This is a genomic window from Algoriphagus sp. (assembly GCF_030694375.1).
In the GTDB taxonomy this organism is placed as follows: domain Bacteria; phylum Bacteroidota; class Bacteroidia; order Cytophagales; family Cyclobacteriaceae; genus Algoriphagus.
The window spans coordinates 115,343-172,856 of the sequence record NZ_JAUXYL010000003.1 but is presented as its reverse complement, the minus strand read 5'-3'; the positions used below and the strand labels follow the sequence as shown (position 1 = coordinate 172,856).

44 protein-coding genes (1 of these 44 only partly in view) are annotated in these 57,514 nt (G+C 41.8%); 19 read left to right on the top strand and 25 right to left on the bottom strand.

From position 1 onward, the window contains the following. Positions 1–216: 216 nt before the first annotated feature. From Q8M62_RS00815 to Q8M62_RS00800, 4 genes are all read right to left on the bottom strand, one after another. Positions 217–726, bottom strand: coding sequence for a helix-hairpin-helix domain-containing protein (locus Q8M62_RS00815; RefSeq protein WP_304901152.1), 510 nt, complete (start codon positions 724–726; stop codon positions 217–219). Between the two features lie 700 nt (positions 727–1,426). After that, a complete protein-coding gene (locus Q8M62_RS00810) occupies positions 1,427–2,158 on the bottom strand; it encodes a phospholipase D family protein (protein WP_304901153.1) in 732 nt (243 codons plus the stop codon). Between the two features lie 360 nt (positions 2,159–2,518). Further along, the gene (gene purL, locus Q8M62_RS00805; protein ID WP_304901154.1) at positions 2,519–6,193 is read right to left on the bottom strand and encodes a phosphoribosylformylglycinamidine synthase; all 3,675 of its coding nucleotides are present in this window, start codon (positions 6,191–6,193) and stop codon (positions 2,519–2,521) included. A 242-nt stretch (positions 6,194–6,435) separates the two neighbouring features. Continuing rightward, entirely contained in the window at positions 6,436–7,248 is an 813-nt protein-coding gene (locus Q8M62_RS00800; RefSeq protein ID WP_304901155.1) for an alpha/beta fold hydrolase, read from the bottom strand. A gap of 224 nt (positions 7,249–7,472) precedes the next feature. Here Q8M62_RS00800 and Q8M62_RS00795 point away from each other — a divergent pair, with 224 nt between their 5' ends. The 4 genes from Q8M62_RS00795 to Q8M62_RS00780 are packed head-to-tail and all read left to right on the top strand — an operon-like array spanning position 7,473 to position 14,035. After that, the gene (locus tag Q8M62_RS00795) at positions 7,473–8,081 is read left to right on the top strand and encodes a TetR/AcrR family transcriptional regulator (protein WP_304901156.1); all 609 of its coding nucleotides are present in this window, start codon (positions 7,473–7,475) and stop codon (positions 8,079–8,081) included. Positions 8,082–8,095: 14 nt separating this feature from the next. Further along, positions 8,096–9,454: a TolC family protein gene (locus Q8M62_RS00790; RefSeq protein ID WP_304901157.1), complete on the top strand. Its 1,359-nt coding sequence runs from the start codon at positions 8,096–8,098 to the stop codon at positions 9,452–9,454. Positions 9,455–9,493: 39 nt separating this feature from the next. Further along, on the top strand, positions 9,494–10,627 hold the full coding sequence (locus Q8M62_RS00785; RefSeq protein WP_304901158.1) for an efflux RND transporter periplasmic adaptor subunit: 1,134 nt from the start codon (positions 9,494–9,496) through the stop codon (positions 10,625–10,627). 3 nt (positions 10,628–10,630) lie between these two features. Next, on the top strand, positions 10,631–14,035 hold the full coding sequence (locus tag Q8M62_RS00780; RefSeq protein ID WP_304901159.1) for an efflux RND transporter permease subunit: 3,405 nt from the start codon (positions 10,631–10,633) through the stop codon (positions 14,033–14,035). A 184-nt stretch (positions 14,036–14,219) separates the two neighbouring features. Here the strand turns inward: Q8M62_RS00780 and Q8M62_RS00775 are convergent, their stop codons facing one another. After that, on the bottom strand, positions 14,220–15,101 hold the full coding sequence (locus tag Q8M62_RS00775; protein WP_304901160.1) for a pirin family protein: 882 nt from the start codon (positions 15,099–15,101) through the stop codon (positions 14,220–14,222). 97 nt (positions 15,102–15,198) lie between these two features. Further along, on the bottom strand, positions 15,199–16,671 hold the full coding sequence (locus Q8M62_RS00770; RefSeq protein ID WP_304901161.1) for an alpha-amylase: 1,473 nt from the start codon (positions 16,669–16,671) through the stop codon (positions 15,199–15,201). A 317-nt stretch (positions 16,672–16,988) separates the two neighbouring features. On the opposite strand from Q8M62_RS00770, the gene Q8M62_RS00765 reads away from it, so the two are divergent. Next, complete coding sequence (locus tag Q8M62_RS00765) at positions 16,989–17,369, top strand: STAS/SEC14 domain-containing protein (RefSeq protein ID WP_304901162.1); 381 nt, start codon at positions 16,989–16,991, stop codon at positions 17,367–17,369. A gap of 123 nt (positions 17,370–17,492) precedes the next feature. Here Q8M62_RS00765 and Q8M62_RS00760 read toward each other — a convergent pair whose 3' ends face one another. Further along, on the bottom strand, positions 17,493–20,792 hold the full coding sequence (locus Q8M62_RS00760) for a two-component regulator propeller domain-containing protein (RefSeq protein WP_304901163.1): 3,300 nt from the start codon (positions 20,790–20,792) through the stop codon (positions 17,493–17,495). A gap of 668 nt (positions 20,793–21,460) precedes the next feature. Continuing rightward, positions 21,461–22,300, bottom strand: a complete 840-nt coding sequence (locus tag Q8M62_RS00755; protein ID WP_304901164.1) for a DUF5602 domain-containing protein — start codon at positions 22,298–22,300, stop codon at positions 21,461–21,463. Positions 22,301–22,642: 342 nt separating this feature from the next. Here Q8M62_RS00755 and Q8M62_RS00750 point away from each other — a divergent pair, with 342 nt between their 5' ends. Together Q8M62_RS00750 and Q8M62_RS00745 are read left to right on the top strand one after the other, a co-directional pair. Next, a complete protein-coding gene (locus Q8M62_RS00750) occupies positions 22,643–23,008 on the top strand; it encodes a hypothetical protein (protein ID WP_304901165.1) in 366 nt (121 codons plus the stop codon). Positions 23,009–23,251: 243 nt separating this feature from the next. After that, the gene (locus Q8M62_RS00745) at positions 23,252–23,929 is read left to right on the top strand and encodes a hemerythrin domain-containing protein (protein ID WP_304901166.1); all 678 of its coding nucleotides are present in this window, start codon (positions 23,252–23,254) and stop codon (positions 23,927–23,929) included. A 161-nt stretch (positions 23,930–24,090) separates the two neighbouring features. On the opposite strand, the gene Q8M62_RS00740 is transcribed toward Q8M62_RS00745, so the two are convergent. The 7 genes from Q8M62_RS00740 to mtaB form a co-directional block, all read right to left on the bottom strand. Further along, on the bottom strand, positions 24,091–24,489 hold the full coding sequence (locus tag Q8M62_RS00740; protein ID WP_304901167.1) for a DUF2784 domain-containing protein: 399 nt from the start codon (positions 24,487–24,489) through the stop codon (positions 24,091–24,093). A gap of 1,005 nt (positions 24,490–25,494) precedes the next feature. Further along, the gene (locus Q8M62_RS00735) at positions 25,495–25,725 is read right to left on the bottom strand and encodes a hypothetical protein (RefSeq protein ID WP_304901168.1); all 231 of its coding nucleotides are present in this window, start codon (positions 25,723–25,725) and stop codon (positions 25,495–25,497) included. Between the two features lie 465 nt (positions 25,726–26,190). Then, positions 26,191–26,694 carry a tetratricopeptide repeat protein gene (locus tag Q8M62_RS00730; protein WP_304900943.1) on the bottom strand — a complete coding sequence of 168 codons (504 nt, stop codon included), beginning with the start codon at positions 26,692–26,694 and terminating at the stop codon, positions 26,191–26,193. Between the two features lie 36 nt (positions 26,695–26,730). Continuing rightward, entirely contained in the window at positions 26,731–27,492 is a 762-nt protein-coding gene (locus Q8M62_RS00725) for an HNH endonuclease signature motif containing protein (protein ID WP_304900942.1), read from the bottom strand. Beyond that, positions 27,489–28,766, bottom strand: coding sequence for an AAA family ATPase (locus Q8M62_RS00720; RefSeq protein ID WP_304900941.1), 1,278 nt, complete (start codon positions 28,764–28,766; stop codon positions 27,489–27,491). Before Q8M62_RS00720 ends, Q8M62_RS00725 begins: the two co-directional genes overlap by 4 nt. Before the next feature lie 60 nt (positions 28,767–28,826). Next, positions 28,827–30,842, bottom strand: a complete 2,016-nt coding sequence (locus Q8M62_RS00715; protein ID WP_304900940.1) for an alpha amylase C-terminal domain-containing protein — start codon at positions 30,840–30,842, stop codon at positions 28,827–28,829. A gap of 453 nt (positions 30,843–31,295) precedes the next feature. After that, positions 31,296–32,615 carry a tRNA (N(6)-L-threonylcarbamoyladenosine(37)-C(2))-methylthiotransferase MtaB gene (mtaB, locus tag Q8M62_RS00710; RefSeq protein WP_304900939.1) on the bottom strand — a complete coding sequence of 440 codons (1,320 nt, stop codon included), beginning with the start codon at positions 32,613–32,615 and terminating at the stop codon, positions 31,296–31,298. Positions 32,616–32,848: 233 nt separating this feature from the next. Between mtaB and Q8M62_RS00705 the strand changes: the two genes are divergently transcribed. The 3 genes from Q8M62_RS00705 (at position 32,849) to Q8M62_RS00695 (ending at position 37,210) form a co-directional block, all read left to right on the top strand. Then, on the top strand, positions 32,849–35,011 hold the full coding sequence (locus tag Q8M62_RS00705) for a glutamine synthetase III (protein ID WP_304900938.1): 2,163 nt from the start codon (positions 32,849–32,851) through the stop codon (positions 35,009–35,011). Between the two features lie 201 nt (positions 35,012–35,212). Then, positions 35,213–36,349, top strand: coding sequence for a glycoside hydrolase family 18 protein (locus tag Q8M62_RS00700; RefSeq protein ID WP_304900937.1), 1,137 nt, complete (start codon positions 35,213–35,215; stop codon positions 36,347–36,349). A gap of 3 nt (positions 36,350–36,352) precedes the next feature. Next, a complete protein-coding gene (locus Q8M62_RS00695) occupies positions 36,353–37,210 on the top strand; it encodes an ROK family protein (RefSeq protein ID WP_304900936.1) in 858 nt (285 codons plus the stop codon). Between the two features lie 307 nt (positions 37,211–37,517). Here Q8M62_RS00695 and Q8M62_RS00690 read toward each other — a convergent pair whose 3' ends face one another. Further along, positions 37,518–38,942, bottom strand: a complete 1,425-nt coding sequence (locus tag Q8M62_RS00690; RefSeq protein WP_371134616.1) for a sulfatase — start codon at positions 38,940–38,942, stop codon at positions 37,518–37,520. 112 nt (positions 38,943–39,054) lie between these two features. After that, positions 39,055–40,302 (bottom strand): ROK family transcriptional regulator, encoded by a 1,248-nt coding sequence (locus Q8M62_RS00685; RefSeq protein ID WP_304900934.1) that lies wholly within the window; start codon positions 40,300–40,302, stop codon positions 39,055–39,057. A 204-nt stretch (positions 40,303–40,506) separates the two neighbouring features. Here Q8M62_RS00685 and Q8M62_RS00680 point away from each other — a divergent pair, with 204 nt between their 5' ends. Beyond that, complete coding sequence (locus Q8M62_RS00680) at positions 40,507–41,028, top strand: phosphoheptose isomerase (RefSeq protein ID WP_304900933.1); 522 nt, start codon at positions 40,507–40,509, stop codon at positions 41,026–41,028. Positions 41,029–41,388: 360 nt separating this feature from the next. Here the strand turns inward: Q8M62_RS00680 and Q8M62_RS00675 are convergent, their stop codons facing one another. The 6 genes from Q8M62_RS00675 to Q8M62_RS00650 form a co-directional block, all read right to left on the bottom strand. Continuing rightward, positions 41,389–41,550, bottom strand: coding sequence for a Lacal_2735 family protein (locus Q8M62_RS00675; protein WP_304900932.1), 162 nt, complete (start codon positions 41,548–41,550; stop codon positions 41,389–41,391). A 61-nt stretch (positions 41,551–41,611) separates the two neighbouring features. Then, positions 41,612–43,156 (bottom strand): toxin-antitoxin system YwqK family antitoxin, encoded by a 1,545-nt coding sequence (locus tag Q8M62_RS00670; RefSeq protein WP_304900931.1) that lies wholly within the window; start codon positions 43,154–43,156, stop codon positions 41,612–41,614. Positions 43,157–43,262: 106 nt separating this feature from the next. Then, the gene (locus tag Q8M62_RS00665) at positions 43,263–43,838 is read right to left on the bottom strand and encodes a hypothetical protein (RefSeq protein ID WP_304900930.1); all 576 of its coding nucleotides are present in this window, start codon (positions 43,836–43,838) and stop codon (positions 43,263–43,265) included. 1 nt (position 43,839) lies between these two features. Next, positions 43,840–44,838 carry a 3-oxoacyl-ACP synthase III family protein gene (locus Q8M62_RS00660; RefSeq protein WP_304900929.1) on the bottom strand — a complete coding sequence of 333 codons (999 nt, stop codon included), beginning with the start codon at positions 44,836–44,838 and terminating at the stop codon, positions 43,840–43,842. Between the two features lie 98 nt (positions 44,839–44,936). Next, on the bottom strand, positions 44,937–45,635 hold the full coding sequence (locus Q8M62_RS00655) for an SOS response-associated peptidase (protein WP_304900928.1): 699 nt from the start codon (positions 45,633–45,635) through the stop codon (positions 44,937–44,939). A 30-nt stretch (positions 45,636–45,665) separates the two neighbouring features. Beyond that, the gene (locus Q8M62_RS00650) at positions 45,666–46,625 is read right to left on the bottom strand and encodes a YheT family hydrolase (RefSeq protein ID WP_304900927.1); all 960 of its coding nucleotides are present in this window, start codon (positions 46,623–46,625) and stop codon (positions 45,666–45,668) included. Between the two features lie 110 nt (positions 46,626–46,735). Between Q8M62_RS00650 and Q8M62_RS00645 the strand changes: the two genes are divergently transcribed. The 6 genes from Q8M62_RS00645 (at position 46,736) to Q8M62_RS00620 (ending at position 52,117) form a co-directional block, all read left to right on the top strand. Then, a complete protein-coding gene (locus tag Q8M62_RS00645) occupies positions 46,736–48,403 on the top strand; it encodes a pyruvate dehydrogenase complex dihydrolipoamide acetyltransferase (RefSeq protein WP_304900926.1) in 1,668 nt (555 codons plus the stop codon). A gap of 171 nt (positions 48,404–48,574) precedes the next feature. Then, positions 48,575–49,117 (top strand): ATP-dependent protease subunit HslV, encoded by a 543-nt coding sequence (hslV, locus tag Q8M62_RS00640; protein ID WP_092729610.1) that lies wholly within the window; start codon positions 48,575–48,577, stop codon positions 49,115–49,117. Between the two features lie 107 nt (positions 49,118–49,224). Next, positions 49,225–49,890, top strand: a complete 666-nt coding sequence (locus tag Q8M62_RS00635) for a TetR family transcriptional regulator C-terminal domain-containing protein (RefSeq protein ID WP_304900925.1) — start codon at positions 49,225–49,227, stop codon at positions 49,888–49,890. Positions 49,891–49,892: 2 nt separating this feature from the next. After that, positions 49,893–51,212 (top strand): AarF/ABC1/UbiB kinase family protein, encoded by a 1,320-nt coding sequence (locus tag Q8M62_RS00630; RefSeq protein ID WP_304900924.1) that lies wholly within the window; start codon positions 49,893–49,895, stop codon positions 51,210–51,212. Positions 51,213–51,416: 204 nt separating this feature from the next. Next, complete coding sequence (locus Q8M62_RS00625) at positions 51,417–51,767, top strand: DoxX family protein (protein WP_304900923.1); 351 nt, start codon at positions 51,417–51,419, stop codon at positions 51,765–51,767. Then, complete coding sequence (locus tag Q8M62_RS00620) at positions 51,767–52,117, top strand: DoxX family protein (RefSeq protein ID WP_304900944.1); 351 nt, start codon at positions 51,767–51,769, stop codon at positions 52,115–52,117. The genes Q8M62_RS00625 and Q8M62_RS00620 overlap by 1 nt, the downstream gene beginning before the upstream one ends. A gap of 398 nt (positions 52,118–52,515) precedes the next feature. On the opposite strand, the gene Q8M62_RS00615 is transcribed toward Q8M62_RS00620, so the two are convergent. Further along, positions 52,516–53,703, bottom strand: a complete 1,188-nt coding sequence (locus Q8M62_RS00615) for a sorbosone dehydrogenase family protein (protein WP_305667994.1) — start codon at positions 53,701–53,703, stop codon at positions 52,516–52,518. A gap of 88 nt (positions 53,704–53,791) precedes the next feature. Here Q8M62_RS00615 and Q8M62_RS00610 point away from each other — a divergent pair, with 88 nt between their 5' ends. Together Q8M62_RS00610 and Q8M62_RS00605 are read left to right on the top strand one after the other, a co-directional pair. Beyond that, positions 53,792–55,717 (top strand): ABC-F family ATP-binding cassette domain-containing protein, encoded by a 1,926-nt coding sequence (locus Q8M62_RS00610; protein WP_304900084.1) that lies wholly within the window; start codon positions 53,792–53,794, stop codon positions 55,715–55,717. A gap of 39 nt (positions 55,718–55,756) precedes the next feature. After that, complete coding sequence (locus Q8M62_RS00605) at positions 55,757–57,031, top strand: DUF5103 domain-containing protein (protein ID WP_304900085.1); 1,275 nt, start codon at positions 55,757–55,759, stop codon at positions 57,029–57,031. Positions 57,032–57,063: 32 nt separating this feature from the next. Here the strand turns inward: Q8M62_RS00605 and cas6 are convergent, their stop codons facing one another. After that, positions 57,064–57,514, bottom strand: partial view of a CRISPR-associated endoribonuclease Cas6 gene (gene cas6 / locus Q8M62_RS00600; protein WP_304900086.1) — the 3' portion only. It continues 449 nt past the right edge of the window; only the last 451 of its 900 coding nucleotides appear in the window; its start codon lies off the right edge, out of view; the stop codon is at positions 57,064–57,066.

Below are 57,514 nucleotides of genomic sequence, written 5' to 3'. Positions count from 1 at the left end.
TTAAGCCAAAAGAACGAAGAAAAAGAATAACCTAACCTAAACTTAAAACCAGAATAAACTGGTTCATGGCGAGAAATCATACTTCAAGAATTCGGAATATAATTTTGAATAATTAGAAAAAACAAAATTTAACACAATCTGTCATTGGTAGCGAAGTCGAAGTGTCAGTGTGACAGGAGTCGAAGTCCTCTCAGGGACCCCGCTTAACCCAAAACTCTACGCTCCGGAATGGCTGCCTTTCTTGTCCTTTCCTCCATATCCCAGAATTTCAAACCATGCTTTTTGGGGTCTGCTCTCAGGATACCCGTTTTCAGCGCGAAACTTTTTTCGCTCAGCCGTAAAGTCCCACCACGTTTTTTTCTGGTCGTTTGTCTTTGCAGCGTAAACGATCAATCTAAATTGGTCTTCCACACAAGGGTCTGTCCAATACCCTTTTTTCAGTTCGTATTCGTCTGTCAGTTTTGCTCCGTCTTTGTCTTTTAGCTCGCTGAGCGAATAGTAACCTAAAAACACCAGGTCCTCGGCAAATTTTATCCCGACGGAGGGGACAGTTTGAAACTCTGCCAAGGCATAGATTTCCTTTGCTCGTTCGGTTGAAGCCTGAAGCAAAACTTCCAATTCGTCCTTAGCAAAGTCAAGAATGTTGGCAATCTTGATTTTATGCTTTCTCAACCTGGTCTTTTCAGTGGCTGTGAGCGGAAGTTTGATGTTCGTCTTACTTTTCATGTGTTTGTAATAGCCTTTTAGCGGTCACAAAGCCTGTCGCGATTTTTCATCGGGAGAATCTTTGCACGTATTATATTCATCTCTTTGTGTGTCACCTCAGGGGACATGCTCGATTTCATCTTCAGCAAAAGTTAGCAAATAGTCGGTATTATCTTCGCTCGATTATTCTGAAGACCGGTAATATGTTTTTTCAGGTCCTTTGACCACGTTTGCCTTGTCTTGGGCTAGGTTTAATCCGCGATTGCCATCCGGAACAAAACGCCTTTGTATCCAAACGGATTTGCAATTCGAGTTCATCCCAATACGCTAAGTTGAATTTGTTTCCGAGTACAAATTGGTTGGGATATTAGGGGATGAGAATTCGAATTTGTTCACGATTACAAAACGGTTAAGGATAGTTGGGTGTTTTGCGAACTAAACAGAGTCTAGGATTTTATAAATAGTATTGGAAAATCACTTTTCCTTTCTTTTCGGTTCCAGCACTTGATTCAATTTTCCTAAAAAAAAATCCCTCAGATCGCTCCAAGGGATTTTATTGATTTGAGATTTACGGTTTGAAATTCTCAAGCTTTCGATTGGCAGTTAATTTCGAATCTCAGCCCTTTGACTCTCAAATACTTCCGAATTCAGGATATATTTTCTTAAGAACCGAACAATTTTTCAATCAATTCTGATTTTTAGCGAATATGGACGGATATTATTATTCCTTTATATGTTTGGCCATATCTTCTGGCCAAACTACAAATTTTCCGTATTGGCCTTCTTTTTCAATACCACCAACTTCTTTTCCTTGCTTTGTAGTTATCCAATCTTCATCTTTTTTATACATAAGTTTCTTGTCAGTAAACCAACTATTGACTTTTCTACTACTTATCCCTGTTAATTCAGATAATTCCTTTGTAGTTAATAGTTTAGATTTAGATAGGTCTTTTGGTTTTTCTAAATTTGAAATTGTTTTCTCTGTTTCCTTTTCAATTTCTTTATCAACTTTTTTTACAGAAACTCTTATTTCCTCACTAATTGTAAGAAGTCTTTGAACCTCCTCAGAAATGTCATTGAACAATTCTCGATCTTGATCCTTAGTTACATAAATGCCCATTTCATCATTATTTTGTTGAGAAAAGGAATATAGATTCATTGAAGTTACAATAGCTTCATTTTCATTTATATAGCATTTTGCATGAAGAGAATTGCAGAGACTTGTCCTAATTCCAATTTGTTTTTCAAGCCAATTACTCTCTTCTACCTGAAGTTTATTTTCTCTGTAAATAATTCTAATGTCTCTTTTTTGAATATTTAAATTTTCTAAATGGTCTTTAACTCTCTTATGAAATTGAAGATAGGGACTAATTAAAATCAGTCTGTCTTTTGTGTTTTTGATAAGCTCTTCAAGATGATATGAAATGCCTGTTGTATTTAAAAATTTTGCCATTGTTTGATTACTTAATTTTTTAAGTTGTGTCGATTTGCAAAAGTGATCTTAACATCTTTATAGTCAATCGTTTTCTGTGTTTAAGATGCGATTAAGTCGTTTATAGCACTTTTTTATCCACGAATATGCTAACTAAATTCATATGTCCCAATACCATTTACTTGATATAACTAAAAAAAATCCCTCAGATTGCTCCAAGGGATTTTTGTTGATTTGAGATTAGGGATTCGAGATTTGAAATTCTCAAGTTTTTCGGTTTGCAGGTTCTTCAATCTAAAATCTCAAACTTCAAATTTCGAATCAAAATAATATCGAACATCGAATGTCGAACGCCGAATGTCGAATATCGAACACCGAAGTTTAGGTATGCCCCTCAACCCACTTCCTAGCATTCACAAAAGCCTCCATCCAGGGCGTAAAGTCATCGTTTCGATCACTTGGATAGTATGCCCAGTTCCAAGGCTTTAGGCTTCGCTCGATGTGTGGCATGATGGCAAGATGACGTCCGTCTTCTGAAGCAATACCGGCTGTCGCAAAGTCAGAACCGTTTGGATTTCCCGGATAAGCAGCGTAGCTGTATTTCATGGCGAAGTTGTAGCCGTTTTCACCTTTTGGAAGTGAAAATTTGCCTTCTCCGTGTGCTACCCAAACACCTAATCGCTGTCCGCTCAGAGATCCCAGCATGACAGAGTTGTTTTCCGGAATGGTCACATTCACAAAGCAGGACTCAAATTTATGACTTGCATTATGGAGCATTTTTGGCTTTTGATCGTGATCTGGGGTAACCAGCCCAAGTTCGATCATAAGTTGACAGCCATTACATACGCCCAAAGAAAGTGTGTCCTGTCTCGCGTAGAAATTATCGAGTGCTTGTTTGGCTTTTGGATTGTAAAGGAATGCACCGGCCCAGCCTTTGGCCGAACCCAAAACATCCGAGTTGGAGAAGCCACCGACGAAGACGATTAGTTGTACATCTTCCAGGTTTTCACGACCGGCAATCAAGTCAGTCATGTGAATGTCTTTCACTTCAAATCCTGCCAACCAAAGTGAATAGGCCATTTCCCGATCACCATTTACGCCTTTTTCACGGATGATCGCAGCCTTGGCTTTTCCTTTTGTGGTGCGGAATGGATCCAATCCTGCTGCTGCAAAGCTGCCTCTCCAGCCTTCTGCAAATTGATAGGAAAGGGCTTGGTTTTTATAGTTTTCAAATCGCTCTTTGGCCAGTTTCTCTCCGCATTGCTTTCTGTCCAATAAATAGGATGAGCTAAACCAAAGGTGACGCATTTCGGTCACGTTCAGACTTTGATTTTCAAGCGTCACCGTTCCGTTTAGGGTAACTTCAGCTAATTCCACAAAGTCGATTTCAGCCGAAGTGAGATAATCTTCTACCTTGTGATCAGCTGCGACCTGGATCAGGATTCCCGGATTCTCTGCGAAAAGGGCCTTGATCAAGTCCGTTTCCTTCAGGCGGGATTCTTTAACCATCAACCCAAGGTTCCTGGAAGGGAAGCACATTTCAAGCAAAGCTGTGATGATTCCGCCTGATGAAATATCGTGACCGGCCAGCACCAATCCTTTTTCGATCAGATTTTGAACCGCTCCAAAAGCAGCTGCGAAATAGGCAGAATCGGTGACAGTAGGGGTTTCAGTCCCGATTTTATTCAGGATTTGGTAAAAAGAAGAACCTGCGAGTTTGGCTGAATCTTTGGAAAAATCAATGTAAAGTACCTTGCTACCCACCTTGGGTAAAAGCGCTGCCTTTACCGTTTTTTTGATATCCGAGCATTCACCGACGGTGGAAATTATCACTGTACCCGGAGAAAAGACCACTTTTCCGTCAGGATATTTCTGGGTCATGGAAAGGGAGTCTTTTCCTGTAGGTATGTTCACTCTCAATTCTATTGCGAATTCAGAAACTGCTTGTACAGCTCTGTATAGCCGATCATTTTCACCTTTGTTTTTTGCAGGCCACATCCAGTTGGCAGAAAGTGAAACTCCCGCCAATCCATCCGCAATCGGAGCAAAAACTAAATTGGTCAAGGCCTCGGCGATGGCTAATCGGCTGCCTGCCTCAGGATCTGCCAATGCCGCCACAGGAGCATGACCAATCGAAGTAGCGATTCCCTTATTCCCGGTATAGTCTAAGGCCATGACAGCCACGTCATTTAACGGAACTTGGATTTCACCAACCGTCTGTTGCGTAGCAACACGACCTGTGACTGAGCGATCGACTTTATTGGTCAACCAGTCTTTGCAGGCCACAGCTTCCAGCTGAAGGACTTCCGAAATATAGGATTTGAGGTGCTCGGGATTGTATTCGCCTTCGGCAAAAGCTGCATTGCCAGACTTATCCTCAAGGATAGTTTTTGGGGAAGAGCCAAACATGTAGGCCAAGTTCCAGTCCACAGGTTTTTCGCCTGTTTTACTGTTTTCAAACTTGAAATGCATGTCTCCGGTCGTCTCGCCCACCACATAGAATGGCGCGCGTTCCCGCACGGAAAGCTGCTTCAAGGTGTCCACATCCTTCTTGCCCACGACCAATCCCATTCGTTCCTGGGATTCGTTGCCTATAATTTCTTTGGAGGAAAGGGTAGGGTCTCCAACAGGTAATTTATCAATGTGTATTGTGCCACCGGTGCTTTCGACCAATTCAGAAAGGCAATTCAAGTGTCCTCCAGCTCCGTGATCATGGATGGAAATGATGGGGTTATTTTCGCTCTCCGCCATTGCGCGAATCACGTTGGAAACACGCTTTTGCATTTCTGGATTGGAGCGCTGGATGGCGTTCAGTTCGATGGCGTTAGAAAGTTCGCCGGTATTCAATGAAGAAACAGCTGATCCACCCATGCCAATGCGATAATTGTCTCCGCCCATGATGACGATTTGGTCACCTTTTGCGGGTTCGCTTTTCTTGGTGTATTTGGCGTTTGTGAAGCCAACCCCACCAGCCAGCATGATTACTTTGTCAAATCCGTGGTGCTTTCCATCCTCCTCGTGCTCAAAAGTCAGGACAGAACCAGCGATCAGCGGCTGACCGAATTTGTTGCCAAAATCTGAAGCTCCATTGGAAGCTTTGATCAGGATATCCATAGGAGTTTGATAAAGCCAAGGACGCTCAGCCAGGTTTTTCTCCCAACTTCGGCCTTTTTCCGATCTGGAATAGGAAGTCATGTAGACTGCCGTTCCAGCCAAAGGAATAGAGGCAGTTCCGCCTGCCAATCGATCCCTGATTTCTCCACCGGCTCCGGTTGCTGCGCCATTGAAGGGTTCTACCGTTGTGGGGAAATTATGCGTTTCCGCTTTCAGGGAAATGACCGTATCAATCTCTCTGGTTTCAAAAAAGTCTGCCTGATGCTGGGTTTTCGGAGCGAATTGCTGTGCTTTTGGCCCCGTGACGAATGCCACGTTATCTTTGTAGGCCGACGCGATTCGATTGGGGTGTTTTTTAGAAGTTTCCTTGATGAGTTGAAAAAGCGTCAATGGTTTTTCTTCTCCATCGATGACAAAAGTTCCATTGAAGATCTTGTGTCGGCAATGCTCGGAATTGACTTGGGAAAAGCCAAAAACTTCTGAGTCTGTTAATGGACGAGCCAACTGTACTGCTACATTATCGAGGTAATCGACTTCTTCCTGACTCAGCGCAAGACCTTCTGATTTATTATATGCGGCGATGTCGGTGATGGCTTTGATCGGCTCAGGTTGAAGATGGATGTCAAAAATCTCCTGATCCAAGCCCTCATATATTTTCTGAAGCATTGGGTCAATCTGAGCCTCCTCGGATAAAGGAGTGAATTCCTCAATCCGAACAATTCCCCGGATTCCCATATTCCCCGTGATCTCCACTGCATTGGTAGACCAAGGAGTGATCATTTCTTTTCGTGGGCCGGCGTATTTTCCACTTACTTTTTCTCCCTGTATAGGTTTTGCTTCTGCAAAAAGCCAGGTGAGTTTTTCGGTGTCTTCGGTACTTAATGGGTGAGGAACTTGAACTCCGTAAATGAGTTTCTGAGGTGATTCAAAGAAGAAAATCATGTCCTTGGGCTGGTAAGTTGCAAATGTAAGGAATCGAGTGATAGATTGAAAAGTATGAAGGATTGAAAGATTGGGAAAAGTCAAATGAAGAGTGTAGGATGCTCAAAAATACCTCAACTTCTTGCCGGTGGTTAGTGAGCGATCAGCAAATTGACCAATGTCCGATCAATTAGCCAACAGGGACTTGCTTTTATTGGCCTAAGATACTTTCTGGTTTTCTCCACCACCTGAGAAATTAACCTTCAAATCTTATCCTGTTGATTTTCAAATCTTAAATAGTCCACTGCAGCTTCAATCAATTGCCCGTGACCTACAGGCAGTGTGACGTTTTTCAGCTGTGGGATTTTTCCGCTGAATCGGTCGAGGTTTTTATGGGTGACCATTTTATCATATTCTCCGATGAACAAAGTGATTGGTGTCCGGTAGGTTCTTGCCTGCCGGATAATATTTCCAAGTTGCAGTTGAATTGACCCAAAAACTTTCCAGACAAAATAGGCTTGTGCTCGCTTGGATCTAGTTTCCATTTGAGTCTTTACAAATTTCACCAAGCTTTTTTCGACCAATCCTGAGGAATTCAGCCCATCGACTAAGCCGAAGAAACGATTGGGTTTGAACACTACCCCTTTGAATGCGGCATGAAAGAAATTGGGATAATTGCCCATGCTATACCAAAGACCCGTTTTGATTCCGTCAGGGGCAAGTAAGGTCATACTCTTAAGTTCTTTCACAAAAAGTTCATAGGTGAGCAATGAGAATTTTCCCCCCATACTGTAACCGATCAAATGAAACTCTCTGAAGTCTTCCTGTTTTTGGAGTGATCTAATTAATTCTGACCAGATGACCCGATCGAGTTTTTTGGAAGAATCAGCCCATTGGCTTCGTCCATGATAAAACATATCAATAAACAAAAAACATTGATTTGGTTTTCTAATTCTCTCAATGGGGAGCATATCCCGATGACATTGACCAAATCCATGGAAAATCAAAAACACTTCTTTACCATCTCCGACTTTTTGATAAGCCAATTTTCCTTTTGGATGAATTAAATAATTCATGGAGTCAGAAATTTATATTTTGAGAAATTTGTAGAATAGAAAATTTAATTCAGGAATTAAAAAAAGAATGGAATAATATTTTGTATATGGTTTTAAAAATTCTTTTTGTGCGATTTTGAACGGTTGAAACTTCATTTTTCAAAATAATATTTTAAATAAAACTATGGAAACTATTGAACAATAAAAAGTTTCCATAGTTTTGCATTGAAATTCAGGAAAAAGAATTGGAGACGAGAAAGCGGATTTTAGAAATCGCCACTGAGCAGTTTGCCCGGTATGGAGTGCGTGCAGTGACTATGGAGGATATAGCCCGTCAAGCAGGCGTATCAAAAAAAACAATTTACCAGGAGTTTTCTGACAAAAAGGATTTGGTCAAGGAAGCTTTTGAGAAAATTTTGGATGAAGACAGGTGCAAACTTGCATTCATTCTGGAGACTGAGGACGGAGTGATTGAGCACTTAGTCAAGACTTCAAAAATGATGCGGGAAAGATTGCAAAACATGAACCCCATGGTGATCCTGGAGATTCAAAAATATTTCCCGGAAGCATGGAGAATGTTTGAAGCCTTCAAAGTCGAAGTGATCATGAAAGATCTGGTCAAAGTGATTGAGAAAGGAAAGGAACTTGGGTATTTCAGAGCTGAAATCGATTCTGAAATTCTTGCCAAAACTCGAGTCAATCAGATCACCTCATCTTTTGATCCATCCAACTTCAGCAACCCAAATCACAATTTAGCAGACGAGCAGATGGTTTTGTTGGACCATTTTCTACATGGGATTTTTACAGAAAAAGGTCGTATAGCCTTCACTACACAGCAAGCAATAGAAGATTGAAAACTACCCCACCTATGAAAAAGTACCTTTTTACAGCCTTGGTATTTTTACTGACCTTTTCAGGTATGCAAGCTCAAGAAGTCGCTCAACTGACTTTGAATGAATCAATTTTGTATGCCATTGAAAATAACGTAACTACCAAAAATGCACGATTGGAGACCTTGATTTCCAAAGCAACAGTAAAGGAAAAGACCGCCCTGGGTTTACCTCAGATCAATGGATCCTTTAATCTGGACTACAATCCCCAAATACCGGTGGTATTTCTTCCCAATCAACCTCCTTTTGGTGATCCTTCCAATCCCAGTGATGTAATTCCCGCCAGGTTTGGAGTGAGTTATTCATCAGGGTTGGGAGTAAATATGACTCAAATGATTTTCGACGGGTCTTTTTTTGTGGGCTTGCGTGCCGCAAAAACCTTGACCCAACTGACGGATTTTGATCTGGTAAAAGCCGAAAATGACGTGATTGAAAACGTGAAAAAGGCCTATTTCGGCGTTTTGGTGAACCAGGAAAGAATCCGCCTAGCAGCATCTAACCTTGGCAGAATCGATTCCTTACTCAAGGAAACCAAAGCCCTGAATGAGGCTGGATTTGCTGAAAAAATCGAAGTGTCCCGCATTCAGGTACAGCGTAACAATACCTTCAGTCAAATGGAACGCAGTCGGACTGCCTGGGAAATCAGCAAGGAAATCCTGAAAATACAAATGGGAATGCCACTTACAGTGGATATTCTGATAGCTGAGACGCTTCAGGAATTAAATCCCGAAGAGGAACTTAATCAGTTATTGGCGCTTGAAGGTGACGGACGAGTTGAACTTGACCAATTGAAAACTCAGATTGAGCTGGTGCAGTTGGACTTGAAGTTTAACACCTCCCAGTATATGCCCACAATTGATTTTATCGGAAATGCAAGGAGAGTTGGTGCCGGTAATCAATTGAACACAGTGTTTGATAGCAAAAATTGGTTTGGAAGCTCCCTTCTTGGAGTAAGTATGAACATTCCGATTTTCGACGGACTGAGCAAAAGCGCTCGGATTCAGAAGAACAAGTACACCATCAATCAGCTTGAAAATCAGCGGTTTTTCCTAAATGATAATTTCATAAACGAAATATTCACGGCCAAGTCTAATCTCAAGAATGATCTTAATATCCTCGATATCCAGCGTGAAAATCTCGAACTGGCTCAGGAAGTATTCGAAATCGCCAGGATTAAATATCAGGAAGGTGTCGGGTCTAATTTGGAAGTAGTCAATGCAGACGGTGCCTTGATTGAAGCAGAGATTAATTATTTGGCGGCACTGTATGATGGACTGATTTCGAAAGTAAATCTTGAAAAAGCCCTTGGTCTGTTGAAAGCCAATTTGAATAACTAAACCAACTTATTATTCCCCATTCAAAATTATCTTCTTGATATGAAACGTATCTTTAAATTTTTCCCAGTACTCATCCTTGCAGGGATAGTAATTTCCTGCGCTCAGGAAGAAGGCGTAGACGCCAAGAAAACGAAGCTTTCCGAACTCAGGGACCAAGTAGGCGAGCTGAACAGTGAAATCAAAATGTTGGAAGCTGAAATTTCTAAGCTTGATCCTGATTTTGCCAACGCAAATAAAAAGTCCATTCTCATAACTACTGTTGCTGCCCGCAAAGGGGAGTTTACACATTATGTGGAAGTCACCGGCTCGGTACTTTCCAAGAAAAACGTAAGTATAAGTGCTGAGACTTCAGGAAGAATACTTGAAGTCCCGGTCATGGAAGGCATGCGGGTGAGCAAGGGTCAAATCCTGGCCAAGATTGATGCTGAATCTATTCAGCGAAATCTGGAAGAAATGGAAAACTCTTTGGAATTGGCCACTACCATTTTCCAAAAGCAAGAACGCCTCTGGAAACAAAAAATCGGCACAGAAATCCAGTATTTGGAAGCAAAAAACCGGAAAGAGGGCTTGGAGAAAAATTTGGCTTCGATGAAGACACAATTGGACAAGTCCTACGTCAGAGCTCCATTCAATGGTACAATCGAAACCGTACAAGTTCGGATGGGCGAACTGGTTCAGCCGGGGGTACCCATGTTTGAGTTTGTAGGGGAAAGTGACTTATTTATTCAGGCGGATGTATCGGAAAGTTACGTAGGGGTTTTGGCTAAAGGGGACACTGTCAACATAGAATTCCCTTCGATCAATAAATCCCTGACAAGCCGGGTATCTTCTATAGGGGGAATCATCAATCCCAATAATAGAACTTTCAAACTGGAAGTCGCTTTGCCTAACATGTCAGGCCTTAAGCCAAATATGATTTCAGTATTGAAAATCCGTGATTATCGCAATTCAAACAGTGTACTGATACCCGCGCATTTGATCTTGGCAGATACGAAGGGTGACTATGTATTCACCGTTGAAAATCAAACTGCGCAAAAGAAGTACGTGAAGCGGGGACTAACTGCCGGTGACGAAACCGAAATATTGGAAGGGTTGTCAGGTACCGAAATATTGGTAGACAAAGGATTCCGAGAGGTTGGAGATAATTTCAGTGTCAATATTGCTCAATTGTAATTTATGACTAATACTCCTAAATCCGGTATTATTCGGGAATTTGGACTGTCTAGTTTCAGTGTAGACAACTCCACATCCGTGGTTATTTTAACGCTGATTATTACGGTTCTTGGCCTTGGAGCATATCGTACCATGCCCAAGGAAAGTTTTCCTGAAATCGTCATTCCTACTGTCTATGTCGGCACGCCTTATCCGGGCAATTCACCGGTAGATATTGAAAACCTGATTACTAGACCGATCGAAAAGGAACTGAAGTCGATTAATAATGTGAAGTACATCAAGTCAACATCAGTTCAGGATTTTTCTTCTATTGTAGTCGAGTTTAACCCCGGCATTCAGATTTCAAAGGCGATCCAAGATGTCAAGGATGCGGTCGATAAATCCAAAAGCGAGCTTCCAACTGATCTCGATCAGGATCCGAATGTGGTTGAAATCAATACTTCTGATTTTCCAATCATGAATGTGAACCTTTCGGGGCCTTATTCAGAGCAGGAACTGAAGAAGTTTGGAGAATATTTGGAGGATGCGATCGAAAAGCTCCCGGAAATTTCTAAAGCGGACTTGGCGGGAACAATCGAGCGGGAAATCCAGATCAATGCCAATCCTTATAAAATGGAAGCGGTCGGCGTGAGTTTTGGAGACATCTCCGGCGCTATTCAGGCCGAGAACTTGACTATCTCGGGAGGAAGTATTAAAAGCGGGGATTTCGAGCGTACCCTTCGAGTAGATGGAGAATTTACAAATCCCAATGAATTGCTGGACATCATCGTGAAGACCGATCAGCAAAAGATAGTCTACCTGAGAGATGTAGCCGAAATCAAGGACACCTTCAAAGACCGGACTTCCTATGCCCGAAGCAAAAACCTGCCGGTGGTCACGATCAATGTCACCAAGCGTAGTGGGGAAAACCTCCTGGATGCTGCCGATAAGATTAAAACCATCATCGCAACCACCAAAGCCAACCGCTTTCCGCAGGATCTTGAGATTACCATTACCAATGATCAGAGTAAGCAAACCCGAACGCAGGTAAGTGATCTGGAAAATTCCATCATTTTTGGGATTATCCTGGTTGTCTTGGTTTTGATGTTTTTCATGGGTTTCCGAAATGCTCTTTTTGTGGGTTCGGCGATCCCGCTTTCCATGTTCATTTCCTTTTTGATATTGAATTCCTTTGGGATTACACTCAATTTGATGGTGCTTTTCTCCTTGATCCTTGCTTTGGGGATGTTGGTGGATAATGGTATCGTGGTGGTGGAAAATGTTTACCGCTTGATGCAGGAAGGTAAACCTGCCATTAGAGCTGCAAAAGAAGGAGTAGGAGAGGTGGCTTGGCCGATTATCACTTCTACAGCCACGACTTTGGCGGCCTTTCTTCCTTTGGCGTTTTGGGATGATTTAGTAGGGGAGTTTATGAAATTCCTTCCGATTACGCTGATCATTGTACTTTCATCTTCCCTTTTTGTAGCCTTGGTGATCAATCCGGTGATGACATCCATGTTTATGAAGATTGACGAATTGGGGAAAGAAAAGCCAAAGCAGAAATCAATTATCACAGCGGGCGTTTTCCTGATCTTATCGACAATTTTCTTTTTGATAGGCTGGACAGCTTTTGGATCATTGGCCTTGGTTGCCTCCGTGTTGACGATGTTCAATGTGTTCTTATTGAGAAAAGCGATCAGATGGTTTCAGACAGTTTTCTTGGTCAAACTTGAAAATGCCTATGAATCTACACTCCAGTTTGCGCTGCATGGCAAAAAGCCCTACCTGTTTTTTGGAGGAATTTTCACCCTGCTTATTTTATCACTTGCCTTGTTGGTGATTCGATCTCCCAAAGTGCTCTTTTTCCCAGATAATCAGCCGCAATTGGTCAATGTGTTTATAGAGTTTCCAATCGGGACCGACATCAATGCGACCAACACCTTTGTAGATATGATGGAAGATGAAATGTTGATTGCATTGGAGCCATATAGCAATATTTTGGAGTCTGTGATCACACAGGTGGGTGAAGGAACCGGAGATCCTACCGAAGGTCCAAGTCAGCAAGCTACTCCGCACAAAGCTAAAATTACAATAGGGTTTGTAGACTACATCAATAGACAAGGCATCAATACCAATGGTGCCATGGAAGCGATCCGTGATTTGGTTGAGAAATATCCTGGCGTCCTCATTACAGTGGATAAGCAGCGAAATGGACCGCCGGTAGGCAAGGCTGTCAATATTGAATTTGTCGGGGAAAATTATGAACAGTTGATCGCTTTCGTAGCGGATACCAAAGAATACCTGGAGTCCAACAATATTCCGGGCTTGGAGGAACTGAAGTCTGACCTTTCTTTAGGAAGCCCCGAAGTAGTGGTTCAAATTGATCGAGAGAAAGCCAGAAGATTTGGCTTGTCCACCTCTCAGATTGCCACCGAATTGCGGACATCCCTTTTTGGTCTGGAGGTATCAAAATACAAAGAGGGAGAAGAGGACTTCCCTATCCAACTGCGCCTTTCCGAAGAATATCGGTATGACATCAATACCCTTGTCAACAAGAAAATAGGCTTTAGAGATAAGTTTGGAGATAAGCGAGAAGTACCCATCTCGGCAGTCGCATCTATTGAGTATGGATCAACCTATGGATCGGTAAAACGAAAGGACCTGGAAAAGGCGATCACGCTATTTTCGAATGTGCTCGACGGATACAACCCTACCGAGATCAATAATAAGATCAAAGAATTGATGGAAAACTACACGATCCCTGATGGCTTATCAGTCAAATTCACAGGAGAGCAAGAAGAGCAAGCGAAGTCAATGGCCTTTTTGCTCAATGCGCTCATGATTGCGGTGTCGTTGATTTTCTTAATCATTGTGGCTCAATTTAATTCCGTGATCAGTCCTTTTATCATCATGACTTCGGTACTGTTGAGTACAATAGGGGTGTTTTTGGGATTAGTTATTTTCAATATGGACTTTGTGGTGATTATGACCGGAATAGGAATTATCTCCCTGGCAGGGGTGGTTGTAAACAATGCGATTGTACTCATTGATTACACCAATTTGGTAAGGGAGCGGAAGCGGGAAGAAAAAGGGATAAAAGAAGGAGCGTTTTTAGAATACGAAGATTTGTTGTCCAGTATTATCGAAGCAGGCAAGACCCGACTTCGTCCTGTTTTACTCACAGCGATCACCACAGTGCTTGGATTGATCCCGCTTGCGATTGGCATGAACATCAATTTTGGGACTTTATTGACGGAATTTGATCCACAATTTTATGTGGGAGGAGATAATGCAGCCTTTTGGGGACCGATGGCTTGGACTGTGATTTTTGGGTTAACCTTTGCCACAGTCATTACGTTAGTCATCGTACCAGTCATGTATTTGCTGGCGGACAAACTCGCAATGAGGCTCCGCAATCTCAAAGCATGATTGATTTAAGGTTGGTGGTTTTTTTTGACAAAACCTCCGGGACAATGTTCCGGGGGTTTTTTGTTTTTTACCGATTGAGCTTGGAGCTTTTTTAGCTGCTGAATTAAACTCCGGAAGCTTGGATTTTTTTTAAAACAGGGCTATTCCTGAAAGTCTTGAGGCGAGTTAGGGCAGGAAAAATCTCCTATTTCTTCAAGCTTGGGTAGGGCACAAATTCCGCTTCATCCCCCGGGATTTTGTCAAACTTCTGTTCCTTCCATTTTTGCTTGGCGGCCTGAATGAGCTCCTTGCTCGTAGCGACAAAATTCCAGTCTATCATGCGTTCTTCGGGAAATGCCTCACCACCGAAAAGGTAGATTGCACTGTCAGCCTCAATCACAAATTCGCACAGCGAAGCATCTTTCGCCACCAAAATCTGCTTTGGGCCAAATCGGTTTCCTTCACTTTCGATACCCCCGTTAAGAATGTAAAGTCCGCTCTCTCCATAGAGGTGTTCCCCCAGATTCAGCGTCTGCCGTTTCAGGCTTTTGATTTCCAGCATATAGAGTTTACTATACACCGGCACAGGTGAGCGATGTCCCATGACTTCACCGGCTACCAGTTTTATTTCCACATTTCCATCACTCCAAGCCGGAAGTTGATCGGCTTCGATATGAAAAAATTCCGGCTCCATCTGCTCCAGATGCTTGGGCAGTGCCACCCAAATTTGTAAACCGTGCATCGTTTTATCTTCATTTCTCAGGTACTCAGGCGTCCGCTCGGAGTGTACTATTCCTTTTCCCGCAGTCATCCAGTTTACAGCGCCGGGCTTGATTTCCACGGTATTTCCTAGGGTGTCACGATGCATGATACTTCCCTCAAATAGGAAAGTCAAAGTCGACAATCCGATATGCGGATGGGGCCGAATGTCCATTTGTTCCCGCTCGTTAAGTTTGATTGGCCCCATGTGGTCAATGTAGATGAAGGGACCGATCATTCGTTTTTGCCGAAAAGGAAGCAGACGTCCCACCAAGAACTTTCCGATATCAGCGGCTCGTTCTTCGATGATAAGTTGGATATTAGACATGGAAACTGAGATTTTATTCCGGGTCAAAATCGGATTTTTAGACCGTAAATGCGAGAATAAGTTGAATTTTTCAGGGAATTCAAGTTGACTCCTTTTTTTACCTCGGAAGCCAAACCGAAACAGATCCTGCATTGCACCTAAACTCCCCCCAACCGGATTCGTTTGTCCATACGTCTTCCTGAATTTGATTTGTCATATCATAATATTGCGTATTGGCCGAGCCTGTTTCCATGTGTTTGGTGGCATAATCGCCTGAACTTAGCAGTACTGCCATTCCGGTTGGATTCCGTTCATTGCTTGTCCGTGTCCAACCGATGCATGTAGGGGCGTCCAAATAGTCATATTGCGGGCCATAGCAGAAGGTTTTGCGCGCATACAGGAAGCCATTCAATAGATCCTGATGGCTATCCATCCAGATTTCATATTCCTGTCCGTCTTTTCCCTGATCGGAGTAATGCGCCCCGTAGTAATCTGCAGCAAAAATACAAGGATAGCCTGACTGACGTAATAAAATAAGCGCATAGGCCAAGGGCTTAAACCATTTTTCAACGACAGATTCCAATTCCTGGAGCGGCTGCGTATCGTGATTGCTTACGAATGTGACTGCCAAGTCCGGATGATCTTGGACTAGCGTAGTATCAAAAATAGTCCGCAAATCAAAGGAAGAACCATCCTTGCTGGCTCTTGCAAAATTGTAATGGAGATTGACGTCAAATAACATCATGTTGCCCTCTGTTACTTCAATGAAATGCTGGATAGCATCACTGTGTCCAGTCCAGTATTCACTGACTACAAATAGATCTTTTCCGGATTTTTCGCGCAAATGCCTGATCCAATCCAGCATAAAACCAAATTCCAGATGCTTCATCGCATCGAATCGGAATCCATTTACCCCCGTAGTTTCCAAGTACCACTCACCCCAATAAAACAACTCCTGCCGTACATCCGGATTTTTGGTGTCTATATTGCAGCCCATCAGAAAGTCCACATTGCCTTCGGCCGGATCTTCTTCGCCAAATGTCTTCCCGTCAAAAAGAAAAACTGCCTCCATCTCCTGATCATACATATTACGGTCGGTGGCTGAAAAATGCCACCAGTGCCATTGGAGTTCCGAATATTTTCCATTTCGGCCGGGAAAAGTAAAATTAGTCCAAGCCATAATCTCCTGCTTTTCGGCGATTGGCTCGTTGTGGTTGGTAGGACTATAGGGTGTAGCCAAAAATTTTTCTTCCGCGTCGCCTCCCATTTTGTGATTAAAAACAATATCAGCATAGACCTCAATTCCCCCTGATTGTGCAGTTTTGATTGCATTGAGGTATTCATCACGAGTTCCGTATTTGGTGCGAACACTGCCTTTTTGATCAAATTCACCCAAGTCAAAAAGGTCATAAACACCATATCCGGTGTCGTATCCCCCATTTGCTCCCTTGTATGCGGGAGGCAACCAAAGTGCGGTAATTCCGGCCTCTGAAAGGGTTTGGGCACTTTCTGCCAATTGTTTCCATAGACTTCCGTCACCCTGGGTGTACCAATGAAAAAACTGCATCATTACTCCGTTTTGTTCAGACATGTCTTGTTGATAGGGGTTGGTTTCGCTCGGGTGAAAAATCAGATGCTCAGAAAGCAAAAAATCTAAACGAACACGATAGAAATGGTTTGTTAAAGGGTCTTGAGATAATCTTCATGCAGAAAATTCCTTGCAGGTTTTGTTCGCTCAATGCCACTTAACTTATACTCCATTGTAGGGATTTAGTTTGGTTCTTGGGACCTATCGTTTCCATGCCGGTTTATCAGGTATCAGATGCATGTCTTTCAGCTTCATTGAAAAGAAAGAGTATGGTCTCAATTTTATCAAAAACTCTTTGACCCAAATCCTGTTTGAAAAGCATGGAACCTTACGCAATCATCGATGAATCCTCATTTCCAATCGTAAGAATTGGTTTTACCGGAAATAAAAGTACAGATGAAAACTTCCAAACCTACCTGGATCAAACCAAAGCTTGCTATCGGAATGAAAAGAGATTGTCCATCATCTTTGATGCGTCCAAAGCCAGCATACCTTCTCTTTCTCAGCAAAAAATGCAGGCAAGCTGGCTCAGGGAAAACAAGGATCTGATGCAACATTACTGTGCCGGAACAGCCTACATCATTCCCAATGCTGCCATCCGGGCTATTTTGAAAATGATCTTTTCGCTTCAAAAGCAGCCGGTTCCTTACAGAATCTTTGAAACTTCGGAGGAAGCTGAGGATTGGGTGAAAGGGTTGTGAATGTTCCCCTGAATTTCCAACTGCAAGAGGCTCCAATGCATGGAGTTCAAATCATGCTCATGCTCTGTCAAGTGCTATTCTGGAATTTTGATTATCCTACTAGCTGTCGGGAGCGATTGGGTGCTAAACAGCTACTTCTGCATGCTCTTTCTTGCTGAGAGAAAAATGGAAGGTACTGCCCTCCCCAAGTTTACTTTCTGCCCAGATTTTACCAAAGTGTTTTTTGATTATTTCCTGGCAGAGTACCAATCCCAATCCTGTGCCCATTTCGCCCATCGTACCTGATTTTTGGAATTTTGATTTTGAAAACAGTTTGTTGAGCACCTCTTCATTCATTCCCGTGCCATAGTCCTTGACGGACGTGATAATGGCTCCGGATTTTTCCCTGACAGAGATTTCTATTTTGGAATTTTGATCAGAAAACTTGATAGCATTGGATATCAGGTTTCTTACCACTGTCAGGATCATATTCTGGTCAGCATGGACTAATACATTTTCTGAAAATAATTTCTCCAGCGTGATTTTTTTATAGTCAGCCTGGGAAGAAACCATGCCTATGGCTTTATCTACCAGTTGATTCATGTCAATCACTTCGGTTTTCACCTCAAATAGCTTCGTTTCCTTGATTGCCCATTGTAAAAGGTTTTCCAAGAGATTATGGGTGTTCCGTGAGACGTTCAGGAGATACCGGATATTCTCCAGGTGCTCGATATTTTGAGTGTTTTGAAATTCTTCCTCCAGGAGTTCCATATAGCCTATGATGGAGAAAAATGGATTTCTCAGGTCATGCCCAATGATACTAAGGAGTTTGTCCTTTTCATTGATGTGCTTCTTGAGCTCGCTGTTTGCATGCTTGAGCATGGTGGTTCGCTCTTCAACGGTGTTTTCAAGCTGCTTATTTCGATCCTTGATGGCTCGGATTCGCAGTTTATAGGCAAGAATTAAAATGCCTGTCAACATAAGTGCTGTGATGACCACAAACCAGGTGGTTTTCCAAAATGGCGGGGTAATGACTAAGACCAAAGAGGTGCCAACTTCATTCCATAAGCCATCATTGTTGGCCGCTTTGACTCGAAATATATAGGTGCCGGGGTTTAAGTTGGTGTAGGTGGCATTTCGCTGAGCGCCCACATAGTTCCATTCTTTTTCAAATCCCTCCAATATATAAGCATACTGGTTTTGCTCCGGGTGGGTATAATTCAATGCTATAAAATCAAAGGTCAGCACGTTTTCCCGATGGGAGAGTGTAAGAGTATCAGTGGCGGAGATATGTTTTTGCAAAGGTGAATCAGGCGCTTTATAATTTACACGTTGATTAAAAAGCTTGAGATCGGTCAGGTAAATTTGAGGGAGATGGGGATTGGAAGCCAAGTGATCGGGATGGAAAAGATTGAATCCATTCATTCCCCCAAAAAGTAATTCGCCTTTTCTGGTTTTGAGGACCGAATACCTGGAAAATTCATTTCCCTGTAAGCCGTCGTATCGATCAAAATTTGTGAAAACCTGTTGAACCGGATCAAATTTTGAAATCCCCTTAATGGTTCCTATCCACAAAAAACCGCTATCATCTTCTACAATCGAGTTGATTTCATTCACAGGCAATCCATCCTTTTGGTGATAGGTGAAGAAATTATCTTCTTCAGCCATATAACGTGAAAGCCCCCGGTCTGTCGCTATCCAAATAGTTTGATTTCGGTCCTCGAAAATCTGCCGAATAGAATTGCTTGGCAGGCTTTTAGGATCTGATTCAGTCGGATGGTAGACTTTGAACTTACCTTTTGCCCTGTCTTCCGGATGTATCTTATTCAAACCGGATTGGGTCGCGATCCAAAGATTTTTTTTGCTGTCTTCGAAAAGGCGAAGTATCTGACTGGAAGAAATTCCACCTAAATCACTGTCATTTTTATCAAATAGCCTGAGCTCTTTCGTTTTTAAATCATAGCGGTACAAACCCTCATCGAAAGCCGCTACCCAAATGTAGTTTGAATCAAAATGAACATCGAAAACATGCTGGATTGGATATTTTTCATTTTTGATCCATTCTTTGAAGTTGATGAAATCCCCTTTTTTCTCATCCAGTAAAATATTGAGTCCACCCCCCCAGGTACCTACCCAAAGTTTTCCCTCCGGATCTTCATTTAGGCTGATGACTGCATCAGCGCTCAGAGATTTTGGGTTTTGAGGATCATTTTTAAAGATTTTAAATGTACCCCTCGATGGATCATAATAATTCAGTCCACCGCCATCAGTGGCTACCCAGATGTTTCCGCTTTTTGCTTCCAAAAAATCCCTGATGATGTCATTATTCAAGCTTTCCGGATTTAATGGATTTTTGAAAAAGTGGGTGAACTTGGAAGCATGGGGATCTGCCAGATTGATGCCGGATTGGGCGGTGCCTACCCAATATCGATCCTGATTATCCTGAAAGATATTCCAGATCGAATTATGCGTAAGGCTTTTAGGTTCTTTCGGATCATTCAGATATCTGTAAAAGGTATCTTTTTCTTTATTGTAAAGGTGAAGTCCCCCATTTTCATTACAGCTCCAGAGTTTGCCTTTTTGATCTATATAGAGCTTATAAATATTATTATTGAATAAACTGAGCGGATTTACCGGATCATGGAGATACCTGACAAAGCTAACCTTGTCCTCTTCCACAACCATCTTGTTCAGTCCCTGACTTCTGGCCCCTACCCAAAGATTTCCTTCAGGATCCATGACGAGGGTTTTTAGATTATTCGAGCTGATAGATCTGGGATTGGCAGGGTCATGCTGGTAAAATGTGGTATGTTTGGTTCGAGTGTTTAACTTGACCAAGCCACTATTTAAAGTTGCCAGCCATAATACCTCACCTTCACCTGCTGCCATACCATTTATAGCTACGATTCCTTCGACTTTATAAGGCAAAAATTGCTGCTGCTGTCGATCAAAAAAGAATAAGCCCGAAGCAATACTGGAGACCCATATTGTACCCTTTTCATCTTCTAGGATAGTATTGACCAAATTATTTTCCCCACCCTGTACCGGATTGTCGGACTTGAGATTGAACCTTGTAAAATCATCGGTTTTCCTGTTGTATTGCGCTACTCCACTGCCAGTTCCGATCCACAATTGATTCCTGCTGTCCTCATAGATGGAACCAATGTAATTATCGTTGATGCTCGTGGAATCCGTGCTTGTGGAATATACCGTAAAACCCAAGCCCTCATATCGGTGAAGACCACTGAAAGTTCCCACCCAAATAAAGCCAAGTTTGTCCTGATTTATAGTGGATATCCGATTGTTGATCAATCCTTCGAAGATTCGTTGGAATTTCAGATCAGGTCGTTCTTCGAGTTTTTGGCACTGTACCCTTGTCACTGACAGGGACAGCAAGGCCAAAAAACAAAAGGTCCATCGACACAGGTTGTTTATTAATGGCATAGATTCTGATTTCTTGAAAAGCTTCCTTTTCAAGCAGGTTTTTGGGTAATTATTGGGCGATACCTAAGCGAAATCAAGGGAAATTTTCCTTAACTGACATTAGTACAGGCGAATGTATAATTTATGCAGATTGAAACCTAAACGCGGGTTTCATAAACCAATCCAAAAAATCAACCCTTAATCCGCTAGTTTTTTCTCCAAAAAATCATACTTGGTTTGATTCTCAATTTTTTGTCATTTAGGAAAATTCAATAAGGACAAACTTATTCGAGATGTCAGAAACCATTTTTTTATATAGATCTGAAAATGAGAGTTTCAAACCGGAAAGTCTGGATTTAATTTAAAATAAGATGTTTTGATCTTTTTTTTGAATTTCTAAGGGTTGAAAAAATCATTGTTTGATTCGTGAAATTCAAAAATCGCTAAGTTATGTAAACAAGTGACCTAGCCTTGATTGAGTACAAGTTCAAAACTTCCCCAAATTTATCCAGCGATGGGGGATCAATCCATTAGCAGAGAGATTTGAATCTTAACCAAAATATTCAATTTGCCAGGGTCTGTCCGGACACAAAGACTCCGGCCGCAGTTCGGGTTTGAAAGCTAAATTCAATAACAAAAAAATCCCCGGAATTGCCCGGGGATTGATATTCAAGAAATATGTCAGGCGATTACTCGTCTGCCATTTTAAATGAAAAATCTGTTAACATAATCAGGTATTCTTTTCTACTTGGATTATAGCTCACCCTGTATTTGGAAGGATAGAAGCCGTATACCTGAAAATGTGTGGGTAGAGGAATTTCATCCAGATGGCTTGGTTTGCTCTTGATATAATCCAAGGTGATCATCGGCTCCATAAATGCCACTTTCTCCTTGTAAGTGCCATATATAAAAGTTCTGGTAAAGGTTTCACCTGCAAGTTCTGGGCTTAAGGGATTTATCCAATGAACTCCCATATGAGGTACTCTTCCCGGAAGCTGAATATAGGGGGAGGGAATGTATTTGGCTAAAGGAATTTCCGGGTCCATTTCTTCCAAAGGAGTGATTGATAACCTTTCCTCATTTGAAATCATGTAAAAATGAAAATCAAAATGGGGCAAATCATAGATCCCTTCAGGCTTATGTCCTTGAGGCGCCCAATCTATAGTCATAAATTTGTAGGGTGTCATTTCTGCCTGTTTTGGAAATTGCAGGATATATTCAAAATAGGGTTCATGATTTATTTTATGCTGATGGCCTTCCTGATCGGTTGGAAGACTTTCCAGCGCTTTTTCGCTCAGTGCCACTCCCATGGCAGATGGTTTTCCTCCGCTGTTGATAGTAATAAATGTTTGTGCTTTACCATTTCCCATGGGAACTGCAGGGCCGTAGAAGGTGCTTTCCTTTGATTTTTTGTCCTTTTCAACAGAGAAATTTTCTTCCCGCATAATTTCGCAGGAACTGGCGACTAGAAGAATAATCAATGATTTGATCACCATCAGTGTGAGTGTGGATTTTTTAAAAGTTTTCATGATAGAAATAAGAATTGGTTTAAGAATTATTTACTACCGCATGATGGGATATTCACATTAGAGGTTGCACGGGACTTTTCAGCTAGGACACAAAAGAATGGTGAGATCTGCTAACTACTTTTAATAAACCTGAATAAATCTTAGTGAATTGGCTTCCTAACTATATTAAAGTATGTCTTGAATATACTTGCAGGTTTATTTCCACACCATTTTTACAATTGAAAAAATACTAGGGCGCTCACATAAGTATGTGATTTTGACATTTGGTGATAAATACCTTGCAACTTTTTCTACCTAAATCTCATCTCCCACATAACAGAAAAAAGAAACTTATTAAATCGTATGAAGAAATTAATTTTTAATCGAAGAATGGCAATTGCCATTTTAGGGATTGTGTTTGCATCCTATTTTAATTGGAATGCACATGCGCAGCAGCTTAGCCTACTTGCGGCTAGACAGGGTGTGGAAGGACATTTTACAGTTTATTCCAAAAATGAAAATAGGGAATCGAAAGAGGAACTGACTATAGAACAGTTGGAAATCGAAATAGAGGAAATACCAAGTGTAACTTTTATCAATAAAAAAGGAGAGGTGGTAGCCGTACTGTATGGAGACAAAAATGTGCTTAAGGATATCTATATGGATAATTTATCCAAAAGTTATTTTCTGAGCGCCTATGGTAAGCATGAAATTTACCTCATAAATTAATTTTGGATTGATGAATTCTTAAAAGGTAGGCTTTTTGAGCTTACCTTTTTTAAAATTGAAGGTGTGTTAATTCCACAGTGTGTATACTATACTCGTAGCTGAATAAGCAGTGATTTTTTCTATTTCCTCAATTTTAAATAGTGATTTACAGCCTCACATATTGATGTGATTATGCAATATCTCCTGCAACCCTCGCACTCATTTTCCAATCCTTATTTAAACAGTAAACATGATTTTAAACAAATGGAAACACAACGATTAAATCCCTACCTATTGCCGCATAAAGGTTTGAGAAACTTACTGGCAAAGGTCTCTTTCTTGGCAGGAAATCTGGATTACACCAGTGTTCATGAAGTAGAACAACTGAAGCTGTTTGCCCGTGAGCTTTTTTATTTATTGGAGCAGCATGCCCAGGTGGAGGAATCTGTGGTATTGCCAGAACTGGAGCAGAAAGTCCCCGGCAGCACCCAAGAAAATCATGAGGAGCATGAATTTCTGGAAGCAATAATTACCAAGCTGGACAAGCAGACGGAGCAGTTATCGGTCGAGAGTACTCCCACTGATTTTTTGGATTTCTTTTTAGATATATCCGACTTCCATTCAAAGTACCTTGCCCACATGCTTATGGAGGAGAGGGAGGTTCTAAAAGCCATTTGGGCCAATTTTACAGATGAAGAATTAATTGCCCAGCATCACAGGATCCTGTCTTCCTTTACTCCTGAAAAAATCCTGAGATGGTTTAGGTTTATCGTTCCTGCATTAAATCCCCAGGAAAGAAAAATTGTCCTTGGCGGGATGAAAGCTAATGCACCGAAAGTGTTTTTCAATGAGCTTTTGGAAGTGATTAAAGCTGAAATGCCTGAATTCGCCTTTGCCAACTTGGTGAAATCACTGGAAGAAAAAGAATTGTCAAATTCATAAGCCTTGGATGCGCTGCTATTTTTTGGTCGTCCGGAGATTTCCGGACGATTTTTTTAAACCCCTTTTTCGTATTTCGCCCATTTTTCATTTAAGTGGCTTTTTTAGGGATTTTATTCGGCTTTAGGACAATGCTTTACCCAGGCTAGGACACGGGATGATTTTCATTTATCCCCTTTTTTGTAGCCATTCCTCCAATTTTTCACATTCAGATAAATACTGCAAAAAAGTGCACTGAAAAATACTAGGGCTGTGCCAGTATCTACCAGATGTGGAGGCAAATTTATTCCTGTCAATTTCAGAATAAGGAAATGGATGTAGGAATCTGACAGATTTTGATAGCCTAACAACTCACGGACTTCCCAATGCCAGTCGGTGCAGAAACAATATCCCCATCCGTACCAAATTCCAAGGATAAACCACGAAAATGCCGTGAGCGATAAGGTGAGCAGGTTTAGCATACGCCAGCGTGGGACCAGCCATCCGAAAATATTGAACAGAATGAAAATAGTGTGGAAGGCAAAAAAGAAAATATCAAGGAGATGGAGGAAGAAGTCTGACATAGCGAGAAACAGTAAGCGTTAAAATTATCTGGTATCTCCGATGTTTTCAATCCTATCATTTATCATGGCAGAAAGGTTAAATCGCAAATTCCGCTCCTTCAAAACTTATTCAAAAGTTTGAGTTGTCCTTCAAGCTGTTGAGGTTTTCTTTCATTGCGCCGAAGTATAAATGAACAGTAAAATTTAAAAAATCCGGGTCAGTTATTGGCAGATTACTTAAAAATATATGCTGGACGTCAGGAGTGGTTTGTCTGTCTTTCCCGGATAGCCAAACTAATTTTTTATTGGCTGAATGTTTCGATTGTTCGAGTATAGGCAAACTGAATACTAGGCCTAACCTAGGACCAAAACCACACTCAGATGGGAGTCAGTTAAAGGCCATCCTAGAATTGCCTGAGCATATTTCAGGTAGGAAGGAACCAAAAACTTGTTTGGAACATCGGTTCTTTTAATCACATAATCAGAGATGAGGTAGTGATTTTTCAGCTGCATTGGCCTAAGAGAAACCAAATGACCGCAAAAACTATAATGGTACTGATGCAACCGCCGCCGAGTTTTTTGGCACCATAACCTGCGATCAAAGCCTTGAAAATATTGTTCATGTGTTTTTTTGAGTTTGTTGTAATTTATGCTTTTAATCCCGTGCCAAAGTTGAATTTGTCTTTCTAATTAAGCAAGGATTGGGTTTGCGAGGGTCCAAGGGATCAAAAAAACGGGAATAATCTATTCACATTGGGAATAATTTGGTGCGGTGTAGAATCAGGGAAAAGGAAAACTTGGCCTGGGTGGAATTGCTCCCGATGGCTATCGCGGATTACACCCTGCCTAAAAAAAAACTTCAAGGCTTAAAAGAAGTAGACAACGCTTAGAAGGGGTTTTTTGACACTACTATTAGAGTTTTATTGAATTCTCGATAAAGCTTTTTGGAATAAGTGGAGCTTTTATTCCGATGAGTAAAAAAATCTAGAATTTTAAAAAGTTTGATCTTGGCTAAATGTTACTAAATCAGTTTTCGTTTGCCCATTTCCCAAATTCTTCATCTAGTTGATCCTGAGTGATAAAAATTCTCTGATTAATCTGCTCTTGCGATTGCTTGATTTCCTCTCGCTGTTCTGTGGTCAGTCTGATGACAGAGGATTTGGTATCCAAAATGGTTTTGATCGCTTCCAAAAAAGTGGAGTCATTAATTTCGGAGATTCGCTGGATGAGGTGCTTCTTTAAATCAACTGTGGTCATGGCAAGTGAGATTCAGAATGGAATTTATGAAAATTTGACGGTTTCATCGAATTGCAAATTCGAAAGGATAGTAGGGTAGGACTAGGCGTAAAGAAATCATTCAGTGAATGATTTTAGCCTTGGGCCAGCTTGCAGGGTGGGCAAATTCCACCCAGCGTCTATTGGAACTTCAAGGCTAGAAACCATAAGACTACTCTCAGAAGGGGGCACCCAGCTCCAAAAGAACTTCATTGCTAATTGAAATAGACAACGCCTGGCAAGGGGTAATAAGGGTTTTCTGCCAATTAAAAATTGGTAGGGATATAAGGGTGTAATTGCAAATTACACCCAGCGTCCAAGATACTTCAGGACTTAAAAGAAGTATATTACTCTTAGTGGGGGGATTACACCCTGCCTAAAAAAAACTTCAAGGCTTAAAAGAGGTAGACTACGCTTAGAAGGGGGTATGTTAATTTTTCAATTTAATTAATTGCAATATTGTTTGATAGAACTATACGCTTCTTCAATTCCTAATTCTCCAGCTTTAGATAGGTCAAGACACCCATTATCTTTTTGACCTAGAATTATTCTAGAAAAGCCTCTATACCAGTATGCATATTTCTCATTTGGGTCAAGATCAATCGCTATGTTACAATCTTCAATTGCACCTCTATAATCTTCTAAATTAAACTTGCTTTCTGCTCGTTTGTAATATGCTCTTACTTCGTTTGGATTAATCTCTAATACTTTGTTATAGTCAGAAATTGCCCCAGTGTAATCGTCTAAATACAGTTTAGATTCAGCTCTTAACGAGTAGGCTAGTTTATTTTTAGGATTCAATTCGAGAGCTTTATTACATTCAATTATTGCTCCCCGATAATCCTTTTTTGCTATTTTTGCTAGCGCTTCAGCGTTATATTGGTTTGATGATTGAGAAGAAGCGGTGGAAAAGAGGAAAGCTGAAATAACTGTGATTATAATTTTTTTCATTTTATTTATCTTGTAATTATAAAATTAAAGTTTTAATCATATAGGGTCTGAGGGGTTTAAAGGATTACGAGGTATTGGGATGTAACCCATGTTAGAGTCAAAACAATTTGTTGCAGTGCCTTTGATAATAGAATTATCAGTTAGCTTTTCCATAATCAAAGGTTCATTAAAAAATTCCTCATACCACAAGCTAAAAAACCCACTATCTGCGGCTCTTCTTGCTATGTCGATTGCAACAACATTAGCATTATATGTAGTAGAAGCCAATGCCATGTCATAAACCTGTCGGGCTGATTTCACAGATAGTATCGCTGCCTTTCGTTTTATACTTCGGATGTCCACAATTGCTGGCCTTTCATCAATATTATCCAATGCAAGTAATTCAATAGTATCATGAGCCTTATGATGCTGGTTTGCATTTAAGCCTGGACGTTCTATCACAATAGCGTGGTCAGGATTTGCATTTAAAACAATTGAAAAAGGCAAATGAGTATTGTGTTCTTCTGGCAAGTAATAAGTGTTTGCATCAATAGGTGTATTATCTTTTGCATTATTACAAGGGCCGCAAGCGAGAAGCATGTTATCCCAATCAAGGGCTGGCCCAGGAGAAACACCTTTTGGTGGATTTTTAGGTATTACATGCTCCACTTGGAGGCTGTGGCTCAATGGCTGATTGCAATACACACAGTAATAACCAATACGATTGATTAGTCGACTACGCCAGTCTCGGTAAGCTGAAACTACAATTGCATTACCTGCAGCGTCTGTTGGAGTATTTCCTTTATTTAATGGTCTCATTTACCTTTAGATATTTTTTGTAATTCAAGAAATGCTCTTATTGCAGGGTCTGAGATCTCATCCAATTCTTTTTGAAGCTCACCAATAGATTTATTTGTTTCGAGGTTCTGCATGAATTTTTTACTCTTATTATATAGGTCGTCGTTTAATTCAGAGTAAGGACTTGAAACCCCCATTATTTCAGTAGATACAGTATCAATCTTTAACTCGTCTGGAGTTACATCCATTAATTTGTCAAGATTCCAGATTTCATCACTTTTTAAAGATTGGACTATGAATGGTGAATGTGTTGTAGCCACGAATTGAATGTTTGGAAAAGTATTCTTTAAGTCATCTACGATTCTCCGTTGCCAGTTGGGATGAAGGTGCAAGTCAAGTTCATCAATAAGTACAATTCCAGGAGTTAGTTTAACAGCATTTTCCCCTAAATGAGGATTAAGTTTTATACACCTGTAAGCTATATCAGCGACCATTCCAATGATGTTTCTATAACCATCGCTTAATTGACTGAATTGTAGTTTTTCCTTGTTGCCATTTGGGAAAATAAAAATACCTGTAAGATCATCTACAGCAAAACTATATGCCATGTCCTGCCAGTGATTGTTAGGAATCATGGAGATAATAGACCTATTGAAAGTCTTTAATAATAACTTGTCACTATCCTGATCAAACTTCCGAATTTCATCTTCATAGGTTTTATACCATGAAAGAAACTCCTTACTTGAAGACTTTGGGGAAAGGCAGTTAGTATATGCCTGTGATACCCCTTCTCCGGTTTTTTTGTATGCGGTTTTTTTCTCCTCATGTTCAGCCCATAATCTTCCTGTTCCATGATAAGCTATCACTGGGAAAACCACATTTTTACCTGCACGACTTAACTTTAACATTTCCGCTGCTACCTTTTCAATGTTTTTAGCCTTTACAAATGTTGTGTTAGTTTTCTTAGGTGAGATTTTATCTACTGTTCTCAACCAACCTTTCTCGATAGTCTTTTCATTGACATTGCCAAATGCTTGAATTTCAACAGGTAATTGTGGTACCGGTTGATTATTTTTTGTTGCTACACGAATTTCATTTTTACCTATACTTCGGGATTCAAGTTTCGCCACATCTATACCACGCAGAAAACTGCCAGCTGCAACTGCCAATGCGTCAAGAACTGACGTCTTACCTTTTGCATTTTCTCCGATAAATACAGTAAAATGAGGATTTAGGAAAAAAATCTCATCCTCGAATCCTTTAAAGTTCTTTACTCTAATTTTTTCTATTTTCATGTTTGAAAATTAAATCTTTTTCAAAGAATATTTAACTTGAAATTTCTCAATATTAGTTTTCTAACTTATTGCTACCATCACCATCACCACCCGATTCGGAACATACAAACTCACTATCTGATCTTTGTCGGTTTTGTATTTTACAGTTTTGTCTAGTCTAGCGAAGCCCCCATATTCTTTTTCATCAGAATCAAGCATGATCTGATAGGTACCTGCTTCAGGCATGCGGATCGAAAAACCGAAAAAGGACTCGGTAGGATGGAAGGAAAAGACAAAAATCAGATTGCCGCGTTCGTAGGCGATAATCTTCTTATCCGGATCGAGGTGAAGTTGCATGGCAGGAGGGGCTGAGAGGATTTGATGGTCTTTGGCCAGTTGGATCATCACTTTGTCCCACTTATCCAGCTGCTGATAGCGGAGTAGGGGATCGTCGACCAATGACCACTGCCGCCGGGCATATTGATAGCTCCAGTCATTGCCCAGTCTCGGAAAGTCCACCCACTCGGGATGCCCGAATTCATTGCCGATAAAGTTGAGGTAACCCTCGCCGCCCAGTGTAAGTGTGATCATGCGGATCAGCTTGTGCAGGGCGATGCCGCGGTCCACGACGAGATTTTGCTCCAGCACGGTCATGGAGAAGTACATTTCCTTGTCCATCAGCCAGAAAGCAATGCTTTTATCCCCGACCAGCGCCTGATCGTGGCTCTCGGCATAGGCGATGGATTTCTCCAGTTTCGGCCTGTTGGTCAGTTCGTGCCACAGCTCAAACATGTCCCACTGCTCGTCCAGCTTATGCTTCAGCGTCTTGATCCAGTAGTCGGGTATGCCCATGGCAAGACGGAAGTCGAAGCCGATGCCCCCATCAGCTATCGTTCGGCAAAGTCCCGGCATCCCGCTGACTTCCTCGGCGATGGAGAGCACTTTGGGATTCAGGGCATGGATCACCGTGTTGGCGAGTTGGAGGTAGAGCAGGGCGTCTTCGTCTACGCCTTCGTCGAAGTATTTATCGGAGGAATCAAAGGAAACCAAGCCGTGGTGCTTGTATATAATAGAGGTGGCCCCGTCGAAGCGGTATCCGTCGAAGTGAAACTCCTCCATCCAGTAGCGGATATTTGAGAGCAGAAATTGCTGAACTTCCCACTTCCCATAGTCGAAAAGCTTGGAATCCCAGCCTTCGTGATAGCCTTTTGGGCCGGGGTGGAAGTATTGGTGGTCGCTGCCGTCAAACTCGTTGAGGCCTTCGTTGACATTTTTCACTGCATGGGAATGCACGATGTCCATGATCACGGCGATGCCCATGCCGTGGGCGGTGTTGATCAGGGATTTGAGCTCCTCGGGCGTCCCAAAGCGGGAAGAGGGTGCAAAGAAATTGGAGACGTGATAGCCGAAGGAACCGTAATAGGGATGCTCCATCACGGCCATGAGTTGGATGGCATTGTAGCCACCTGCTTTGATGCGCGGGAGGATCAGCTCCTCAAACTCAGTATACGTCCCCACTTTTGCAGCCTCCAGGGCCATGCCCACATGCGCCTCATAGATGAGCGGCATCTTGGCAGGCTCGTCCAGGGAAAAGTCCTGATCCGTCCAGGAAAAAGGTTGCGGCTCAAACCAGAGTTGCCCGGCAAAGTCATGGTTGGTTTCATCCTGCACTACCCGGCGGATGTATGCCGGAATACGATCGAGATCGCTGTCATTGGCTCCGATGACCCGAACTTTTATTTTGCTTTGGTGGACGAAGGTATGTTTGTACTCTTCATAAGGAAGAAAAATCTCCCAATCGCCCCTCGGACTGCTGCGCATGGGATGGGAATTTCGATCCCACCAGTTGAAGTCGCCCATGAGGAAAAGCGCTTTGGCTGCAGGTGCCCACTCCCGATAGACCCAACCGTTTCGGAGCTTGTCGAAGTGCACACCAAAGTATTCGTGCATTCCGGCGAATTCCAGAATGCTACCCGAGAAGTCATTGATGGCCCGAATGGCGTTTTGGTAGTTTTGGAATCGCTTCTCGATTTTGGATTCGTAGGGTTCGAGCCAAGGTTCGTCTACGATCAGGGGTAATTTTTTTAATTCTTTCACAAAAAATGGTTTTTGCCTAGGATGAATTCGAGCATGACCGAAAAGTCACACTTGGAGATGATTAAAGTTTTGCGAGATTACTTCCGATCCCGATAACTATCGGGACTGCCTCTAACAAGAAATTATAATCGTATGAAATTAGAAAAATTTGGGTGGAAAGGAAGGGGAGGTAAAAAAGTTTCACCCCTTCGGGGCTAAATCTTCTGAGTTAATCCGTTTTACCACGGGCTTCACCCGCGGTCATGGATGGTCTCGCTCCTTTGGAGCTGGGTATATCTTAAAAACTGAGCTGGGAATTTTTGAAAAAACTCAGGAGGGAACTGTTCGCTTTGATTTGAAAGGAGATCCGAAGAATTGCAACTATTCATGACCCTCGGTGACTATAAGGAGCCGGGGGCCGAGCTGATAAACGCAATTTAGAGCCCAAAAGGGGTGAAATCAGTAATCTTAAGACTAGTGTTTTTCATACACCAACTCCGGTTCTCTCACCTCGACATTGCCGGAATCATTGATTTGATCCAAGGTCACCAACTTGAGCTCATTGACCAGCATGGGATCGTATTTGGCAGCGACGCGAATGTAGTTTTCGGTGAAGCCATGGATCTTTCCATCTTCGACATCTTCTTCAAAAAGTACGGTAAAGGTGCCGCCCAAATTCTCCTCATAAAACTTACGGCGCTTCTTCTCGGATAGAATTCGCAACATTTTTGATCGTTCGTTCCTTTTCTTGAGTGGCACAACGCCATCCATTTCGACTGCCCGTGTATTGGCACGCTCGGAATAGGTGAATACGTGGAGGTAAGAGATGTCCAGTTCATTCAGGAAGTTGTAAGTCTCCAGAAAAAGCTCATCTGTCTCCCCTGGGAAGCCCACAATCACATCTACACCGATGCAGGCCTTGGGCATTAGGGTTTTGATTTTGGAGACACGGTCTTCGTACAGCTCCCGCAAATAGCGACGGCCCATTTTCCTTAAAATTGTATTAGAACCTGACTGCAGGGGAATATGAAAGTGAGGAACGAATCGCTTGGATCGGGACACAAATTCGATGACCTCATTTGTCAGCAAATTTGGCTCGATAGATGAAATCCGCAGCCGGTCAATTCCCACTACATCGTCCAAGGCATAAACCAAATCAGCGAATCGTTCGACACGCTTTCCGTCCACGATTCCAAAGTCGCCGATATTGACGCCCGTCAGGACGATTTCTTTGACCTTTGTGGCAGCGATCTCCCGGGCTGAAGCCAATACAGATTCGATGGTGTTACTTCGACTTTTCCCGCGCGCAAGTGGAATCGTGCAAAAAGCGCAGCCATAATTGCATCCGTCCTGAACTTTCAGGAAAGTTCGGGTTCGGTCATTAATAGAAAAGGCATTATTAAAAGTGGTGGCCTCAGTGATCTCAGAGGCGAGTACTTTGGTCTCTTGGACTTTGGCGAAACCATCCAAAAGCTCAATCAGACGGAATTTTTCAGCCGCACCCAAGACCGCGTCCACTCCTTCTATTTCGGAGATTTCGGTTGGTTTCAGCTGGGCATAGCAGCCAATGATGGCCACATAAGAATCAGGCGATATCTTTTTAGCCTCTTTGACGATCTTTTTACACTTCTTGTCGGCATTCTCGGTGACCGAGCAGGTGTTAATGATGAAAATATCGGGATTTTCCTGAAAATCGACTTTCAGATACCCTTTTTCTTCGAATTGCCTGCCAATAGTAGAAGTTTCAGAGAAGTTTAGCTTACAACCGAGGGTATAAAAGGCGACTTTTTTCATGAATACTCATTTCAATGATCAGCTGCAAAGGTAATTAATCCCGATCTTTTTTCAATTCTCCAATTTTCGGGGATAAAACCTGCTTTTTTTAGGCTTTTGGCTCTCAAAACACCATGTTTTTTTGAAAAAAGTGGAAATTTTTCGAAAAATGACTTCAAAAATGGGGTAAAAGCTTTTTCGCATCAGTATTTTTCTATTTTTGTGGGTGTAATATTAAACCTCATATTGTAGAAATGGCAACACTCAGACAACAAGCCTTGGCGATGGTACAGGCGAGACAGCGCGTCCCTGTAATCCCTCCCGCCTCAAAAATCTCAGACTTCTTCGGGACCAATGTTTTCGGCACCAGTCAAATGAAGCAGTCTTTGGCTCCTTCAGTTTTCAAAAAAGTGATGGAAGCCATTGACAGAGGATCTAAAATTGATTCTGCAACAGCAGAAGAAATTGCTTCTGCGGTGAAAACTTGGGCGATGTCCAAGGGCGTTACGCATTACACGCACTGGTTTCAACCATTGACAGGGTCTACTGCCGAGAAGCATGATTCTTTCTTTGATATGTATGCCGGGATGGAGAAATTCAAAGGTTCGGCCTTGGTTCAGCAGGAACCTGATGCTTCTTCTTTCCCTAATGGTGGAATTCGTTCGACATTTGAAGCACGTGGCTACACTGCCTGGGATCCTTCATCTCCGATATTCATTTTAGAAAAGACACTTTGTATCCCAACCATATTCGTGTCTTATACCGGAGAGGCCTTGGATTACAAGACCCCACTCTTGAAATCGATAGAAGCCATCAATGAAGCTTCAGTGGCTGTTTGTCAGCTTTTTGATCGAAATGTGCGGAAAGTGACTCCATCTCTTGGGGTGGAGCAGGAATATTTCGTGATTGATAAGGCATTGTATGCCGCTCGCCCTGACTTGGTGATGGCTGGTCGATCTGTTTTTGGACATATCCCTGCAAGAGGTCAGCAGTTGGAAGATCATTATTTCGGTTCGATCCCCACTCGAGTGAAGGATTTTATGATGGAGTTTGAAATCGAAGCATTGAAACTGGGTATCCCGGTAATGACCCGTCACAACGAGGTAGCACCCGGACAGTTTGAAGTTGCACCGATTTTCGAAGAGATAAATAAAGCCACCGATCACAATCAGCTATTGATGGATGTGATGGATAAAGTTGCCGAAAAGCATTCCCTGAAAGTTCTTTTCCACGAAAAGCCATTTGCAGGTGTCAATGGATCCGGTAAGCACAATAACTGGTCCCTGATCACCGATACGGGGATCAATTTATTTCAGCCCAGCAATTCAGCCAGAGAAAACCTTCAGTTTTTGACCTTCTTGGTGGCCACGATTAAGGCGGTTTATGACAATGCGGATTTGTTGCGGGCAAGTATCGCTTCAGCAGGCAATGACTTCCGTTTGGGTGCAAACGAAGCACCTCCTGCGATCATTTCCGTATTCTTGGGAGCTACGCTTTCTGAATTATTGGATGAATTGGAGAAAAACGGAAATGTGAAAATTGAAAAGGGAGACAACATGTACATGAAATTGGGCATCTCCAAGATTCCTGAAATCATCCTTGACAATACGGATCGTAACAGAACTTCTCCATTTGCATTCACAGGAAATAAATTCGAGTTCCGTGCAGTTGGTTCTCAGGCTAATGTGGGTGGTCCGATGACTACGCTCAATGTGATCGTGGCCGATGTACTGAAGCAAATGCTGAAGGATATCGATAAGGAAATGAATGGGGGCAAAGAAAAGAAAATTGCCATCGTCAATGTCTTGAGGAAATACATCAAGGATTCCAAGAAAATAAGATTCGAAGGTGACGGTTACTCTGAAGAGTGGGCAAAAGAAGCTGAAAAAAGAGGCCTTTCAAACTTGAAGTCAACTCCTGAGGCTTTGGATGTGTATGAGAAGAAAGCTACTAAAGAGCTTTTTGAGCGTCATAATGTGCTTAACCACATTGAAGTTCATGCCCGTCATGAAATCATGCTGGAAGATTTCGTCAAAAAAGTACAAATCGAAAGCCGTGTGATGGGTGATCTTGCTTTGAACCACATCATCCCGACTGCCATCCTGTATCAGAATAAACTGATCGAAAACGCCAATGGTCTGAAAGGATTGGGCTTGGATCACTCTGCGGCAGTAGAGACCATCAAAGACGTGTCCAGACATATCGAATCTGTAAAGTCTAATGTATCTGCGATGGTAGAAGCTCGGAAAAGACTCAACAAAGAGGAGAGTGCTTCAAAACGGGCAAAAGGATATCAGAAAGAAGTCAAAGAGGCCTATTTCGATAAAATCCGCTATGCGGTAGATAAGCTGGAATTGCTGGTGGAAGATGAAAGTTGGCCATTGGTTAAATACCGTGAAATGCTTTTTATCCGTTAGTAATCAAATAGTTAATAATAAAAAAGCCATCCTCGGATGGCTTTTTTTGTTGTTTCAAAAATTAGAATTTAAATGGGAAATTATTAATCCTATACCTGGGCTATGGGAAAGGATGAAAACAACGCTGATTTAACCTATTGACCTAGGTTTTGATTTCAGTCAGAATCAATGTTTTTTTGTTTTTACCATAACCCAAATTCAATGAAATACTGGCTGATTCCATGCTTTTTCCTTTTGTTTTCTTGTGCACAACCGAAAAATGGAGGAGAGTCTGAATCCAAAACTTATCATATCGTAGGCTATGTAGCAGGCTGGAAGGAGCTGAATCCAAAAAAAATACCTGCCGAAAAACTCACGCACATCAATTACGCTTTTGCCAATGTGGCCGACGGCATTGTGACCAATATGGAGGGAAGAGCAGTGCGGGATAGCATGAATTTTCAAAAGCTGCAGGAATTGAAAAAGCGAAATCCTGCCCTTAAAATATTGGTTTCGATTGGAGGCTGGACACATTCCAAAGGCTTCTCGGATGCAGTATTGACCGAAGAAAGCAGGAAAAAACTGACTGCCTCCGGCATCGATTTTCTCCTTAAATATAAGCTGGACGGTCTGGATTTTGACTGGGAGTATCCGGCCCTGCAAGGAGATAATAATGTCGTTAGAGCTGAAGACAAGGACAATTTCGTGGCCATGCTCAAAAGCTTTCGCGAAGCGTTGGATTCGGTAGGAAGCCTGAATAATACGCATTACCTGAGTACCATCGCTTCAGGGGGATTTAGAAATTACCTCGAAGTAAACAACTTGGGAGAGGCTCAAGAGTACCTCGACTTTATCAACATCATGGCTTATGATTTTTATACTGCCGGAGATGCGATTACCGGTCACCATGCCAATCTATTTCCAAACGGAGCAAAAGGGCGATCTGCCCAAACCACAGTCGAGGAACATCTCGAATTTGGAGTTCCTGCCGAAAAACTGGTTTTGGGCGTGCCTTTTTATGGTCGGATGTGGAAAGGTGTAGATCCAACTGATAATGGATTGTTTAAAAAAGGTAAGTTTGAGATGGGCTTACCTTACCATCAGGTTTTTGCACTCTCCAGAAATTCCACTTATTCCAGATTTTGGGATTCAAAAGCAAGTGCACCTTACCTTTTTTCACTTCTTGATTCTGCTTGGGTGACATTTGAGGATCCGGAATCTTTGGCCCTGAAGATGGAATTTGTGAAGAAAAAGGGTTTAGCAGGAGCCATGTTTTGGGAGATGTCCGAGGACAATACAGGAACTTTGCTGGATGCTCTACATGAAGTTCTTAGTCCAAAATCAGTGAATGAAAATTAAGCGATGATACAAATAGGAGTGGATATCGGTGGATCTCATATTTCTTCTGCACAGATTTTATGGAATGGCAAATCAGCCGAAATCACCGAATTTCATGAAGCGGATATAGATACTTTCCGTTCTACTTCAGAGATCATTGCAGATTGGAGTGCGGTGATCAGGGAATCGATTGGAAGCCAAAAGGATATTCGGATCGGAATCGCTATGCCAGGGCCATTCGATTACTCAAATGGCATTTCTCTTATCAAAGATCAGGGTAAAATGAAGTCGCTTTTTGGACTTTCTGTAAAAAAACTACTGAGCGAAAGCTTGAAAATTGATTCCAAGCATATTGTATTTTCCAACGATGCTGAGGCCTTTCTTAAAGGTGAAAGTCTGGCAGGAGCAGGCAGGGGTTTTCAAAATTCCATTGGTCTGACTTTGGGTACCGGTTTGGGATCTGCCATCAAAATCCGTGAGGTAGTCAAAGACGGAAAACTTTGGACAGCCCCTTTTCGAGATGGAATAGCAGAAGATTATTTGGGAACTGCCTGGTTCAAGACGTATGCTTTACAAAAGTTTGGGCTGAAATTAGCCGGTGTGAAAGACTTGTTGGCAGATGACTTGGACAGAGAAATTGCTGACTGTGTTTTTGCTCAATTTGGAGAGACCCTGGGTGAATTTCTGTCTTTTTATGTTATTCGGCTGCGATGCGAGGGGGTGGTTTTAGGAGGAAAAATTACCCGTGCAGCCGACCGATTTTTGCCTTATACCAAAGCCTATCTCGATAAAATCGACTATCCGGTTGAAATCAAAATTTCTGAACTCGAAGAAAAAGCGTCCTTGATTGGGGCTTGCCTCCCGTTTATCCCGGAGGGTTAATTCTTTTAATGAAAAGGATAAGCCTCTATTCGATTGAAGTTTTTATATCGTCAAATGAATTTTTGATTTCATGCCTAGTTAAGTTGGTTGGAAATGAAATCATTAAAATTTGAATGGAGAAATAGTTGATTCGATTATTAAGATTCATTATTCTGAAGGATCTGGGCGGATAATTCAAAATGTCTGATTTTAATCACTTACACAGTTCTGTATTTTCCTGAATTGTCTTAAATGGCTATGGATAATCGCTTGAACTGAGCTTGATTGAAGCAACGGTCTTTCAGCCCTATTGAATTTCGCCTTTTCTTCAGTGCTGACTTTGTCTACCTACCTTTCGATTTCCAGATCCTTCCGTTTTAGTCAACGCGTCACCCATGTCAGCTCTCGCCTCGGCAGCAAATCTATTTAACATTGCCACAATTTCAGGGTTCTGTGCCGAGACATCCAATGATTCTTCCATGTCCTGGGACAAATCAAAGAGTTGTGAATTTTCAAGTCTGATGTAGCTGTATTTCACCGGAATTCCGTCATTCCTAATTTCGGCATCAGCTGGTATCGTGCGATAGACATGAGGAAATACCAGTTTCCATTTTCCATAGATTACTGCCTGAAGCTCATTTTGATTGTAATAAGCATAGTAGGGTTTCAACTCCTGCTTTTCACCTTGGATCAAAGGCCAGATATCCGAACCGTCGATTTTCAGTTTCGGGAGATTGGAATTGGTGAGTTTTGCCAAAGTGGGCAGAATATCGATGGTCATGGCCGCTTGATTCTGAACTTGACCTGCAGGGATTTTTCCGGGCCAGGTAAAGATCGCCGGAACTCGGATTCCTCCTTCCCAGGACGTGCCTTTACCTTCTTTCAATCCAGCTTGTAATCCGGCATGTCCTCCGTAGGAAAGCCAAGGTCCATTGTCGGAAGTGAAGATGATGAGCGTATTTTCGGACAAGCCAAGCTCTTTTAGTTTCTTTTGTATTTCGCCTACAGACCAATCAATTTCCATCATCATATCGCCATATAATCCCTGCTCAGATTTACCCTTAAATTTATCAGAGACGAAAAGTGGGACATGCGGCATGCTATGTGCCAGATACAGGAAAAATGGATTTTTCTGATTTTTTTCAATGAATTCAAGAGATTTGTAAGTGTACCAAGAAGTCAATTCCTGCTGATCCTCTAGGTAGGCGATGGTTTTTTCTCCTTCAATGAGCGGAAGTGGAGGATAGTAATTTTTTGACTCGGGATGCTTGGGCCACATGTCATTAGAATAGGGCAGTCCAAAGTAACTGTCAAATCCCTGTCGAGTGGGTAAAAACTCCGGATGATGTCCTAAATGCCACTTTCCGACCATGCCCGTTTGATAGCCATTTTCTTTAAGCATTTCCGCAATGGTGATCTCTTCTGGATTTAGTCCATGATCGGCAGTATGATCCAGGGCTCCGTACAATCCGAGTCGGTTTGCATAGGCACCGGTCAAAAGGGCTGCTCTGGAAGCGGTGCAAACTGCATGGGGAACGTAAAATTGTGTGAATCTTATTCCCTCAGCTGCAAGTTGATCAAGGTGAGGAGTCTGCCAACCTGTAGCTCCATAGGTCCCCAGATCTCCATAAGCCATGTCATCCGCAAAAATCAGGATGATGTTTGGCTTTTCTGATTCAAGAGTATTTGTCGGAGTTTCTTTATTTAAGAGGCTGAAAAATGAAAGCAGCGTAATTAAGATGGTGATCATCATATCAATTTTCAATTTTATGGAGTTGAAAATTATAATTTCCAAATCCTTTAGAGGCTTCCAATTTAGATCAAGTTATCAATTAAGGTTTTTGAAAGTTAAACTAAGGCTGGTTTTAACCAAGCCTGTTAATGACGTCTTCAAATAACTTTTCATTCACTACAGCCACCCCGCCCAAAAGTCCGACGTCTTTGCCTAACTGGTATAGGGCCAGCTTCGATTTTTCACGGGATTTAGCCATGCTGTAGATATTCAAGGCCTGTTGGATAGGAGTGATGAGGTATTGGTTTGCCTCGGCGACAGAGCCTCCAATGATGATCAGTTCGGGATTGAGGAGTTGAATCAACATCGAAATCCCCCGTCCAAGATCTAGGCCTGCTTCAGAAAGAATGGTTATTGCTCGTTGGTCACCTGCCAGGGCGGCTTCCACCACCAAGTCAGGCTCCAATTCTCCCTGATGATCTCTGACCATTCTGGCCAAAATACTGTCCTTATCCAGCCTGATGGCATCTTCTGCCATTCTAACGATGGCAGTACCCGAAGCCACTGCTTCCAAACATCCTTTTTTGCCGCAAGTACAAGTGATATCTCTTGACTCGAAGATAGGAGAATGAGAAAATTCTCCGGCAAACCCCGAGGCTCCCTGGTAGATTTTTCCGTCGATGATGATTCCAAGTCCTATTCCCCAACCTATGAATAAACCGAGGACATTTTTATGGTTATGCTCAGAACCGAATTTGTATTCCGCCAAAGTCATCGCCCGAGCGTCATTTTCAAGGAATATTTTCTTTTGAAAATGAGATTCCAGATTTTCCAGCAAGGTCTTTTTGCCAAATCTGAGATAGGTATAGTTGACACCTCCTACCGAATCCACCAATCCCGGCATGGAAAATCCGATAGCGATAATCTTATCCGCGGGGATATTGGTCTTTTCCAGATATCGGTCAATGAATCCACAAATCAAATCGAAGGTCTCCTTTTCATTATTGAGCGTGATCTTGTGGTCCTCTTTTTCAAATGCCAACTCATGGTTGCAAGAGTACAGGGCTAAGTGCATATTGAATTTCGAGAAATCGACTGAAAGCACATAAAAGGCATTTTCAGCCAGTCGATACAAGTCAGGCTTTCGGCCTCCTTGGGATTCTGCCCGTCCCTGCTTGATGACTTCACCGGAATTCATCAAATCTCCCAAAAGCGCATTTACAGTCGGCAGAGAGATTCCGACTTCATTGCAAATTTCACTTGCCGTGTTTGCGCCTTTGAGGTAAAGGTTTTTGATGATCTTAATTTTGTTGAGGTAGCTTTTGATTTCCACCACACCGTCCATTTTGGCGATGATTTCTTGAGGATTAATTAGGTTCATGGCTAGTAGTAATCCTTGAATTAAAGGAAATTTTAGGCTTCAAAAAAGACTTCCCAAAAAAAATCATATAACAAGGGGTAAATTTCTTAAAGAAACTCAATTTTATTTTGAATCATGGGGAGTTTTAAAAAAGATTTGAAAATTTCAGTACTTGATTTCTAAGAGTTTAAACATTTGGTAAGTTTGCTCATTAATTTTTAAAGAATGGAAAAATTGGAAATTGAAGCTCAGTTGAACAAGTCAGCGCTTTTTGAAAAAGTTGAAAAATATATTTCTGATTTGGGGTATAAAATTACCTCGAGAGATCTGAATCGTCCTTGGGGAGGTTTTTTTGTCCTTGATGAATCTCAAATTTTGAAATTTAAAACTGACTTTTTTTCAGATGTGGACTTATCCGCCAATCAATTGGAACAAAAGTTAAGTCCGAAATTTCTTTTGGTAGCTCCGGGAGCAAGATTGTCATGGCAATATCATTTTCGAAGGGCAGAACTTTGGAAATTAATAGCAGGAAAGTCAGCGATAAGTAGGAGTTTTTCCGATGAACAGGGTCCTGTAGAGGAGATGATTCTAGGTAATGTGGTATCGCTTCAAAAAGGAGAGCGGCATCGCTTAATCGGTACAGAATCCTGGGGTGTGGTAGCAGAGATTTGGATGCACGCTGATCCGGCCAATCCTTCGGATGAGGAGGATATTGTGAGATTGCAGGACGATTACTCCAGAAAATAATGAAGCTCGGGGTTATTCCCCGAGCTTTAAAAGTTTAAATTATTGGTCCGAAGCTCAATCACCCTTAAAATAAAAAAACTGCACAATGCTAAAAAACTACCGCGGACAAGTCCAAAGAAGTAAATGAATTTAATCATAATGATTTAAAATTCAAATAATTGCGCTTTAAATCCGACACGTTGGAAATTTTTGCTGTTTTAGGAAAGTCATGCGGCAGTCCAAAGCAATCGGAATTACCTGCTTGATTGAGCTAAGGAGGTTTTAAGAATCAATCTTTCATGTCAGTCGATATGACCTTTGAAAAGCAATTGCTAAACTCAAAAAAATACGCGGTAAGGAAAGAAATCCTAAGGAACTGAATTAGAGTTTATCCATTTTTTTTGCAATCTCCTCCGCCTCTGCCATTAACTTATCAGCGGCCGTACGATTGGAATGGGATAGTTTATGGGCATCAGACATCATTTTAGCATAGGTTTCCTGAAGCTTTTCTTTTTCTGATTTTTTCTTAAATAGTCCGAACATGATATCTTTTTTATAGTGAACCAAATTCAGTAGCCAATGTTCAATCCTTGAAAAACAGGGTTCACCTTCCCTCTATTATCTCATTATTTTTAAAATTAACAAGGTCTTCAAGTCGGCCTGCTGAATTGTAATACCTCCATGGTCCTTCTTTTTTGCCATCCTTCATCATTCCTTCAGAGGCTTTTCTTCCATTCTCATGGTAAAATATCCACAATCCCTCTGCTTTACCAGACTTAAAAGTCCCCTCAGATTCTTTTTGGCCAGTGATGTAATAGGTGATGCGAGTTCCATCTCCATTCTTGAGGGTCCCTTTATCCAGTTTTTTTGTTCCATCAAAACTATGGTATTCACCTACATTCATTAATCTGCCTTTGTCCCAATATTCTTCTTGAGTCAATTGCTTGTTGTCATAAAAAAGACCCCAAATTCCATCTTCCAAGCCAAGATTGTAGGTGCCCACTGACTTGAGTTGTCCGCCATCATAGTAATAGAACCATTGGCCTTCCTCCATTCCCAGGTTATATTTTCCTTCAGCAATCAGAATTCCGATCTTATTGAAATATTTCCAAATCCCTGTTTGGAGATCGTTTCGATATTCTCCGATAGAATAAATTTCCCCGTCAGGAAAGAAGCTTTTCCAAACACCCGTTTTGGCTCCACTTTGATATTGACCTTGGACAGAAACTTGTCCGGAGCTATGGTATTCGATATACTCGCCAACCGGCACGCCAAGCTCATACGTTTTCCGCTTTGATAGCGCTTTATTTGGGAAGTATTCCTCCCAGACACCCACGCCGATGTTATTTTTATATTTTTCTATTCGGGCTAATCGTCCCGTTTGATAATAGTATTTCCAGTCTCCGGTTTTATTGCCGTTTTGATCATAAAACTCCTCTGCCTCCAGGACTTTTGTGCCGGGAAAATACCTTTTCCAATCCCCTATTTTTTTACCGTTTTTGAAGCTTCCAATTTCAAAAGGAATTCCACCTAAAAGCCTCTTGAAATTACCTTCAAACTGTCCTTTTGAATAACTTGCCTCCGTGATCACCGTGCCATCTGGAGCATATTCTAGGTAGGGTCCCTCGCGAAGTCCATTCACATAAAACTCCCTGGAAGCCAATTCACCAAATTCATAAAAAGAAACCCATTGACCAGTACGTTTACCATTATCATATTGTCCCTCTGTCAATACTTGACTCGGGTCGATGTAATTGGGATTGCCTTCTTTTCCGTAAAACTCCGTGTACTTGCCGACCAGAACACTATCTCTGTAAATCACCTGTTTTTTTAAAGCTCCTTCTGTGTCAAAGTAAAGTGCTGGACCAAAGAGTTTACCATCTCTATATTCTGCTGATTCTCTACGCTTTCCATTGGGGTAATATTGTGTCCACAGTCCTTCTCTTTTTCCATTCCCAAAGGTGCCTTCCGAGAGAAGGGTATTGGTTTTTGGATTGTATATTTTCCACAAACCTTCCCGGATATTATTTCTTATTACGCCCGTAGCCATAAGAGAGGAATCAGAGTTGAATTGCTGTACCAGTTTGGGGTCCTGCGCGAGAGTTGAAAAATAGAGGAAGCTAAAAACTGCCAAAAGCAAATATCTCATATCTTGTAAATTTCGGTTTGGTTCAATTGGAACCTTATACAAACGATCGAATGAAGAGATTCGACATATTATCTACGTGTGAATGAGTTTCCTGTTTAAAATTAAGTTAATTCCTGACTTGTTCTGCCGGAAGACTCAGAATACCAAGGATTTTTTTTAGGCTCTTACAAAGATTTTGATTGAGCACCAAAAGGTCTGGATCGACTTGGATTGGTTTAATCCAATGATAAAAGCCAAGTTTTGCCTCTGCTATTTTCCCTTCATCTGTTGTGAGATTTCGATTCAATATCAGATCCGGATAATCCCATTGATTTTCACTGAGGCCAAAGGAAAATTCCAAATCGATAAATTCCTTGATCGGATTTTCTCGCTTGCTTCCCAGTAGGATGGTAATAAAAAGCCCATTTCCAAACCAATTGAGTAGACGGATATTTGATCCGGTTATTGGATCAAAATCTCGGATTAAATCCAGAACTAAGTACGGAAATCCCAACAAGTCATTGCCTTTGGATATTTTCGTACCCTTAGACTTGGCTGATATTTTATCAAAAATCTCTTTTGGGAATGAGTTTCCTACATCTTCTAAAACCGAGGTAAATTGGGTTTTCAGAAGATTTTGCCGCTGAATTAAATCCTTGTTCAACCAAAGTTCTATGTCAAGAGAATTCTGGAATTTATCCATTTTACCAGCGTAGTAAGGCCGAGGCCCATGCGAATCCTGATCCAAATGCTGCCAAACAAACCAAATCTCCTTCCTTTAATCTTCCCTGCTCCCAAGCTTGGGATAGTGCAATTGGGATAGTTCCTGCTGTAGTATTTCCTAAATACATGATATTGTTAAATACTTTCTCGTCAGGCAGCCCCATTTTTTGCTGGATGTATTGGCTGATTCGGAGGTTGGCCTGATGGGGAACTAAGAGGTCAATTTCGTCTTTAGTCACTCCGTTGTGATCCAAGGCTTCTTTAATAACCTCCATAAAACGGACGATCGCATGTTTGAAAACTGCGTTTCCATTCATTTTTAAGAAAAAATCTCCACGATCGATCATTTCTTGGGAGATTCTCACTTTTCCACTGCTGCTTGGAGCAATACAATATAATTCCTCTGCATGAGATCCATCAGCGTGCAGGTGGGTACTGAGAATTCCCGGTTGATCGAGCTCCACAGCTCCCAAAACCACTGCACCGGCTCCATCCGCAAAAATCACTGCACTCGAGCGCCCCTCATCGCTTTTATCCAAAGCGGAGGACTGAATTTCCGCTCCAACGACCAAAATTTTCTTATACATTCCGGATTTGATAAACTGGTCTGCGACTGATAATGCATAAACAAAACCAGAACAGGCATTTTTAACTTCCAATGCTCCTACAGTGGTAAGCTCCAGTTCCCGTTGAAGCAAAACTCCATTTCCGGGAAGAAAATAATCCGAGGTGATTGTAGCAAAAACAATGAATTCGATATCCTGAGGTTCAACTCCAGCCCGTTGCATAGCCATTTGGCTTGCTTTGGCAGACATATTGGTCACCGTATCCACTCCCGGAGTAAACCAACGACGCTCATGAATTCCTGTTCGCTCCACGATCCATTCATCTGTCGTATTCATCATTCGGGAAAGCTCCTCATTGGTCACGACTCGCTCAGGGACATAGTGCCCGGCTCCAAGAATTCGGGATTTTTTCATCAGTTATTTGGGTCTATTGAAATAAAATAAGCGGAATGCGAATATCGGTACAGAAAAGCACTCACACAAAAAGGGCTTAACTCGGTAAAATGTTTTATTTATCCAAACAAGGTGTAGTTTCCAAACTGATCCATGGGAGATGTTTTTCGGATTATGCCAGGGACATCATTATGCACAGAATTGACCAAAGGTGATACGGTATAACTCATCATCAGTTCCCCGGGATAGGTATTAAGCATTTTAAGCAGATCCGCTTCAGAAGTATATTTATCAAGCCATTTTTTTTCCTGATCTCGGCTGATGATCACCGGCATCCGATCGTGCACTTCAGAGACCACTTCGTTAGGAGTGGTGGTAAGTATCAAAAAGGTATGTTGGGATTCTCCTGAGACAGTTTCGTATTCTTCCCAGATTCCGGCAAAAGCAAACATGTCTTCATCCCTGAGTGTAAAGCGGTAGGGGATTTTGGTCTTTTTGCCTAGTCTTTTCCATTCAAAAAAACCGTCGGCAGGGACAAGGCATCGTCTTTTCTGAAAGGAATTTCTGAATGAAATTTTCTCATTTACTGATTCTGCCCTAGCATTTATCAGTTTTTGGGAGACGGGCTTATTATGTCCGAAATCAGGGGTAATTCCCCAATAGAAAAAAGAAAATCCCCTAGGGCTGTCAGATGTGATTACAGGTACAAGTTGGGTAGGGGCAATGTTGTATCTGGGAGTGAAGTCCACCACCATATCCGCTTGAAACCGTTCTTCCAATTCAATTTTACTTTTGCTAAGGGAGTATCTTCCGCACATGATCAGGGTGTTATTATAATATGGCGGAAGTTAGAGATCGCGAGTTATAAATTCAACTGCCCGAAGCTCAGAGTAAAAGCTTTTTTCACCTGATGGTCCTGAAAATCCAACATGACCCCCGTGTTTTGGGAATTCAAAATGAACTAGTTCCAATCGTTTTGCAAGCTTTACCGGAAAGCAGGTGTCACTTAAAAAAGGATCGTTTTGGGCATTTAGAATCAGTGTAGGCACTTCTATCTGATCTAAAAACTGAAGGGAGGAGTTTATGCTGTAGTATTCTGCGGCATCTGAAAATCCATGTAAGGGACCGGTAAAATATTCATCAAAATCCCGTAATGTTTTACTTTTCCGAAGTAGTCCTAATGGAAATTCGCCCGGGAAAGCCAATGATTTGCGAATAACCTTTTCCTTTAGGGTATTTAAAAAACGCTTGGAGTAAATAACATTTTCCCCGGAGGAGATTTTATTGCAGGATCCGGCAAGGTCAAGGGGAACGGAAATCCCCACTCCTTTTTTGATTTTCGGGTTGGATGATTTTTTTTCTCCCAGGTATTTGAGGGTTAGGTTTCCGCCAAGACTAAACCCCACCAGGTACACATTACGATAGTTTTTTTGAGCATGGATGACGACAGTATCCAAATCATAAGTAGCGCCGCTGTGATAGAAAATGACTTTTTTGTTCAGCTCTTCTCCACAACCCCGGAAGTTCCAACTCAGGACATCAAGCCCTTTTAGAATAAATTCTCTTGCCATTCCCAGCATATATGGCCTTGTGCTATTCCCTTCTAATCCATGACTGAGAATCACCAAAGCATCATTTCCTCCTCTGTACCAATCCAGATCCAGAAAGTCTCCATCAGCTGTTGTTATTCGTTCTCTCTCAGGTTTTTGTATTTCTACTTTCCTAAATAATGCGGGATAAATTGTCTCTAAATGTCCGCTAAAGAGCCATTTAGGTCTTTGATAAAAGCTTTCAGATGTAAGGGGCATGAGTTGAAAGGGCCTAAAACAGCACGGAAAATACAGGATATAAATTTGAATAAAGCGTTTTTAAAAACTATTTTTGGACACTTTAAAAACGAACAAGCTCGAAATTACCTATGGCCGAAATAATCAGAATGCCAAAAATGAGTGACACAATGGAAGAGGGGGTGATCGCTTCTTGGCTAAAAAAAGTGGGAGATACCGTCAAACCGGGGGATATTCTGGCTGAAGTGGAAACCGATAAAGCAACCATGGAGTTGGAATCCTACGACGAAGGTGTCCTTTTATATATTGGAGTTCAGGAAAAAGACTCAGTGCCTGTAAATGGCGTCATTGCGATCATTGGGGAAAAAGGAGAAGCCTTCGAGCACTTGCTGACAGGTGCAACTCCTCCTGCTGAATCCAAAACAGAAGAATCAAAAGAAAAAGAAGCAAAACCGGAAGCCAAGGTAGAAGAACCTGCCAAAGCAGAAGCTGCTACTGAAAAAATTGACACCTCCGCAATAAATGCTACTGTCATCACGATGCCAAAAATGAGTGATACAATGGCGGAAGGAACCATTGCCACTTGGTTGAAAAAAGTAGGTGACACAGTAAAATCAGGTGAAATTATCGCCGAAGTGGAGACTGATAAAGCGACAATGGAGCTTGAGTCCTATGAAGACGGAGTGCTGTTGTACATCGGGGTAGAGGCAGGCAACAGCGTTGCCGTAGATGGGGTGATTGCTGTGATCGGCGAAAAAGGTGCGGATTACCAAACATTACTCAAAGCACAGCAAGGAACGAATATGGACTCAGCACCTGCGGAAGCTAAATCTGAGGCTCCAGCAGAAACCAAATCTGAAAAACCCGCACCCACTTCCGCTCCAGCCACTACCGCGGCGCCTACTAGTGACGCCGGAACTGCTAACGGGGAACGTGTAAAAGCTTCACCACTAGCCAAAAAAATCGCTGAAGAAAAAGGAGTTGATATCAGAGCTGTTTCAGGTTCAGGTGAAGGAGGAAGAGTTGTAAAAAGAGACGTAGAAAACTTTGTGCCTGCTGTAGCACCTTCTGCGGCAGTAGCCTCTGCGGTAGGCGCCACCACTTCTTCACTTGGACAAGAGAGTTTCCGAGAGGAGAAAGTTTCTCAGATGCGAAAAGTGATCGCCAAGCGATTGGCAGAGAGTAAGTTTGGAGCACCACACTTCTATTTGACCATGGAAATCAACATGGACAAGGCGATGGATGCCCGAAAAAGCATGAATGAGGTTTCTCCTGTAAAAATCTCCTTCAATGATATGGTCATCAAGGCTTCAGCTTCAGCCTTGCGTCAGCATCCAAAAGTCAATTCTAGTTGGCTTGGAGATAAAATTCGCTACAATGACCACATTCATATCGGAATGGCTGTGGCTGTAGAAGAAGGATTGCTAGTTCCTGTGATTCGATTTGCTGACCAGTTATCGCTTTCTCAGATTTCCAATCAGGCAAAAACATTGGGAGGAAAGGCCAAAACCAAAGAATTACAACCGAAGGATTGGGAAGGAAACACTTTTACAATCTCCAACTTAGGGATGTTTGGCATCGATGAATTCACAGCAATTATCAACCCACCTGATGCGTGTATTTTGGCAGTAGGAGGGATCAAGGAAACTGTAATTGTGAAAGACGGCCAAATGAAAATAGGAAATGTAATGAAAGTGACACTCTCCTGCGACCACCGTGTAGTAGATGGAGCCGTTGGATCTGCATTTCTTCTGACTCTAAAAAGTCTTCTTGAAGATCCCGTTCGGATTCTTATCTAAAATAAACTGCCAAAAAGTCCTGTTTCCGCAGGACTTTTTGCTTTTGTATGGTTATTGGTTAGGAGGTTATTGAGTTATTGGTAATTAGTTAAAAGTGCAAACAACCAATTTTTGTATATCCAAATTGCTTAACCCAATAACAGTATAACTAAAAACCAATAACTAGTACCCATGGAAAAAATCAAATCAACAACCGTAGTTGCAATCCGACACAATGGAGAGGTAGTCATCGGAGCAGATGGACAAGCGACTTTGGGAAATACAGTTGCCAAAAGTACCGTCAAAAAGCTTCGTGTACTTCAAGGTGGTAAAATTGTGACAGGTTTTGCCGGATCTACTGCCGATGCATTTACGCTCTTGGAGAAGTTTGAAGAGAAGCTCGGAGCCTTCGGTAATAACATGAAGCGTGCAGCCGTGGAATTGGCCAAAGAATGGAGAATGGATCGCATGCTTAGCCGGCTGGAAGCGATGATGATCGTGGCAGATAAGGATGATATTCTGATCATTTCAGGAACAGGGGACGTGATCGAACCGGATATGGAAATCGCGACAATTGGTTCGGGAAGTATGTTTGCCCAATCAGCAGCCAGAGCAATGAAGCAATTCGCTCCACACATGACTGCCGAAGACATGGTCAGAGAAAGCTTACATATCGCCGCGGATGTGTGTATTTACACGAATCACAACCTCGTGATCGAAAAAGTGAAAGCCTAGATTATAGGAGGATAAAGGAACCGAAGTTGAATACCTCGGTTTTTTTTATGTCTTTTCCAAACCCCTTCCTCCGTTATGGTGTTACTACATCGAATTGATTTCACAACATGGAAACTACAACAACAAAAAAAGCTGCAAAGAAGGATTTTCGAAAACTGATTCTGGAAGGATTTGTCAATCATGTTTTGGAACATGGCAGCATGCCCAAGTCGGTTTTTAAGTTTGCAAAAGATTTAAAAATGAAAGAGGAGGAGTTTTACACCTATTTCACTTCATTTGAATCCATCAAATCTGCCATCTGGGTATCGATTTTTGAAAGTACCTTGGAGCAAATTGAATCACAGGAAGTGTTCAAGGAATACAGCGTTCGAGAAAAATTTCTCAGCTTCTTATTCACTTGGATCGAAGAATTGAAAAAGAACAGGTCTTACCTTTTGAGTCTTTATCAAGATAAAGCCCAATCGATGAAATCCCTGACTTTGGACGCAAAGGAGTTCAAAGAGAAATTCAAGGACTTCGCCGGGGAAATTATCTTAGAGGGGAAAGAAACCCAAGAAATAGCTAATAGGCCCATTATTTCAGACAAATATGATGAGGCCCTTTGGCTTCAAGTGGCCTTTATCTTCCGCTACTGGCTGGATGACCGCTCACCGAGGTTTGAAAAAACAGATGCTGCCATAGAAAAGTCCGTGAATCTGACATTCGATCTCATGGGTAAAAGTGCCTTAGACAGCTTTTTAGACTTTGCGAAGTTTCTTTATCAAAACAAATAATCATGGCCATCAAGGTGAAAGAACAGGAAGCTATCCCGGTTTCCAAAGTGCAGCGTGCGGCTAAATTTATTTCCACCGGCGCCAAAGTGGGGGGGAATTATGTGAAGCATTACGCCAAAAAGATGGTTAATCCATCTATGAATAAGGAAGAGCTTCATCAAAACAACGCGACAGATATATACAAATCATTGAGTGAGCTGAAGGGATCTGCACTGAAGGTGGCTCAAATGATGTCCATGGACAAAAACCTCCTTCCAAGAGCGTATCAGGATAAATTTACCATGGCCCAGTATTCTGCTCCGCCATTGTCCTATCCTTTGGTTGTGAAGACTTTTCAAAAGTACTTTAGCAAAACTCCGGAGCAGATGTTCGATACCTTCACCCGGTCGGCGGTCAATGCCGCATCGATTGGTCAAGTTCATCAAGCTACTCAAAATGGTAAAAAACTAGCTGTAAAGATTCAATATCCCGGGGTTGCGGATTCAGTCACTTCAGATTTAAAATTACTTAAGCCATTTGCGCTTCGTCTTTTGAATATGAACGAAGTAGAACTTGACCACTATATGGGAGAGGTGGAGGAGCGATTGCTTGAAGAGACAGATTATGTTTTGGAAGTAGATCGCTCGCGCGAAATCTCACAGGCCTGTGGACATATTCCAAATCTTAAATTTCCGCTTTATTACGATGTGCTGAGTTCTGATCGAATCATTACGATGGACTGGATTTCCGGAAAGCACATCAAAGAGTGGATGGATACGAAACCTTCTCAAAAATCCAAAAATCAAATTGGCCAGGCACTTTGGGATTTTTATCATCACCAAGTTCATAATTTAAAGCAAGTTCATGCAGATCCACATCCTGGGAATTTCATTATTCAGGAGGATGACCAATTGGGTATTATTGACTTCGGTTGTGTAAAAGTAATTCCTGAGGATTTTTACCAAGGATACTTCGCATTGATCAAAAAAGAACTTCTTATTAATCAGGAAGATTTGGATCAGATTTTCTACGATTTGGAGTTTATTTCGGACAAAGACACAGAGGTGGAAAAAGCCTTTTTCAAGGGGATTTTTAAGGAAATGATTTCGCTTCTTGGAAAGCCATTTCACGTAGACAGATTTGACTTTGCAGACGAAAAGTATTTTGAACAAATCTTTCAATTGGGAGATCGAATTTCCAATGATAAAATGTTCCGAAAATCAAGGCAAGCACGTGGATCTCGACATGGACTGTATATTAACAGAACCTACTTTGGCTTATATAACTTACTCAATCAACTGGAAGCTGAGGTGGATACTACCAAGCCGGAATGGCTGAAATAATCTTGTGACAGGGGAGGGCTTGCTCTCCCTTTTTCATTTAGCTTCAAGTCACCCCTTACCTCATATTTTGAATTTTGTTGGTATAAAGAATTTACGGATTAAAAAAATTAATTAGTTAGAAAGATTAAAACTGCAAACGAAGAATCTTTCGCTAAAGCCAAAAGAAACCATTAAATTCAGAAGACTAAGGAAATTAAAAAAAATATGATGGTAAATTTATCTGTAATTGCGCAATTAGTAGTGGCGATTTCTATTGTTATCGTTTGGGTATTTCGTTTCGATAATATCATTAAGGAGTTTAATCAATATGGCTTAAGCACGCTCGTTCGTTCGGCGGTGGGATCAGCTAAGATTTCACTTGCTACTCTGCTTGTAGCAGGCATCTGGTATCCATCGCTGGTTCTTATTCCAGCGCTCTTGATGGCCTTCCTGATGCTAAGTGCTCAATATTTTCACTTCAAAGTGAGTAATTCCTGGCAGAAGCGAATGCCCTCATTAGTACTTTTGATTTTGTGCCTATTTATAGCAGCAGTATCTCTCAATTTAATTTCTTGATGAATTTATTGAACGTTTTAGTTCTTGTCTCAAGTCTTTCTTTTCTCGCTTATGGAATAGCCTATTTTACATCCTCTAAAATGAAAAGTGAATTTATTCGCTTTGGCCTAAGAAAATTCGGTGCGTTAACTGCGATTTTAGAAATTCTTGGAGCTTTAGGACTGTTGCTTGGCTTAAAGTTTGATTATTTTCTGGTGCTATCTTCGGGGGGACTGGGTCTTTTGATGCTATTGGGCATAGCAGCAAGAATTCGGGTAAAAGATGGTTTTTTGGCAATTTTACCAGCTTTATTCTTCATGGTTCTTAATGCGTATGTCTTTTTTGAATCATTGAAAATCCTGAAAGATTGAGCTCTGCGAAATCTATTGAATTTTTACTGAGCAAATCACCTGCTATTCAACGGCTTTTATTTCGAACTAATTTTCAGTTTTCAAACAAAAAAGAGGTTTCATCAAAAGGTCTGAAGGGTCAGTGTGACAGGAGTAGAAGTCTATTTACAGCGAAGACAGCCACATTTCGATTTCGATGACGTATAGATTTTGAGAAAAAAGTATGTCAGTCCGAGCACCCGGAAGACGGGAGTCTGGAGGTTCGAGCACCTTTCGTACTAACCGACTCGCGTCAGTGAAGTGCTCAAAGTGACAATACCATGGTTTCGCATCGAATCACAGTCATTTCCTTTCTGTATGTAGGCAGACTATTTAAGACTCAATGTGACAAACAGCAATTATAAGTCAGCCCCTTTTTCTTAGTTGGTGTATGACACCCGATAGATGCAATTGGCCATGTCATCGGATATCAGCAAGCTTCCGTCCGGCAGCTCCTGTACATCTACCGGTCTTCCCCATACTTCTTGGGTGCTGTGGTCCAACCAGCCTGAAGCGAAAACTTCCTGTCCGGTTACTTTTCCGCTCCCATCAATTTTAGCCGTCACCACTTCATAGCCTGATTTTTTGCTACGGTTCCAGCTTCCGTGTTTGGCAATAATCGCTTGATTTTTAAAGCTTGTTGGAAACATTCCTCCTTTATAAAATCGCATGCCGAGCGGGGCCACATGTGCTCCAAGTTTAGCTGCTGGTGCGATATAGGCAGAAGCCTCCTTTCCTTTGGATCCTAAGTCAGGATCTTTTATTGTTCCGGCATGCCAGTATGGGTAACCAAAATGTTGACCTTTGGCTGTGACCCGGTTTAGTTCGCAATCCGGCGAGTCATCGCCAAGCATGTCACGACCATTATCTGTAAACCATAGTTCTTTGGTTTGGGGATGCCAATCAAATCCCACTGTATTTCTAACCCCATGGGCAACTATTTCTGGTTTGGAGCCAGGTTTGGAGACATCCAATCGGGTAATGCTTGCAAAGATTTCCTCATCGGATTCACAGATGTTGCATGGTGCGCCCACTGGTACATACAACATTCCATCCGGTCCAAAGGCGATGAACTTCCAGCCGTGATGGGTTTTTGTCGGGTATTGGTCATATACCACTTCGTATTTTGGATTAGTAAGTGTGTTTTTGATGTCTTTAAATCTCAAGATTCGACTTACTTCTGCCACGTACAAGTCACCGTCTTTGTAAGCGACACCGTTGGGCATTTTTAAGCCTTCGGCCAAAATGAATTTGGAATCAGCTTTTCCATCCCCATTTTCGTCGACCAAGGCATAGACATTCTTTTCCTGCCGGTTTCCCACGAATACAATACCGTTGTCCGAAATAGCCATTGAGCGTGCATTGGGGACATCTGCTGCCCAAACTTCGATTTTGAAACCTGGCTGAAGTTTGATTTGATCTAATTTTACCTCCGCTTTGGCAGTTCGAATGTCCCTTTTATTGCTGCTGTTTGAAGTTTGGACAGGGGTAAGTTTTCCCTGACAGCTCGCATTCAGGGAAAAGAGTCCGATTGAAAAACTGAAAATTAGAGGTTTTAGGTAATTCATGAGTTTTAGTTTTAATAAATAAGCTAAACATTCTGAGATTGTTTTCCCAGTAAAGGTGTATAAACGGGTTATTGGTTATTTTTGCGCCATGTTATCGATTAGTAATCTTTCTTATTTCATCGGAGGGCGACCGCTCTACGAAAATGCCAACCTTCACATCAAGCCAAAAGACAAAATTGGTCTCGTCGGACAAAACGGGACAGGCAAGTCTACCTTACTCAAAATCATCAATGGAGACTACCAAGCCACCACTGGTGAGGTTCAAAAAGCCAAAGATTGTACAATCGGATTTTTGAACCAGGATCTACTTTCTTTTCAGTCGGATGAAAGTATTCTGAATGTGGCTTTAGCGGCGTTCAAAGAAACGCTGAAACTTCAGGACGAGATTGATGAGGTGCTAAAAAAAATGGAAACTGATTATTCGGAAGAAGTAATCAACCGATTGGCTTTTCTTCAGGACAGATTCGAGTCCAATGAAGGCTATACCATCAAAGCCAAGGCAGAAGAGGTTTTGGAGGGGATTGGATTTCAGACTTCAGACTTGGAAAAGCCACTTCGGACTTTTTCCGGAGGTTGGAGAATGCGGGTGATGTTGGCCAAACTTCTCCTGGAAAAGCCTTCCCTTTTGTTGTTGGATGAACCGACCAACCACTTGGATTTACCTTCTATTCAATGGGTGGAAAACTACCTAAAAAATTATGAAGGTGCTGTGGTAGTGGTATCTCACGATCAAACCTTTTTGGACAATTGTATCAATACCACAGTTGAAGTTGCCAATCAGACTTTGACTTCCTATCCCGGAAATTACTCCTTTTACAAGGAGGAAAAAAAGATTCGAATGGAGCTACAGAACAATGCCTATGAGAATCAGCAGCAGATGATCAAGCAGACTGAACGCTTCATCGAGCGATTCCGGGCGAAGGCTACCAAGTCAAATCAAGTTCAGTCCCGCATCAAGGCCCTGGATCGATTAGACCGGGTGAATGAAGTGGTGAATGATGAGGCCTTTGTGAATTTTAAATTCAAGTTTTCCCAAAAATCAGGGCGGGATGTCGTGGTACTTGATCACGTTTCCAAAGCCTACGGTGATTTGGTAATTTTGAAAAATACCACTGCTCGAATCGAAAGAGGGGATAAGATCGCCCTGATTGGAGCAAATGGAAAAGGGAAGTCGACATTGCTCAGAATCATCGATGGAACTGAAAAGCTTCAAGGCGAACGAAGTGAAGGCCACAATGTAATCAAAGCATTTTTTGCGCAGCATCAGCTCGAAGCATTGACATTGGACAATGAGATCATGCAGGAGATGGCTCAGGCGGGAAGTAAGAAATCCGAAATGGAGTTAAGAGGTGTCCTTGGCTGTTTTCTTTTTTCCAATGAAGAAGTTTTCAAAAAAATCAAAGTACTCTCCGGTGGTGAAAAGTCTCGGGTGGCACTGGCCAAAACGTTGATTTCTGAGGCGAATTTCCTGCTCTTGGATGAACCTACCAACCACCTCGACTTTCAATCAGTGAATATCCTCATTCAGGCCTTGCAGCAATATGAGGGTACATTCATCACCGTTTCGCACGATAGACACTTCATCAAAGGTGTCGCTAATAAAATTTGGTACATTGAAGACAAAGAGATCAAGGAATACCCTGGATCCTATGATGAATATGAATTTTGGAAAAGTCAACAGGTCGAAGTGAAGGCAGTATCGCCTGTTGAGAAAACCGAAAAGAAAGCGCAACCGATTATTCCAAGAAATACGCCAGAGGTACTTCAGGCAAAAAAGGATTTAAAGAGATTGGAGGAACAGCTTTCTAAAATAGAAAAGGAGATTGAGTCGCTTGAGCTATTGAAGGTTGAAACCGAAGAAAAAATGGCCGATCCGGATATCTATGTGGATGAGATAAAAGCCCAAAAACTTCAGGATAGCTATCAAAATATACAGAACAGTCTTCGGGAAGTCAATTCAAAATGGGAAGAATTGGTGGATCAGATTTCTACTTTGCAAGAATTGGCAGGATAATGGCCCAAATGTTTGGGCTAAATTTTCTATTTTGAACTCATGCTAAGAAAAATACTGATTTACGCTTTTTCGATTACTCTCTTGTTGACGAGCTCGGCATTTTCCCAGGTTTTTGAAGACAGAGTGTATTCGGAGCACGTTCATTCCGTTAGGTTATTTCCCCAAGGATCTCAACAAGACAGCCAATTGGATGCCCCTGTTGTTTCTATTAATGACGCGAAATCTTTGGTGTTATTATTTGATGACATTGCCTACGATCCCGAGCAGTATTCTGCCAAATTGATCCACTGCGATGTGGATTGGAAGAAGTCCGCACTTAGGAATAACGATTTTTCTATTTCTTTCAATGAGTATAACATTCAGGAATATAGCTATTCTGTCAACACTCGAATTCCTTACATCCATTATTCCTTTACAGTTCCAAGAGTTACTAAATCCGGGAATTATGTCCTGAAAGTTTATCGAAACAGAAATGAAGATGATGTAATACTCACGCGACGGTTTATGGTTTATGAGGACCTCTTTTCGATAGGTGCCTCGATTGTTCCTCCCACACAGACGGAGGATCGTCGGACTTTGCAGCAGATCAATGTGATGGTCAATTATTCCAAAGTAGATCTCATTGATCCTACCACGCAAGTCAGCGTAGTGATCCGTCAAAATCAACGTTGGGACAATGCGAAATACCTGAATAAGCCCACGTTTTTAAATCAAATCTCCAAAAGTATTCGCTATGAGCCGTTTGACGGTGGCAGCACCTTCAGGGCAGGCAATGAATTTAGATTTGTGGATTTAAGATTTATCAGGGCTACGGGAGTAAATATTGCCGAAATTAAAGTAGAGGAGACTGCGATTTTCGCCAATGCCTTGGCCGACAGACCAAGGCCTGGAGGTGTTTATTCGCAGTATTTGGACATGAATGGGCAGTATATGATATACACCAATGATCGTCCCGGAGGCAATCCTGAAGTTGAGAGTGAATACATTTATACGACTTTTTACCTTCAAGCCGAGGCAGGCCGTGATATTAGGATGCTCGGTGCATTGACAGCATGGGGTAAAAGTCCAGAATCCAAAATGGTCTATGAACCAAAGACCGGACTCTACACTACCTCCATCCTAATGAAGCAGGGATGGTATGATTACCAATATGCTTTTTCGACTGGAGCGGGTTATGATTCCTATCCCATTGAGGGGAGCTTCTTTGAGACAGAAAATGAGTATGAGGTTTTAGTCTACTACAGGGCTTTAGGATCTAGATATGATCAGCTAGTCGGCTACGTATACTTGCATCCAAATAGGCGAAGAATCTAAAAAAAATCCTCTCGAATGAGAGGATTTAAATTTTATAGTTCTTCTGGCAGGTCTCCTTCAATTTCACCTTCTTCAGATGCAGGAGCTACATTTTGCCTTACACGCTCTGTAGGTTTATAAGGAACAAACCCTTCTCTTTTGAATTTGTAAGTTGTGGTTCGATTTGCGCCTGAAGGATGGTTTGCAAGGTCAAGCATTCCAAATCCTTTATGGGTAAATGCTCCTAATCCACACTTAAATACGAAGTCCTGTACTTCAGGTGCAGCATAGAGTGTAAAAGGAAGTGTATAGCCTCTTACTTCATACTTCACATCCATGTCGTAGACCGCATAGATTCGTGCAAACTTCTTCTGCTGCTCTTTAAGCTTATTTACATAAACCATGTCAGGCACAACTTGGAACTTGAAGAATGATTCCATCTGCTCAGGAGTATACCAACCCGATTTTTCCATCCGGGTCAAGGTAGATTCGTAAAGCAAATCA

Bases quoted from the DNA above. Each gene is read 5' to 3' on its own strand.
- Q8M62_RS00815 (WP_304901152.1), bottom strand. From the start codon at position 726: ATGAAAAGTAAGACGAACATCAAACTTCCGCTCACAGCCACTGAAAAG.
- Q8M62_RS00810 (WP_304901153.1), bottom strand. From the start codon at position 2,158: ATGGCAAAATTTTTAAATACAACAGGCATTTCATATCATCTTGAAGAG.
- purL (WP_304901154.1), bottom strand. From the start codon at position 6,193: ATGATTTTCTTCTTTGAATCACCTCAGAAACTCATTTACGGAGTTCAA.
- Q8M62_RS00800 (WP_304901155.1), bottom strand. From the start codon at position 7,248: ATGAATTATTTAATTCATCCAAAAGGAAAATTGGCTTATCAAAAAGTC.
- Q8M62_RS00790 (WP_304901157.1), top strand. From the start codon at position 8,096: ATGAAAAAGTACCTTTTTACAGCCTTGGTATTTTTACTGACCTTTTCA.
- Q8M62_RS00785 (WP_304901158.1), top strand. From the start codon at position 9,494: ATGAAACGTATCTTTAAATTTTTCCCAGTACTCATCCTTGCAGGGATA.
- Q8M62_RS00780 (WP_304901159.1), top strand. From the start codon at position 10,631: ATGACTAATACTCCTAAATCCGGTATTATTCGGGAATTTGGACTGTCT.
- Q8M62_RS00775 (WP_304901160.1), bottom strand. From the start codon at position 15,101: ATGTCTAATATCCAACTTATCATCGAAGAACGAGCCGCTGATATCGGA.
- Q8M62_RS00770 (WP_304901161.1), bottom strand. From the start codon at position 16,671: ATGTCTGAACAAAACGGAGTAATGATGCAGTTTTTTCATTGGTACACC.
- Q8M62_RS00765 (WP_304901162.1), top strand. From the start codon at position 16,989: ATGGAACCTTACGCAATCATCGATGAATCCTCATTTCCAATCGTAAGA.
- Q8M62_RS00760 (WP_304901163.1), bottom strand. From the start codon at position 20,792: ATGCCATTAATAAACAACCTGTGTCGATGGACCTTTTGTTTTTTGGCC.
- Q8M62_RS00755 (WP_304901164.1), bottom strand. From the start codon at position 22,300: ATGAAAACTTTTAAAAAATCCACACTCACACTGATGGTGATCAAATCA.
- Q8M62_RS00750 (WP_304901165.1), top strand. From the start codon at position 22,643: ATGAAGAAATTAATTTTTAATCGAAGAATGGCAATTGCCATTTTAGGG.
- Q8M62_RS00745 (WP_304901166.1), top strand. From the start codon at position 23,252: ATGGAAACACAACGATTAAATCCCTACCTATTGCCGCATAAAGGTTTG.
- Q8M62_RS00740 (WP_304901167.1), bottom strand. From the start codon at position 24,489: ATGTCAGACTTCTTCCTCCATCTCCTTGATATTTTCTTTTTTGCCTTC.
- Q8M62_RS00735 (WP_304901168.1), bottom strand. From the start codon at position 25,725: ATGACCACAGTTGATTTAAAGAAGCACCTCATCCAGCGAATCTCCGAA.
- Q8M62_RS00730 (WP_304900943.1), bottom strand. From the start codon at position 26,694: ATGAAAAAAATTATAATCACAGTTATTTCAGCTTTCCTCTTTTCCACC.
- Q8M62_RS00725 (WP_304900942.1), bottom strand. From the start codon at position 27,492: ATGAGACCATTAAATAAAGGAAATACTCCAACAGACGCTGCAGGTAAT.
- Q8M62_RS00720 (WP_304900941.1), bottom strand. From the start codon at position 28,766: ATGAAAATAGAAAAAATTAGAGTAAAGAACTTTAAAGGATTCGAGGAT.
- mtaB (WP_304900939.1), bottom strand. From the start codon at position 32,615: ATGAAAAAAGTCGCCTTTTATACCCTCGGTTGTAAGCTAAACTTCTCT.
- Q8M62_RS00705 (WP_304900938.1), top strand. From the start codon at position 32,849: ATGGCAACACTCAGACAACAAGCCTTGGCGATGGTACAGGCGAGACAG.
- Q8M62_RS00700 (WP_304900937.1), top strand. From the start codon at position 35,213: ATGAAATACTGGCTGATTCCATGCTTTTTCCTTTTGTTTTCTTGTGCA.
- Q8M62_RS00695 (WP_304900936.1), top strand. From the start codon at position 36,353: ATGATACAAATAGGAGTGGATATCGGTGGATCTCATATTTCTTCTGCA.
- Q8M62_RS00690 (WP_371134616.1), bottom strand. From the start codon at position 38,942: ATGATGATCACCATCTTAATTACGCTGCTTTCATTTTTCAGCCTCTTA.
- Q8M62_RS00685 (WP_304900934.1), bottom strand. From the start codon at position 40,302: ATGAACCTAATTAATCCTCAAGAAATCATCGCCAAAATGGACGGTGTG.
- Q8M62_RS00680 (WP_304900933.1), top strand. From the start codon at position 40,507: ATGGAAAAATTGGAAATTGAAGCTCAGTTGAACAAGTCAGCGCTTTTT.
- Q8M62_RS00675 (WP_304900932.1), bottom strand. From the start codon at position 41,550: ATGTTCGGACTATTTAAGAAAAAATCAGAAAAAGAAAAGCTTCAGGAA.
- Q8M62_RS00670 (WP_304900931.1), bottom strand. From the start codon at position 43,156: ATGAGATATTTGCTTTTGGCAGTTTTTAGCTTCCTCTATTTTTCAACT.
- Q8M62_RS00665 (WP_304900930.1), bottom strand. From the start codon at position 43,838: ATGGATAAATTCCAGAATTCTCTTGACATAGAACTTTGGTTGAACAAG.
- Q8M62_RS00660 (WP_304900929.1), bottom strand. From the start codon at position 44,838: ATGAAAAAATCCCGAATTCTTGGAGCCGGGCACTATGTCCCTGAGCGA.
- Q8M62_RS00655 (WP_304900928.1), bottom strand. From the start codon at position 45,635: ATGTGCGGAAGATACTCCCTTAGCAAAAGTAAAATTGAATTGGAAGAA.
- Q8M62_RS00650 (WP_304900927.1), bottom strand. From the start codon at position 46,625: ATGCCCCTTACATCTGAAAGCTTTTATCAAAGACCTAAATGGCTCTTT.
- Q8M62_RS00645 (WP_304900926.1), top strand. From the start codon at position 46,736: ATGGCCGAAATAATCAGAATGCCAAAAATGAGTGACACAATGGAAGAG.
- hslV (WP_092729610.1), top strand. From the start codon at position 48,575: ATGGAAAAAATCAAATCAACAACCGTAGTTGCAATCCGACACAATGGA.
- Q8M62_RS00635 (WP_304900925.1), top strand. From the start codon at position 49,225: ATGGAAACTACAACAACAAAAAAAGCTGCAAAGAAGGATTTTCGAAAA.
- Q8M62_RS00630 (WP_304900924.1), top strand. From the start codon at position 49,893: ATGGCCATCAAGGTGAAAGAACAGGAAGCTATCCCGGTTTCCAAAGTG.
- Q8M62_RS00625 (WP_304900923.1), top strand. From the start codon at position 51,417: ATGATGGTAAATTTATCTGTAATTGCGCAATTAGTAGTGGCGATTTCT.
- Q8M62_RS00620 (WP_304900944.1), top strand. From the start codon at position 51,767: ATGAATTTATTGAACGTTTTAGTTCTTGTCTCAAGTCTTTCTTTTCTC.
- Q8M62_RS00615 (WP_305667994.1), bottom strand. From the start codon at position 53,703: ATGAATTACCTAAAACCTCTAATTTTCAGTTTTTCAATCGGACTCTTT.
- Q8M62_RS00610 (WP_304900084.1), top strand. From the start codon at position 53,792: ATGTTATCGATTAGTAATCTTTCTTATTTCATCGGAGGGCGACCGCTC.
- Q8M62_RS00605 (WP_304900085.1), top strand. From the start codon at position 55,757: ATGCTAAGAAAAATACTGATTTACGCTTTTTCGATTACTCTCTTGTTG.